This is a genomic window from Micromonospora sp. NPDC007230, from assembly GCF_042869115.1.
GTDB lineage: Bacteria > Actinomycetota > Actinomycetes > Mycobacteriales > Micromonosporaceae > Micromonospora.
Genome location: NZ_JBIAFE010000043.1, coordinates 1 through 40699, shown reverse-complemented (window position 1 = coordinate 40699; position 40699 = coordinate 1). Strand labels below are relative to the sequence as shown.

Annotated in this window: 35 protein-coding genes and 3 pseudogenes; 17 read left to right on the top strand and 21 right to left on the bottom strand. The window is 71.5% G+C overall.

What is annotated here, in order from left to right; translation table 11 throughout:
• A pseudogene (locus ACFYML_RS34810) lies at nt 1-243 on the top strand (sulfotransferase domain-containing protein); the annotation flags it as partial.
• Between the two features lie 32 nt (nt 244-275).
• On the opposite strand, the gene ACFYML_RS34805 reads toward ACFYML_RS34810, so the two are convergent.
• A complete protein-coding gene (locus ACFYML_RS34805; RefSeq protein ID WP_387424686.1) occupies nt 276-1217 on the bottom strand; it encodes a LysR family transcriptional regulator in 942 nt (313 codons plus the stop codon).
• A 72-nt stretch (nt 1218-1289) separates the two neighbouring features.
• On the opposite strand from ACFYML_RS34805, the gene ACFYML_RS34800 reads away from it, so the two are divergent.
• Nucleotides 1290-1679 carry a RidA family protein gene (locus ACFYML_RS34800; protein WP_387424685.1) on the top strand — a complete coding sequence of 130 codons (390 nt, stop codon included), beginning with the start codon at nt 1290-1292 and terminating at the stop codon, nt 1677-1679.
• 286 nt (nt 1680-1965) lie between these two features.
• On the top strand, nt 1966-3060 hold the full coding sequence (locus ACFYML_RS34795) for a mandelate racemase/muconate lactonizing enzyme family protein (RefSeq protein ID WP_387424684.1): 1095 nt from the start codon (nt 1966-1968) through the stop codon (nt 3058-3060).
• A gap of 21 nt (nt 3061-3081) precedes the next feature.
• Here the strand turns inward: ACFYML_RS34795 and ACFYML_RS34790 are convergent.
• The 4 genes and pseudogenes from ACFYML_RS34790 to ACFYML_RS34775 all read right to left on the bottom strand — a co-directional run.
• Nucleotides 3082-3332: pseudogene (locus ACFYML_RS34790) on the bottom strand (LysR substrate-binding domain-containing protein); the annotation flags it as partial.
• Nucleotides 3333-4157: 825 nt separating this feature from the next.
• Complete coding sequence (locus ACFYML_RS34785) at nt 4158-4907, bottom strand: SDR family oxidoreductase (RefSeq protein WP_387424683.1); 750 nt, start codon at nt 4905-4907, stop codon at nt 4158-4160.
• Between the two features lie 14 nt (nt 4908-4921).
• A complete protein-coding gene (locus ACFYML_RS34780) occupies nt 4922-5524 on the bottom strand; it encodes an NADPH-dependent FMN reductase (RefSeq protein WP_387424682.1) in 603 nt (200 codons plus the stop codon).
• Nucleotides 5517-7031, bottom strand: coding sequence for a DHA2 family efflux MFS transporter permease subunit (locus ACFYML_RS34775; RefSeq protein WP_387424681.1), 1515 nt, complete (start codon nt 7029-7031; stop codon nt 5517-5519). The genes ACFYML_RS34780 and ACFYML_RS34775 overlap by 8 nt, the downstream gene beginning before the upstream one ends.
• Before the next feature lie 80 nt (nt 7032-7111).
• Between ACFYML_RS34775 and ACFYML_RS34770 the strand changes: the two genes are divergently transcribed.
• Nucleotides 7112-7858, top strand: a complete 747-nt coding sequence (locus tag ACFYML_RS34770) for a TetR/AcrR family transcriptional regulator (RefSeq protein ID WP_387424680.1) — start codon at nt 7112-7114, stop codon at nt 7856-7858.
• A gap of 256 nt (nt 7859-8114) precedes the next feature.
• Here ACFYML_RS34770 and ACFYML_RS34765 read toward each other — a convergent pair whose 3' ends face one another.
• The 5 genes from ACFYML_RS34765 to ACFYML_RS34745 all read right to left on the bottom strand — a co-directional run bounded on the left by ACFYML_RS34765 (nt 8115) and on the right by ACFYML_RS34745 (nt 13510).
• Nucleotides 8115-8492, bottom strand: a complete 378-nt coding sequence (locus ACFYML_RS34765) for a hypothetical protein (RefSeq protein WP_387424679.1) — start codon at nt 8490-8492, stop codon at nt 8115-8117.
• Between the two features lie 434 nt (nt 8493-8926).
• Nucleotides 8927-9580 (bottom strand): winged helix-turn-helix domain-containing protein, encoded by a 654-nt coding sequence (locus ACFYML_RS34760; RefSeq protein WP_387424678.1) that lies wholly within the window; start codon nt 9578-9580, stop codon nt 8927-8929.
• Between the two features lie 59 nt (nt 9581-9639).
• Complete coding sequence (locus ACFYML_RS34755; RefSeq protein WP_387424677.1) at nt 9640-10281, bottom strand: LuxR C-terminal-related transcriptional regulator; 642 nt, start codon at nt 10279-10281, stop codon at nt 9640-9642.
• A gap of 92 nt (nt 10282-10373) precedes the next feature.
• A complete protein-coding gene (locus ACFYML_RS34750; RefSeq protein ID WP_387424676.1) occupies nt 10374-11774 on the bottom strand; it encodes a type VII secretion protein EccE in 1401 nt (466 codons plus the stop codon).
• Complete coding sequence (locus ACFYML_RS34745; RefSeq protein ID WP_387424675.1) at nt 11771-13510, bottom strand: BTAD domain-containing putative transcriptional regulator; 1740 nt, start codon at nt 13508-13510, stop codon at nt 11771-11773. Before ACFYML_RS34745 ends, ACFYML_RS34750 begins: the two co-directional genes overlap by 4 nt.
• Before the next feature lie 105 nt (nt 13511-13615).
• Between ACFYML_RS34745 and ACFYML_RS34740 the strand changes: the two genes are divergently transcribed.
• The 6 genes from ACFYML_RS34740 to ACFYML_RS34715 all read left to right on the top strand — a co-directional run bounded on the left by ACFYML_RS34740 (nt 13616) and on the right by ACFYML_RS34715 (nt 21971).
• Nucleotides 13616-14290, top strand: coding sequence for a winged helix-turn-helix domain-containing protein (locus ACFYML_RS34740; RefSeq protein WP_387424674.1), 675 nt, complete (start codon nt 13616-13618; stop codon nt 14288-14290).
• On the top strand, nt 14287-15597 hold the full coding sequence (locus tag ACFYML_RS34735) for a sensor histidine kinase (protein ID WP_387424673.1): 1311 nt from the start codon (nt 14287-14289) through the stop codon (nt 15595-15597). Before ACFYML_RS34740 ends, ACFYML_RS34735 begins: the two co-directional genes overlap by 4 nt.
• 168 nt (nt 15598-15765) lie before the next feature.
• On the top strand, nt 15766-17616 hold the full coding sequence (locus tag ACFYML_RS34730; protein ID WP_387424672.1) for a fibronectin type III domain-containing protein: 1851 nt from the start codon (nt 15766-15768) through the stop codon (nt 17614-17616).
• Nucleotides 17613-18569, top strand: a complete 957-nt coding sequence (locus tag ACFYML_RS34725; RefSeq protein ID WP_387424671.1) for an AAA family ATPase — start codon at nt 17613-17615, stop codon at nt 18567-18569. Before ACFYML_RS34730 ends, ACFYML_RS34725 begins: the two co-directional genes overlap by 4 nt.
• 1 nt (nt 18570) lies before the next feature.
• The gene (locus ACFYML_RS34720; RefSeq protein WP_387424670.1) at nt 18571-19713 is read left to right on the top strand and encodes a DUF58 domain-containing protein; all 1143 of its coding nucleotides are present in this window, start codon (nt 18571-18573) and stop codon (nt 19711-19713) included.
• Between the two features lie 104 nt (nt 19714-19817).
• Nucleotides 19818-21971 (top strand): DUF3488 and transglutaminase-like domain-containing protein, encoded by a 2154-nt coding sequence (locus ACFYML_RS34715; protein ID WP_387424669.1) that lies wholly within the window; start codon nt 19818-19820, stop codon nt 21969-21971.
• A gap of 10 nt (nt 21972-21981) precedes the next feature.
• Here ACFYML_RS34715 and ACFYML_RS34710 read toward each other — a convergent pair whose 3' ends face one another.
• A complete protein-coding gene (locus ACFYML_RS34710; protein ID WP_387424668.1) occupies nt 21982-23448 on the bottom strand; it encodes a serine/threonine protein kinase in 1467 nt (488 codons plus the stop codon).
• 149 nt (nt 23449-23597) lie between these two features.
• On the opposite strand from ACFYML_RS34710, the gene eccD reads away from it, so the two are divergent.
• The 3 genes from eccD to ACFYML_RS34695 all read left to right on the top strand — a co-directional run bounded on the left by eccD (nt 23598) and on the right by ACFYML_RS34695 (nt 26847).
• Nucleotides 23598-24980 carry a type VII secretion integral membrane protein EccD gene (gene eccD, locus ACFYML_RS34705; RefSeq protein ID WP_387424667.1) on the top strand — a complete coding sequence of 461 codons (1383 nt, stop codon included), beginning with the start codon at nt 23598-23600 and terminating at the stop codon, nt 24978-24980.
• A 77-nt stretch (nt 24981-25057) separates the two neighbouring features.
• Nucleotides 25058-26479 (top strand): type VII secretion protein EccB, encoded by a 1422-nt coding sequence (gene eccB, locus ACFYML_RS34700; protein WP_387424666.1) that lies wholly within the window; start codon nt 25058-25060, stop codon nt 26477-26479.
• Nucleotides 26480-26517: 38 nt separating this feature from the next.
• A complete protein-coding gene (locus tag ACFYML_RS34695; protein WP_387424665.1) occupies nt 26518-26847 on the top strand; it encodes a nucleoside triphosphate pyrophosphohydrolase family protein in 330 nt (109 codons plus the stop codon).
• Nucleotides 26848-26866: 19 nt separating this feature from the next.
• Here the strand turns inward: ACFYML_RS34695 and ACFYML_RS34690 are convergent, their stop codons facing one another.
• The 7 genes from ACFYML_RS34690 to eccCa all read right to left on the bottom strand — a co-directional run bounded on the left by ACFYML_RS34690 (nt 26867) and on the right by eccCa (nt 34896).
• A complete protein-coding gene (locus ACFYML_RS34690; RefSeq protein WP_387424664.1) occupies nt 26867-27178 on the bottom strand; it encodes an SAV_915 family protein in 312 nt (103 codons plus the stop codon).
• A 98-nt stretch (nt 27179-27276) separates the two neighbouring features.
• A complete protein-coding gene (locus ACFYML_RS34685) occupies nt 27277-28287 on the bottom strand; it encodes a hypothetical protein (protein WP_387424663.1) in 1011 nt (336 codons plus the stop codon).
• 15 nt (nt 28288-28302) lie between these two features.
• A complete protein-coding gene (locus ACFYML_RS34680; protein WP_387424662.1) occupies nt 28303-28632 on the bottom strand; it encodes a hypothetical protein in 330 nt (109 codons plus the stop codon).
• Nucleotides 28632-29015 carry a YbaB/EbfC family nucleoid-associated protein gene (locus tag ACFYML_RS34675; RefSeq protein ID WP_387424661.1) on the bottom strand — a complete coding sequence of 128 codons (384 nt, stop codon included), beginning with the start codon at nt 29013-29015 and terminating at the stop codon, nt 28632-28634. The genes ACFYML_RS34680 and ACFYML_RS34675 overlap by 1 nt, the downstream gene beginning before the upstream one ends.
• A gap of 40 nt (nt 29016-29055) precedes the next feature.
• A complete protein-coding gene (locus ACFYML_RS34670; protein ID WP_387424660.1) occupies nt 29056-30387 on the bottom strand; it encodes a hypothetical protein in 1332 nt (443 codons plus the stop codon).
• A gap of 14 nt (nt 30388-30401) precedes the next feature.
• Nucleotides 30402-30761 carry a hypothetical protein gene (locus ACFYML_RS34665; protein ID WP_387424659.1) on the bottom strand — a complete coding sequence of 120 codons (360 nt, stop codon included), beginning with the start codon at nt 30759-30761 and terminating at the stop codon, nt 30402-30404.
• Nucleotides 30762-30873: 112 nt separating this feature from the next.
• Nucleotides 30874-34896 (bottom strand): type VII secretion protein EccCa, encoded by a 4023-nt coding sequence (eccCa, locus tag ACFYML_RS34660; RefSeq protein ID WP_387424658.1) that lies wholly within the window; start codon nt 34894-34896, stop codon nt 30874-30876.
• Between the two features lie 427 nt (nt 34897-35323).
• Between eccCa and ACFYML_RS34655 the strand changes: the two genes are divergently transcribed.
• Nucleotides 35324-35662 carry a WXG100 family type VII secretion target gene (locus ACFYML_RS34655; protein WP_387424657.1) on the top strand — a complete coding sequence of 113 codons (339 nt, stop codon included), beginning with the start codon at nt 35324-35326 and terminating at the stop codon, nt 35660-35662.
• Nucleotides 35663-35688: 26 nt separating this feature from the next.
• On the top strand, nt 35689-35985 hold the full coding sequence (locus ACFYML_RS34650; protein WP_387424656.1) for a hypothetical protein: 297 nt from the start codon (nt 35689-35691) through the stop codon (nt 35983-35985).
• Between the two features lie 176 nt (nt 35986-36161).
• On the opposite strand, the gene mycP is transcribed toward ACFYML_RS34650, so the two are convergent.
• Together mycP and ACFYML_RS34640 are read right to left on the bottom strand one after the other, a co-directional pair.
• On the bottom strand, nt 36162-37472 hold the full coding sequence (gene mycP, locus ACFYML_RS34645; RefSeq protein WP_387424655.1) for a type VII secretion-associated serine protease mycosin: 1311 nt from the start codon (nt 37470-37472) through the stop codon (nt 36162-36164).
• Between the two features lie 98 nt (nt 37473-37570).
• Entirely contained in the window at nt 37571-39214 is a 1644-nt protein-coding gene (locus ACFYML_RS34640) for a tol-pal system YbgF family protein (protein ID WP_387424654.1), read from the bottom strand.
• 76 nt (nt 39215-39290) lie between these two features.
• Here ACFYML_RS34640 and ACFYML_RS34635 point away from each other — a divergent pair, with 76 nt between their 5' ends.
• Nucleotides 39291-39995 carry a VOC family protein gene (locus tag ACFYML_RS34635; RefSeq protein WP_387424687.1) on the top strand — a complete coding sequence of 235 codons (705 nt, stop codon included), beginning with the start codon at nt 39291-39293 and terminating at the stop codon, nt 39993-39995.
• 56 nt (nt 39996-40051) lie between these two features.
• Here the strand turns inward: ACFYML_RS34635 and ACFYML_RS34630 are convergent, their stop codons facing one another.
• Nucleotides 40052-40528 carry a tetratricopeptide repeat protein gene (locus ACFYML_RS34630; RefSeq protein ID WP_387424653.1) on the bottom strand — a complete coding sequence of 159 codons (477 nt, stop codon included), beginning with the start codon at nt 40526-40528 and terminating at the stop codon, nt 40052-40054.
• Here ACFYML_RS34630 and ACFYML_RS34625 point away from each other — a divergent pair.
• Nucleotides 40500-40607 (top strand): annotated as a pseudogene (locus ACFYML_RS34625) (IS5/IS1182 family transposase); the annotation flags it as partial. The gene ACFYML_RS34630 and the pseudogene ACFYML_RS34625 sit on opposite strands and share 29 nt — an antisense overlap.
• Nucleotides 40608-40699 lie beyond the last annotated feature (92 nt).

The following is a 40699-nucleotide window of genomic DNA, read 5'->3' as shown; positions in this document are numbered from 1 at the left end:
CGGTGGCCGGATCTGGTGCGGGCGGCGACATTCGACTCGATGCGCGGCCGGGCGGAGGCTCTGACCCCGGTCGCGGCGATGTGGCGCGATCCGAAGCGGTTCTTCAACCAGGGTGTCAGCGGCCAGTGGCGGGACCTGCTCGACGAAGATGACCTGCGACGATACGAGGATCGGGTCGCGAAGCTGGCCGAGCCCGACCTCATCGACTGGTTGCACCGCGGCCCCATCGTCCCCGCCCGCTGACCCTACGCCGCCCTCCTCCTCGCTATCCCGCCTTAGTAGTGCTTTGTTAGGTCGTGGCGGCGTGTCGCGGGTCTGTCCGGCGGATCTTGGCTGACGGTCGCCAGCAGGTGTTTGACCAGGGGGTTTTGATCGTTCTTGAGCCAGGCGACGGCGACTCGCGTGCGGGCGGTGCTGGGCTCGATCCTGCGGAAGGCGACGCCTTTGAGGCGGATGCGTCGGATACTCGCCGGGGCCAGCGAGACGCCCAAACCGGTTTCCACGAGCGCGCACACGGTCTGCCACTCCACCGCGTGCTGGACTATCTGCGGTGTGAAGCCTGCTGCGGTGCACAGGCCGGTGATCTGGTCGTGCAGCTGTGGGCCGGCCGCACGGGGCAGCAGCACGAAGGGCGAGTCCGCCAACTGTGCAAGCTGCACGGTCCGTTGGGCGGCCAGCGGGTGGGTGGCCGGCAGCACGGCCACGAAGGGCTCTCTGAGTACCGTCCTGAATCCGAGTTCTGCCTCGACGGCGGGGGGTTCGCGCAGCAGGCCGATGTCGATGGTCTTGTCGTGCAGGGCGGTGATCTGCGGCGCGGTGGTCATTTCACGGATGTCCAGGTGCACGCCGGGGAACCGCTGCCCGAAGGTGCGCAGCAGGCCCGGCAGGACGGTCAGGGCGAGGGAGGCGGCAAAACCGATCCGTAGGCGGCCGGCTTGGCCGCTGCCAACGGCCCGGGCTGCGGCCAAGCCGTCCGCAAGGTCGGTGAGCGCCCGCCGCGCGGCGGGCAGCAGTTCGCGGCCGGCCGGGGTGAGCGTGACGCGTCCTAGTTCGCGGCTGAACAGCGCGTGGCCAACCTTGTCTTCCAGGCGGCGGATCTGCTGGCTGAGCGGCGGCTGGGCGATGCCCAGGTGGGCGGCCGCGTGGCCGAAGTGGAGTTTCTCGGCGAGCACGACGAACGCGTGCAGCTGTGGGAGGGGAAGTTCGGGGCGCGCCATACGCCTAGAGATATCACGTCATGCCCGAGGCTGTATTGGACGTATCCGCGCTGGTCACTTAGCGTTCGGCACATGTCAGAGCGACGTGCGATCCTCAGCGGCTCGACCTTCGAGGAGCAGATCGGCTATGCCCGTGCCGTAGTGGACGGCGAGTGGGTGCATGTGTCCGGGACGACCGGGTTTGACTACACCACCATGACGATTTCCGACGACGTGGTGGAGCAGGCCGAGCAGTGCCTACGCAACATCGAGGCCGCGCTCGCCGAGGCGGAGTGCACCTTCGCCGATGTGGTGCGGGTGCGCTACCTGCTGCCCGACCGCGAAGACTTCGAGCCCTGCTGGCCGGTCCTGCGCCGCTACTTCGGCGACGTCCGGCCAGCCGCCACAATGCTCATGTGCGGTCTCGCCGATCCCCGGATGAAGATCGAGATAGAGGTGTACGCGCGGCGGGCCACCGCATAGCAACCCGATCTGCTCGCCAGGCGGTACCACAAACGCGCCTACGTCTACCGCGGCGCCGTCACCGTTGCCGCGATCCGTTTATGGCTCCGACCTTGATCCGCGAGACGGAACCTAGCGTGCCGCAGGCATTCCGTACCTTCGATGTCGTTGTGGCGCACGCTGTGATCTTCCGCTGGGCACGCTCGAAGAACCGTTACGCGCGATGCGTATCACTTTCGTCCGATTTTCCATTTGCTCGCCGCCGGTTCCGGTCGAGGCCCGGCGGGCCGTCACGAGGGGAATACCCGTGAAAATCCGTGAGATCCGCACACACCGTCTCGTGGCTCCGCTCCACACGCCGTTCGTGACCGCGCTCGCTCGGCTGACGACCGTGTCCACCGTTGTGGTGGAGATTCTTGACGATGACGGTCGGTCAGGCTTCGGTGAGGCCCCGGAGGTGTGGACGGTGACCGGGTCCTCGCTGGCCAGTGCCGAGGCGTGCGTGGCCCAGATTTTCCGGCCGCTGCTGGTCGGGCGAGCGGCCGAGGATCTGATCGGGAACTGCCGATCGGTCTCCGCAGCGGTGGTCGGCAACGAGTCAGCGAAGGCCGCGGTCGACGTCGCATTGCACGACCTGGCGGCCCGCCGGCTTGGGGTGCCGCTGACCCACCTGCTCGGTGGTGCCCGACTTACCGTGCCGACCGACGTGACGGTCTCCGCCGGTGACGCCGACGGTCTGGCTGATGCCGCCGTGCAACGGGTCGGGGAGGGCTACCGGGTGCTGAAGGTGAAGGTGGGGACCGACGCCTACGGTGACGTGGCCCGGGTCGCAGCGGTCCGGGCGGCGGCCGGCCCCGATGTCGAGATCCGACTCGATGCCAACCAAGGGTGGACCCCCCGTGAGGCGGTACGGGTCATCCGCGCGCTGGAGGAGTCGGGTGCCGGCGTGGCGTTCGTCGAACAGCCCGTGCACCACCGGGACCTCGAGGGCTTGGCGTGGGTCAGCGACCGGGTCGAAACCCCGATCATGGCCGACGAGGCGGTCTTCGGCGTCGCCGATCTGGTCGAGGTGATCCGCCGCCGGGCGGCCGACATGGTGAACGTCAAATTGGCCAAATCCGGTGGACTCCGGCCGGCCCGCACCCTGCTGGAACTCGCCGAAGCCCAGCAGATGGGCACCATGGTCGGCTCCATGCTGGAGACCGAGATCGGCGTCGGGGCGGCCGCCAGCCTCGTTGCGGCGTACGGCACCAGCGTGGTCAGCGACCTGGACGCGGTCTGGTGGCTTGAGCGTGGCGCCGTGACCGGGGGCATGCGCTACGAAGGCGCAACGGTCGTGCTGCCCGAGACTGCGGGCCTGGGGGTGACCAGCGTCGCGCCCGTGGGCGAGCCGGTCACGTGACGGGTCACCGGGCCGCTGCGGTCAGCTCCCTGAGGAGTGACGGGCCAGCTCGTCAGGCGTGTTCGAGGCGGCGGTTCGGAGTGCCGCGACGCTTGCGGCCACCGCCGGGTGGTCGCCCGCGCCCTCCTGGGCGGTTGCCCGACGGCGAGTTGAGGCACCAACCCGACTCCCCGGCCGGAGGCGACCAGGGCAAGCATGGCGGCGAAGTCGTCCGCGTGGTGACGCACGGTCGGACGGAAGCCGGCCAACTCGCCGGCATGTAGGGCGGCATTGCGCACCTTCTGATATCCGACTCTCCCAATGAACCCCGGGGAAGTGCGCCTAATGCGAGACATCTCGGGTAGTCGTTGCCCTGCCATGTTCTGGGCGCCTCCCGTCTCATGCAACGGCTGCTATCACTCAGGGGGTACCGGCACGGATCGGGCACGAGGAAGGTCGGCGCGCGGACATGATGCGCCGGCCTCCTACGCCTGCACTACCAGCCCGCTGTCCCACCACACGCCGCGTGACCTACGCCCGCCCAACCGGGGCGGGCGCAGCCGCTGTGCGACCGCCAGCCCGAGCTCGGCGGGCAGGGGACCTGTCCGCGTTGAGGTGAGCAGCGCGGAGCGGACGTGCCGGGCGGCAAGTCCAGGGTGACTGTGACACCCCCGTGGGCATCCTGGATCAGGCTGGTGCTGTCCGAGAGGCGGCACCGTCAAGATGTAGGTGATGCTGGGGATCGGACCCGACATCTCGATCACCAATTTCACAGCTTCCTCCCGGAACTGTGGGGAGAGTCCACTCCATGACTTTGATCTCGTTGTTGAGCTGCGCTTCTGCGGTTCGGGTGACCGGTGGGTGCGCCCCGTAGGTGGCAGTGCGCGAACCGCAAGCCCGGCTGTGTGCTGTGACGGGGCCGCTGCTCACGTGGATGACAGAACCATGCAGCGGGTCCCCGCGTTGTTCGCGGGGGCGTGAGCGGACGCCAGAATCAAGGTGGCCTGTTCGCTTCGTCAGTTCGGCCGTGGCAGGGTCTCAGCGTCGCCAAGGCCCTGCCACTTGCGGTCGGAAATGCAGGGTGATGATCCCGGTCAGTGCGCGTGTGTCCGGCGCTGCTACAGCAGCGTGCCGCCGGAGGTGTCGATCCATTGGCCGGTCACCCACCGGCTGTCGTCTGAAGCGAGGAAGGCCACGGTGTCGGCGATGTCCTCGGGCGTGCCGATCCGGCCCATCGGCGACAGGGACGACAGCCAGGCCCGGGCGTCGCCGACGAGCCGTCCCTCGTGCATGTCGGTGTCGACGATGCCGGGCGCCACGGTGTTGACGGTGATGCCGCGTGGCCCGAGCTGTTTGGCGAGCGTCGCGGTGAGCACGTCGAGGGCTCCCTTGGACATGGCGTAGGTGATCGACCGGGGCATGGCGGAGCCGCGGGTCAGCATCGTGGAGATGTTGATGATCCGGCCGCCGTCCCGTAGTCGTCGCAGGCCATGTTGGGTGATGAAGAATGGGGCCCTGGTGTTGACCGCGAACACCCGGTCGTAGTCGCTTTCGCTGGCATCCTGGAGCTCAGCTTGCTCGCTCAGGATTCCCGCGTTGTTAACCAGGATGTCCAGGCCGTCCGCCTGCGCGTCGAACGCGGCCCACAGCGCCTCGGCGTCGCCGGCTACGCCGAGGCGGGTGTGGACGGTGAAGGCCTGCCCACCGGCGGCTTCGATTACGGAGACGGCTTCCTTCGCCGCGGCTTCGTTGTTGCCGTAGTGCACGGCGACGCGGGCGCCGTCACGTCCGAGGCGTTCGGCGATGGCCCGGCCGATTCCTCGGCTGCCGCCGGTGACCAGCGCCGTCTTTCCGGCCAGTGTCGTCATGTCTGGTGCGCCTCTCATCGGGTTGTGCTTAGGGGTTGGTAGGGGGAGGTGTTCCTGGCGTCCTTGAGGGCTCGTGCCCACCAGGTCACCTGGTCGAGGAGGATGTTGGCCGCGGCGGCCGGCCGGTGTGCGTCCTTGGGGTTGCCGTCGCCGTCGAACTGTTCCCACACGTTGTGGAAGCTGACCGTGTCTCGGGTGGTGACGGCGTGCAGTTCGGTGAAGACGGCGCGCAGGTGCTCCACCGCGCGTAGGCCGCCGGAGATCCCGCCGTAGGAGACAAACGCCACGGGTTTGGCATGGAACTGGGTGTTGTGCCAGTCGATGACGTTCTTCAACCCGGCCGGGTAGCTGTGGTTGTACTCCGGGGTTACCACGACGAAGGCGTCGGCGGCGTCCAGACGTGGGGTCAGTTCGTGCAGTGCCGCCAGCACCTGCGGCGGTGGCGTCATCGTCGGCGCGGCCGAGCCGATCGGCACGTCGGCCAGGTCGACGAGGTCAACGAGGATGTCGTCGCGGTGCCCGGCCTCGCCGACGAACCAGTTGGCCACGGTAGGGCCGGTCCGGCCGTCTCGGATGCTGCCGAGGATGACGGCAAGCCGTAGTCGGTGGTCAGACATGAGTCTCCTCCAGAACGGGTGCAGGGGTGGAACGTTCTTCCCGTAGCGGTGTCTCGCGGACGAGCCAGGCGAACGCGAACGCGACGGTGCCGAGGGCCGCGCCGGCGAGGGCGATGGCGTGTACGCCGCTGGTGACGGCAGCGTGTACGGCATCCTGGGCGGCGGCTGGGAGTTGGTGGACGGCGCTGGCGGTCAGCTCGCCGCCGGAGAGGATCCGGCCGGCCTCGGCGACACCGAGGCGGTCACGGAGCGTGTTCTGCAGCTGGTTGGTGTAGAGGGCGCCGAGCGAGGCGGCGCCGAGCGAGGCGCCCATGGTGTGCCAGAGCGTGACGGAGCCGCTGGCCGCGCCCATGTCACGCGGCGGCGCGCTGTTGATAGTGACGATCGTGGTGCTCTGCATCAGCAGGCCCACACCCGCGCCGCCGAGCAGCGTGAGCACTGATGTGAGCGCCACCCCGGTGCCCGGCCCGAGTGCGAGCAGGACGAGCATCCCGCCAGCCAGCAGCGCGCCGCCGAGGATCGGGTAGGCGCGGTAGCGGCCGGTGCGGCTGATGAGCTGGCCGCTGCCGATCAGCACTACGACCATGCCGAGCATCGCCGGCAGGATCAACATGCCGCTCGCGGTCGCGGAGGCCCCCTTGACCAGCTGCATGTACTGGGGCAGGAACGTGGCAAAGACCATCATCCCGGCGCCGGCCAGCAGGCGCAGGATCTGGGCGAGGGTGAAGTCACGGTTGCCGTACAGCCGCAGCGGGACGACCGGCTCGGCGGCGCGCCGCTCGACAGCGACGAACGCCGCTAGGGCGGCAAGGCTCACGACGGCGAGCGCGGCGACCGGCGCCGACATCCAGGCGTACCGGCTGCCGGCCCAGCTCGCCAGCAGGCTCAGCGCGACCAGGGCGGCGGTGAGCAGCAGCACGCCGGGGACGTCGATGCGGGCCTTGATCCGTCGGGGCGCGCCTGGAACCGCGGCGGCGATGAGCAGCACGGCGGCGACGCCGACCGGGATATTGACGTAGAAGGCCCACCGCCAGGTCAGGTGGTCGACGAAGAAGCCGCCGAGCAGCGGGCCGGCGATGAAGGCGACCGGCATCATCGTGCCGAACAGGCCCATGAGCCGGCCACTCTGGCGGGGCGGCACCAGCTCGCCGATGAGCGCGAGGGCGCCGACCATGAGGCCGCCGCCGCCGAGGCCCTGCACCGCCCGGAAGCCGATGAGCTGGGTCATGTCCTGGGCTGCCCCGGACAGCCCGGAGCCGAGCAGGAACAGCAGAATCGCCGACAGGTACGCCCGCTTGCGTCCGTACAGATCGCCGAGCTTGCCCCAGATCGGCGTTGCGGTAGCCATGGCGACGAGGTAGGCCGTCACGACCCAGGAGAAGTGCTCCAGGCCGCCGAGATCACCCACGATCACCGGCAGCGCGGGCCCCAGCATCATCCCGTCGAGCGGGGCCGTGATCATGCCGAGGACCACCCCGACCAGGCCCACATGAAGAGATCGACTCATGATCCACCCCAATCGCGTACGTTGTACTCGAAATGCAAGCTAGCGTTTCGAGTACGATGTACGCAAGAAAGGAAGGTGTGATGTCCGCCGCCGAGCAGCAGGTCAGCATCTGGATGCGCCCGGAGAAGGTTGAGCGATCCGGTCCGGGCCGTCGACCCGGGTACAGCCGGGCCCAGATCACCCAGGTCGCCGTCGAGATCGCCGACCGCGAAGGGCTGGACGCCGCCACCATGCGCCGCATCGCCCAAGAACTGGGCACCGGCGCCATGTCGCTGTATCGGTACGTGCCCAAGCGGGACGACCTGATCGACCTCATGCTCGACGCAGTGGTCGGTGAGATCGAGTTGCCCGAGCGGGCCAGCGGTGACTGGCGGGCGGACCTCTCGCTGGTGGCCCAACAGACCCGCGCGGTCGGTCTGCGCCACCCCTGGCAGGCCACGCTAACCCGGCGCCCCACCCTTGGTCCCAACTCGCTGCGGGTCTACGACTTCTCGCTCAGCGCCCTCGACGGGTTCGGCCTACACATCGACGAGATGACCAGCCTCTGCGGCATGGTCGGCGACTACGTCGCCAGCGCCGTGCGCGACGAGATCGGCTGGCTCGAACATGCCCGGCACACCGGCATGGACCGCAAACATTGGATGGCCGAGTACGTCGGGCCGTACGTCAAGCAGGTGGTCGAGTCCGGGAAGTACCCGATGTTCAACCGCACCATTCGCGAGGGACGGCTCTCCCACATGTCGCCTGACACGCGCTTCCAGTACGGACTGGACCACATTCTCAACGGCATTGCCGCCGCCCTAGGGACTGTAAAACGAACGGTGTAACTCCTGATCAAGGAGCAGCACCTGATGACGGATGCCGTGATCATCGAGGTCGATACTGACCAACCGGACCGCGGCAGGGCTGCGGGGGACGGCGCTGGTCGTCGGCGTGGCTGCCGAGGGACTGCCAAGCGGGCTCATGGTCGTATTTGCATGTGACCGGGACTGCTCGGCGGGGCTTTCCTGCGTACCGCAGGCGGCCAAGATGCTCACCACCAGCAGGGCACGACTTGCTGCCAGGTAACGCTGGGGCATTGCGTCACACCTCTTCGAATTGGTCACCGGATTTACCACGCTGAAGACTGAACCATTGCTTGCTGCTCGCAGAGTACTGAAGCACGATCGCTGGCACGGCAACGACCGCGGGACAGAGAAAGAGACAGCAGATCACTCCCAGTACGGTCAATATGGTGCGGCTATCCCTGCCGTGCCGGAGCGCCTTGCTGAGGTTCCAAAAGCCAACCCCCATTCCCGTGACGACGACCATGAAGATCAACGAGCCCACCGTTGTCGGAAGGTAGCCGTATTCCAGCGCATTAAGCACGATCCACAGCCCGTATGGGATCAGCATCGCTCCGACGATGATCCACAGGATGGATGCCGCGGTCACGGTGTCTGGCCGCGCCGGCACGGTCATTCCTCGTCCTCCCGGCGTCATCGCCCAGCCGTCCCGTCTAGGTTGCTACCGCGCTGTGGTCCCAGACGACGAGCGCGTCGCGCCAACCCGAGCGGGCGGTGCCCGCGTACCGGACGTCCGCGACGGAGAGCCGTCGCACAATGTGAGGCAGAGCAGTGCGATAAGGCGCATCCGCGCGGCGCACAGAATTCCATCATCGTCATTCCTTTCGGCCCGTGTTACCAGGCTATGAGTTCCCCGCACGACCACTCCCCGGGGTGTCCGGTTTCGGCCAACCCGTACGGCAGCCGAACGGAACATCGCGGTCGCGATCAAACTCGTCAGCGCACGGCGAGGTGCTGGACAGATGGGTTGGCTCCGGTGTCGCCGTCCTCGAAGGCTGGCCACTCGATCGCGGCCGATCGGAAGCCCACACCAGTCGGCATGGCAGTCGTTCAGCGGAGCAGGTAACCGACGCCGCGTACCGTGTGTAGCACGGGTGGCGGGCCGAGCTTGCGACGCAGCTGTGCGACCAGTACGTCCAGCACGTTCGAGGCGGGTGGGACCAGTTCGTCCCAGGCGACGGCGATCAGTTCGGCGCGGCGTACCGGCTCGCCGTCGGCGGCCAGCAACCGGCCGAGTACGACGAACTCCTTCGCGGTCAGCGCGAGCAGCCGGCCGCCGCGCCGAGCCTCGTGCCGGCCGCTGTCCAGTTCGATGTCGCCGTGCCGCAGCACCGGTGCCGGGTCGGGCCCGCTACGTCGGCACAGGCTGCCTACCCGCGCGACCAGTTCGGCCACCGCGAAGGGCTTGACCAGGTAGTCGTCGCCCCAGGCCAAGCCGTCGATCCGATCACTGACCGCGTCGCGCGCGGTGAGGAACAGCACCGGCACCGACCAACCGGCTCTCCTCTGGTCTGCCACGTAGCGCAGCGAGTCGCCGGCCGGCAGCGTCCGGTCGAAAACGGCGCAGTCGTAATCGTTGACGCTCAACGCCTCGTCGGCCTCGGGCAGGTCGACGACGGTGTCCACGGCGAACCCTGCACCCCGTAGTGCGGCGTCGACGGCGACCCGAAGTGCCTCGTCGTCCTCGGTGACCAGTACCCGCACGATTGAACACAGTATCCGGAAATGCGCGACCGGCGGGTCCGCGGGCGGCGCGTCGCGGGTCAGCGTGCGTTGGCGCTTGCCAGCCAGCCACCCTCGGCGGCCTTGATGCCGGCCTGGAACCGGCTGCGCGCACCGAGCCGGTTCATGATGGCGGACATCGTCCGACGCACGGTCCGCACCGAGATGCCGAGCCGGGCCGCAGCCGATTCGTCGGTGTAGCCCCCGGAGAGCAGCGCGAGAAGTTCCCGCTCCCGCGCGGTCAGCTCATCCCCTTGCGGTACGTCGGCTGTGGTGAGCGCGACGGCCGCCGGCCACAGCCGCTCGAACAACCCGACGATGGTGTTCACCACGCTCGGCAACCGGAACATCGCGACGCCGCCCTGTCCGCCGTCGGGTCGGTCGCTGGCGAGCATGGCCAGCGCCCCGTCCAGCACCACGGCGTCGGTGGGCACATCCGGCACCGTACGCACCTCGGCCCCCGTCATCGCGAGGCTGCCCAGCCGCATGGCCAGCATCGGCATCGTCCGGACCCGGTCCGGAAACAGGATCCGGTAGCGCACGCCGCGCCGCAGGTTCTCGTGGTCGACCCGGCGCAGCATCCCGATGGGCCCTTCCGTGCCCCCGGACAGGGTGCAGGTGATCAGCACCTCGCGGGAGGCCGCCGCCAGCGTGGCATCGATTCCGGCATGGGTCGAAAGCATCATCGGCTGGATGGCCCGCGGCGTCGATCCCGACGGTCGTCCGAGGTCGCTCCATCCGTCCCGATGGGGTGGGCTGGATATTGTCTGGACTGTCATTCGAGGTTCCCTCCGATCGGCAACGAGGCGGCCACGGCCGGCCCGTGTCGGCCGTCCATCCGCTCCAGACGTATTCCGAGCCGCGGCGCGAGTCCCGCGAGCAGTCCCGCCGCAGCATCCGCCGCTGCTGGCGAGCTGGCGGCGACCCGTAGCATCCCGGTCAGCTCGACGGGGTCCGCGGTGACCGCGACGGTGATGGCGACCTCCGGAACCGCGGCGAGCAGTCGGTCCAGCACGTCGATCCGGGCGATCGAGGCGGGGTCGGCGCTGGACAGCCGCAGCACGATCTGGGTGACCGGCCCGGCCCGCCAGTACCGCCATTCCTCGCGGAGGACGCTCCTGTCCGGCGCGGCGTGGGTCAATGCGGTCAGGGTGGCGAGCACCTCACGATCCGGCAGGACGGCCAGGTCGAGGCCGCCGCGACGGAGCCGACGGATCACCCGGCGTATGGCGTTGCCGAGCACGACGTGCAGCGTCTCGTCCTCGGCGGCGTCCACCGTCCGGGGCACCCGTACGGCCAGCCAGGCGCGCGGCTGCGCCTGCCGGGGACCCCGATGCAGCACGAGCCGCAGCTCGGGGCCGGGGGCCGCCTCGTCCCACCCCGGCGTCGCCTCGACCCCGGCGGGCCGTCCCGACGGCGGCTCGGCCCCGCCGGTTTCCAGCGTGCCCGACAGCGTGGCCCGCAACAGCTCGGCCACGTCGGTGTCCTCGGGGCGCAGGATCGCGACCACGCCGTGGGGCCCGCTGACCACGCCCGCCGGCGCACCGCCAAGCTCCACGACCCCGACCCGCGCCCCCCGGACCAGCAGGGCGAGCAGGGCGGCGGGGCGGTCGGCGGACTCCGGCAGCCGGTACGACCGAGGACGCGCCAGCAGCCGTATCCGCCGGGCGAGCAGGGTGGACAGCCACGTGCCGCGTACCCGGATCCCGGAGACCGCCAGCAGGACGGCGGCCGATCCGCCGAGCGCCGCCGCGACCGGCCAGTCCCGACCGACGGCTACCGCGAACGAGATCAACGCCAACTGCCAGCCGACGACCCGTAGTACCGGGGGCGCGCTGGAAGGCTGGGGCCGACCCGTCCTTCGCGCGCGGGACGATCGGCTCGCCCCCGGCTGCTCCCCGGCTCCGGTGCCGCCGGTGCCGATTGGGGGTAATCCGACAGTGGCTCGCGCGCCGGCCGCCCGTACCAGGGTGCCGCGCCGGGCCGCGGTGGCGACCGTGCTGGCCTGGGCCGCGGTGGCGACCGCGCCGCGCCGGGCCACGGTGGCGACCGTGCCGCTCCGGGCCGCCGTGACGACCGTGGGGGCCGCCCGCATCGAGGTGGCGATGATCGGCTCTGCCTCGGGTTTCGGGCCGCCGCGCTGGTCTGCCGGTGCGCGACCCCGCGCCGCGCTCACGCGACCCTCCGGCCGACCCCGTGCGGTTCCCGGACCCGGCCGGTACACCTGGCGAGCCGTCGGATCAGCACGTGGCTGCGGTAGCGGTCTGCTGAGACGAACTCCAGCAGTCCCCGGTCGACAAGTACCTCCAGAGCCGAACGGGCCGCATCGACGGTAGCGCCGATGACGCGCGCCGCCGCACCACAGCCGAACTCGTCGGGCAGCTCGGACAACGCGTACCAGGCCGCCAGTTCGTGCCCCGACAGCCCGTCGCGAGCGGTGGTCACGGATCGCCGCATGACATCGGACAGGACCTGGCACGGCTCGTCGTCCAGTTCCTCGACGAGCGTCCGGATAGTCCAGTGTGGTCGCGTGCGCAGCCGCGCCGCGGCGTCCCGTAGCGCGGCCGGGAGGCCGCCACAGCGACGGACGACGGCCGCCACTGCCGTCCGCTGCAGGCCCGTCGCCCGGCCACCGGCCGCCGCCCGGAACAGGGCGGTGGCTTCCTCCTCACCCAGCGGGCGCAGGGTGATCCGCGCCGCATCGTCCGGGTGCCATCCCCGGTTCCTCGTGGTCACCACGGTCAGGCAACCGGCCCCCGAGGGCAGCAGCGGCGCCAGGTGCGCGGCGTCCGGCACATCGTCCAGGACCAGCAGTACGCGCCGCCCGGCCAGCTCCGAGCGCCACAGTGCCGACCGCTCGTCAAGGTCGCCGGGCAGGTCGGTGCCCCGCACCCCGATGCCCCGCAACAACCGGCCGAGCACGTCCACCAGCTTCGCTGAGCCGGACGGCCGGGGGGTGAGCGGGAGCCGGACGAAGAACTGGCCGTCCGGGTAACGCGCCGCGAGTCGGTGGGCGGCGTGCACCGCGAAGGCGGTCTTGCCTACCCCGACCATCCCGTCGACCAGTACGACCGGCGCGCTGCCGCCCGCGGCCCGCCGTACGGCGGCCAACTCGTCCGCCCGGCCGATGAGCGGCACGTCCCGCGGCAACTCCCGGCGCGTCCGGCCGGGTCGCGCCGCGCCGCCCGCCCGCCGGTACGCCTCGGTGAGCGCAGGCCCCGGCTCGACCCCGAGTTCCGTGGCCAGCACCTCCCCGGCCTGCCGATAGGCGGCCAGGGCAGCGGCCCGTGCCCCGGTCACGTGCAGGGCACGGACGAGGTGCGCCCACGCCCCCTCCCGGAGCGGGTCGGTTGTGGTGACCGTCCGCAGCGTTCCGATCGCCGCCTCGGCTCGGCCCAGCGCGAGCTGCAGTTTCGCCTGGCACTCCCGCAGGTCCAGATGCAACTCGTCGAGCCGGTCCACCACGTCAGCCGACGTCGCCGCGTCGAAGCCGGCAAAGGGCCGTCCCCGCCAGAGCCCCAACGCCTGCTCCACCAGGGCGAGCGCCCGGGCGCTGTCGCCGTTCGTCGCCGTGACCCGGGCCTGCGCGGCGAGTTCGGCTGCCTGGTGGGCGTCCAGTTCGCCGGGCCCGACCCGCAACCGGTAGGCGCCGCGCCGGCTGTCGATCCGCGGGCCGCCGTCGTGGTCCGGGAGCAGGCGCCGCAGTCGCCACACGTACGTCTTGAGGTTCGCCTCTGCCGAGCTGGGCGCGGCCTGTTCCTGCCAGGTGCACTCGAGCAGATGGTCGACCGCGACCCAGGCGTTAGGCTGCACCAGCAGCGCCGCCAGCAGCGTCGCGGGCTTGCCCGCGCCGAGCTGCTGTCCCGGTCGACTGTGGACCTCCAGCGGCCCCAGAACATGGAAGAGCGCCATGCCCGAATCACCCCGATCGTGCCGGCGGGAAGCGGTGGTTGTGCCAGCTCTACGATGCGGATGGGTACATGAGGTTCCGATGACACGATGTCCGGGAGGCTCCCCGTGCGCGTGATCGTGGTCGAGGATGACGACGACCTGCGGCTCGCGTTGACCACCGAGTTGGCCGGTGCCGGGCTCCGGGTCGATGAGGCGGCCGACCTCGGCACCGCGCACGCGGCGTTGTCCGTCGGACGTTACGACTGCGCGGTCTTCGATCGGATGCTGCCCGACGGTGACGCGATCACTTATGTGGACCGGCGCCGGCAGCAGGGGTGGGGGGTGCCGGTGCTGTTCCTCACCGCGCGGGACAGTCTCGCCGACCGGGTGGCCGGCTTCGAGCACGGCGGCGATGACTACCTGGTCAAACCGTTCGCCATGGCGGAGTTGACCGCCCGGGTGGTCGCGTTGGGCCGCCGCACCGGCGGCGGCCGGCCGTCGGTGCTGCGGCACGCCGACCTGACGGTGGACTGCGCCCGCCGTGAGGTACGCCGAGCCGGTGTGCTGCTCACCCTCACCGCGAAGGAGTTCGCCGTGCTGGAATACCTGATGACCCGGCCCGACCAGGCGGTGGCGCGCGCCGAGTTGATCGAGCACTGCTGGGACGCCAGCACCGACCCGATGTCGAACGTGGTCGACGTGGTGGTCCGCCGGCTGCGCGGCAAGCTCCGCGAACCGGAGTTGATCCACGCCGTACGCGGACACGGGTACCGGCTCGGCGGTCTGCGGCCGTCGGCATGACCGGGCCCCAGGGCGGCCGGCGTGGCGGCGGCCGGCGTGGGCGGGACCGGGCCGCCCCGAGCGGGTCGGCGGCGGACCGGCTTCGTGGGCTGCGCCGGTGGCTCACCGTGCTGTTCACCGCGATGAACGCCGTCGGGCTGGTGGCGCTTGCCTGGTTGCTGGTCCGGGCCGACGCGCGCGAGGGCGAGCAGCGGCTGGACGGCGACCTCCGCCGGGTGACCACCGCCGTGACGCGGCTGATCCAGTACGACGGCAGCCTCGTCACCGCCTACGTCGTCGAGGACGAACTCAACACCCAGTGTCCACAGTTCGCGATCCTGCCCGGCAACTCCGCGCGGTTCACCCCTCACCTCAGTCAGCGGGCCTGCATACCGCTGGACGTCGGACTGCTCAACCAACTGGCCGCGGAGTCGGTGCGGACCGGCCGGCTGCTGAACGCCTACGTACGGGGCGCCGGGGGCGAACTGGTCCGGGTAGGGGTCGAGCCGTTCCGCAACGACAGCGGGCAGTACATCGGGGCGGTCGTGGCGGCGATGGACGCGAGACCGGAGCAGGAGCGGCACAACCGGATGAGCGTACTCGTGATCGGCGGCTGCCTGCTGTTGGTGGCCGCCGTCGGCGCCGCCGGGCATGTCCTCTCCGGTCGGGCGATCCGGCCCGCGCTGGCGGCCCTCGAGCAGCAGGAGGTGCTGCTCGCGGAGACCGCGCACGACCTGCGCACGCCGGTAGCGGCGCTGCGTGCGCTCGCCGAGACGGCGCTGGACAATCCGACGCGGCGGGCCGACCTGCTGCCCCGGACCGTGACGCTGGCCGCCCGGATGGGCAGCATCATCGACGGCCTGCTGGTGCGGGCCCGCCTGGCCGCCGGCGTCGAACAGCTCGCCATCCAGGCGGTCTGGCTGGATCAGCTCGTCAACACGGTGGTGGAGGAGACGCCGACCGACGGGGCGCGGGTCACCGTGATCGCCGCGCCGACGAAGGTGAACGCGGACCCCGTCCTGCTCCAGCGGGCGATCAGCAACCTGCTGGACAACGCGATGCGCCACGGCCGGCGGCCCGGTGACGAGGCGGTGGTGCACATCACAGTCGCCGGTGGCCGCGTCATGGTCGCCGACCACGGACCGGGCATCGACGCCGCGGTGGCGCAGGAGAACTTCGACCGGTTCACCAGTGGCGGCGGGTCGAGCGGGCTTGGCCTTTCCATCGTGCGCTGGGTGGCGCAGGCGCACGGCGGGATGTTGCGGGTCTACAACGCCGAGGAGGGCGGGGCGATCTTCGAACTCGTGTTGCCGGCCCTCGATTCCTGAATCGCTGTATCGACTATGGACCGTTTGTGTAACCGTTCTTCTATTCTCGGTTACGTGACCTTTCTCCGCCCGCGGCGCTCCGCCACCCGCCTCCGCCGGGATCGTCGTCTCCGCTGGCCCGGCGGCCTGAGTGGGAGCCATCGTCTTCGCTGGCCCAGCGGCCTCAGCTTGAACCGCCGACCGTCACTGCGGGGCCGGCTGCCGCTGGTGCTGTTGATCGGCATCAGCCTCACCGCCGTGACCGCGGCCGTCGCCGGAGCGGCGAGGCCGGGGCCGGGGCTGCGGTTCAGCCAGGCTGGGCACTGGGTAGCGAACCCGGCGTCGAACTCGGTCTACCACGTCAACGGTTCCGCGCGGAGTGTTGACGCCCGGGCGGAGGTGCCCGGCCTCGAACCGGGCAGCCAGGTGGTGCAGGGTGACACCAGCGGCTATGTGGTCGGCCGGAGCAGGATCATCGAGTTCGGTAAGTCGGACCTGTCGGTGGAGCGCACACTGACCCCGCCGACCGGCGAACGTCCGGTCGCTGTGGAGACCGCCGGTGGGCCGTACCTGGTCTATCGGGAGGCCGGCCGCGTGGTTCGGCTCGGTGACCCGCCCGCGACCATTCCGGCCGGCGGAACGCTCGGCGAGCCGGTCGCCACCCGGGACGGCACGCTGTGGCTGCACCGGGTCGACTCCGGGGTGCTGTGCCGGCTGACCCGCGGCACCGACCGGATCTCCTGCCCGGCCGCCGCGCCCGCCGGACACACCGGCGCGCTTACCGTGGTGGACGAGCGCCCGGTCTTCGTCGACACCGAGACCGATACGCTGAGCCCGGTCGCCGACGACGGCCTCGGCCGGCCGACGTCCATCGGGGTGGATCTCCCTCCGACCGCGCGGGTCGCCCCCGCCGACGTCTCCGGCCGCATCGCCATCCTGGACCCCACCTCCCGGCGGATGCACCTGGTGAACGCCACCGGGCTGGGCCGGGACCGGGCCGCCCCTCGGCCGGTCACGGTCGCCCTGCCCGACGGGAACTACTCGGCGCCGACCGTCAGCCGGTCGTCGGTGGTAATGCTCGACCGGCAACGCAACGCGGTGGTCACCTACAACAGCGCCGGCGAGCAGCAACGGGTCATGCCGCTGCCGCCGGAGAGCGGCGAGCCCAGCCTCAGCCGCGGCGAGGACGACCGGGTCTACGTCGACGGCGCCGAGGGGCGACACGTCCTCGTGGTGGACCATGACGGCGGTGCCGGGGTGGTGCCGATCGCCGGCGCCGATCGCCCGGCCGCCGCCGGCTCCCCGCCCTCGCCGGCCGGGCCGAGCCAAACGCCGAACCGGGACGGGCCCAGCCAAAAGCCGAACCGGGAACCGGGTCCGCGGACCGGCGCCCCGCCACCAGGTCGCGACGACGGCCGGGACCAGCCACGCCGACCAGCGCCGGGCCCCGCGCCGCTGCCGGCCAGCCCACCCGGGATGCCGGCCAACCTGAAGGCCTCGGCCCAGGGGGCCAACCTGCGGGTGACCTGGAGCGCCGCCGCTGCCAACGGCGCCTCGGTGAGCGCGTACCGGATCTCCTGGCAGCGCACCTCTGGTGGCGGAGGCGGCTCCGCCACCCGGGCGGGCAGCGCCCGTTCGATCACCCTGAGCGGGCTGACCCGGGGGGTGGCGTACCGGATCACCGTGGTCGCGCAGAACTCGGCCGGGCGGGGCACCCCGGCGGCTGTCCGGGCAACCGTCCCGCTGCCGCCGCCTACGGTCACCGTCTCCCGGGGTAGCGACACCACCTACCAGGACCGCTGTGACGCCCCGGACTGCGCGTTCTTCCGGATCGTGCTGCGGGGATTCGAGCCGAACACCGCCTACCTCATCAAGCCGGATTCCGATCGATGGCCCGACTTCAACCCGGGCGCCACCCGCCGGACCGACGACAACGGAAACCTGACCTTCGAGGATTTCCCGTTCGACTCGGTCGGGGCTCGGGTCTGGGTCACTGTGGACGGCGTACGGTCCAACCGCTTCCTTTGGCCGGCGGGATGAGCGGCGGCACGGCGGCGGAGATCGCCGCGCGGATCACGGACAACGTCCAGCGGGTGATTCTCGGCAAGCCGGAACTGGTCCGGCTGGCCATCGTCGGCCTGCTGGCTGAGGGGCATCTGCTGATCGAGGACGTCCCCGGGCTCGGCAAGACCACCCTGGCCCGGTGCCTGGCCGCCAGCATCGGCGGCAGCTGGAGCCGGATTCAGTTCACCCCGGACCTGCTGCCCGGCGATATCACCGGGGTCAGCGTCTACCACCAGCGAGACGAGCAGTTCACCTTCCACCCGGGCGGGGTGTTCGCGAACATCGTGGTGGCTGACGAGATCAACCGCGGTACGCCGAAGACCCAGTCGGCACTGCTGGAGGTGATGTCCGAGCGCCGGGTCACGGTCGACGCGAAGACCCACGAGGTGCCCAGGCCGTTCCTGGTCATCGCCACCCAGAACCCGATCGAGCTGGAAGGCACCTACCGGCTGCCCGAGGCGCAGCTCGACCGGTTCCTGCTGCGACTGTCGGTCGGCTACCCCGATTTCGACTCGGAGGTGGCGGTGGTGCTCGGCGACCGGGCGGGATCGGCCGTCGAGGAGCTGCCGTCCGTCGTGGAGATCTCCGCGCTACGTGCGGCGATCACGGAGGTACGTACCGCACACGTCGATCCGGTACTGGCCGGGTACGCTGTCCGGCTCGTCGCCGCCACCCGGGACCACTCGGCGGTACGCTTCGGCGCCAGCGTGCGCGGCAGCATCGCGCTGGTACGTGCCGCCCAGGCCCTGGCCGCGACCGAGGGACGGGGCTTCATCACCCCCGACGACATCAAGCAGGTGGCCGGACCGGTGTTGGCACACCGGCTCGTCCTCACCGCCGAAGCGGAACTCAACCGGCGCAGCCCGGACGAGATCGTCGCCGACGTGCTCGCCGCTACTCCCGTACCAGCGGTGAACGTGGGGCGCTGACGTGCGCCTGACCGCACGCGGCCATATCGTGCTCGCGCTCGGGATGCTGTCGCTGGCCTTCGGCCTGTGGGGTGGCTACCCGTTCCTGCGGGCGCTGGGCGGGATCCTGCTCGGTGCCGTAACCGCCGCCGTGCTGCTCACGGCGCCCCGCCGGGCGGTGACGGTACGCCGCTCGGTCTACCCCGACCGGATCGAGCGGGGCCGACCGGCGGTGGCGAGCCTGTGGGTGGCGAATCCGAGCGACCGCCGACGCTTCGGTTTCGTGGCGACCGACTCCGCCGGCGGCGCCACCAGGAGAGTCCAGGTCCGGCCGCTACCACCCGGCGGCGAGGCGGTCTACCACTACGAGCTGCCGACCGACAAACGGGGCCGGCTCACCGTGGGACCGCTGAAACTCCACCGGGCCGACCCCTTCGGGTTGGCCCACTCGGTATCGCCGGTCGGGGATACGGCGACGCTGTGGGTGCACCCCCGACAACTGCCGGCCCGGCCGTTCGCCGGAGGACATCGGCGCCACCACCACGAGGGTGACCGCACCGACGACGCGCTGCGGGGATCGGTGGACCTCAAGGACGTCCGTGAGTACCTCCCCGGCGACGAGGTGCGGCACCTGCACTGGAAGGCGACTGCCCGGACGGGTCGGCTGATGGTGCGGGACCTGGCCGATCCGACCCAGCCCCGGCTCACCCTGCTGCTCGACGATCGTTCCGGCCCGCTGACCGAGGCCGGTTTCGAGGAGGCGGTGGACCTGGCGGCCTCGCTGCTCGGCGCCGCCGCCCGCGCCGGACACCACACTCGACTGGTCACCTCGTCCGGCCTCGACCTGGCCACCCCCAGCGGGGCATCGGGAGTACGCCGCCTGCTGGACGAGCTCTGCGAACTCCAGCAGGACGGAGCCGGCGACTCCGCCCTGTCGCCGGCAACCCTCAGTAGGGGCCGGACGGGCGGTGGCGCCCTGGTGGTGGTCACGGCCGGGGCCGGGCTCGGCTCGCTGGCCCGACTGCGAGACCGGTACCCGCGCATCTTCCTGATCGCGTTGACCGGGCTCGACCAGGCCCCATCGGCACCGGTGCCAGGAGCCCGGGTGCTCGCCGCGGCCGATGCCGCCGAGGCGGTACGCCGATGGAACGAGGTCGTCCGGTGAACACGCGAAGCGAACCTTCGACCCGCCCGGATCGGCAAGCTCGATACCAGCCCGGGGCGCCGGGGCGGATCCCGCCGCTCCGCGTCGTTCCGACCGGGTGCCTGGTGCTCGCGGCGGCCGTCGCCGGCCTGCTCTTCGCACCGGTGTTCGGTGGGGCCGCACTGATGGCGCCGATCGGCGTACCGGCGGCGGCGATACTGCTCACGGCGCTGGCGACCAATCGTTGGCCGGCCCTGCTGCCCTGGTGTCCGTTGCTGCTCCCCGCCGTCGGCCTGCTGGCCGTCGCCGAGACAACGCTCTGGTCGACCACCGCGGCCGGGGTGCCCACCGGACGTACGCTGCGCGCGCTGGCCGCCGGGACCACCGAGTCCTGGCAGCTCGCCCTGCAGTCGACCTGGCCCGCCCGGCCCGATCCGGCCCTGCTGCTCTTCGTCCCGTTGCTGGTGGTACTCGCTGGGACGCTCGGCATCGAACTGCTGCACCGGCTGGGCAGCCCGCTGCTGTCGCTCGCGCCGAGCTTCGCCGTTGCCCTGCTCAGCCAGTGCTACGCCGCGCTACCACCCGGCACCGGTGCCGCGGCGGCGCTCGGTTACGCCACCGTCGCCGGGGCGTTGTTGGCGGCTACCCGCGCACCTGCCGGTGACGTCGGGCCGGCAGGGCGGGAGAGGTTCCGCCCGGCGTCGGCGCTGTCCCGGGTCGCCGTACCGGTGGCTCTGGCCGCCCTGGGTGCGGTCATCGCGGGTGCGTTGCTGCCGGCCGGCGCGCCGCGATACTCGCTGCGGCGCGACCAACCGGCGCCACTGCCGCAGACCCTGGTGGCCAGTCCGCTGGACGAGATCGCCCACCGGCTCAGCCACCCCGGCACCCCCGTGTTCCGCGTCGAGGGCGCGGACGGGCTGACCGGAGCGGACGAGCTGACCGGGGTGGACCGCTGGCCGCTGGTGGTGCTGGACAGCTTCGACGGGGTCAACTGGACTGCTGGCGCCCGGTACCGCCGGATGGGCACCGAACTCCAGCCGGGCCCGGCGGTGACGGTGCCGGTGCGAGCCCGTACCGCCGTGCTCGAGACAGCCGGGCTGGCCGGCGTTGACGCCCCGTGGCTACCGAGCCAGACCTGGCCGGCCCGGGTAGGTGGCGTCGAGCCGCTGGTCGAGGAGCGCCACGGCACGCTGTTGCTGCCGGAATCGGCCGGCCCCGCCCGGTACACGCTGACCTGGTGGCAGCCGCAGGTCGACGCCGCGACGCTCAGCTCGGCCGCGATCGACCCCGCGGCACCCGGCGGGCTCGGCGAGGTCGGTGCGGTCCCGCCCGGGGTGGCCGAACTCGCCGAACAGGCCGTCGGCGGTGGCCGGCCGTCCTTCCAGGCCGCCCTGCTGCTGGAGCGCTACCTCGGGGAGAACTACCGGCTGGCGACCGGGGCGGACCTGCCGACCGGACACGCCTGGCCACAGCTGGCGGACTTCCTGCTGCGCGGCAAGCAGGGCACCAGTGAGCAGTTCGCCGCCGCGTACGTCGCACTGGCTCGGATCCGGGGCATTCCGGCCCGGCTGGCGGTCGGCTTCCGGGCTCCCGCTGCTCGGGATCCGGACGGTGGCTACACGGTCCGCAACGGCGACATTCTGGCCTGGCCGGAGGTGGCGGTGACGGGGATCGGCTGGGTGCCGCTGGATCCGAGCGGAAGCGCCACGGCCGCGCCGGGCGGACCCAGTGCCGGGCTGGCCGGGCTCACGGCGCAGGCCCGGGCCCAGCTCCCCGCGGCGGACGAGCTTCGCGATCCGCCGATCGCACCGCGCCCCGGACCGGTGACCAGCAGCGACGACGCCGGTGCGCTGAGGCCGCTCGGCTGGCTTGGCGCACCCGCGTTGCTGCTGCTGGTGGGATGGCTGTTCGGCGTCCCGGCGGCGCGGGTGTTTCGGACCTGGCGGCGGCGCCGCCCGGGATCGGCGGGGGTGGTGGGCGCCTGGGCGGAAGCCCGGGACCGGCTGCGCGGGCACGGGCTCAGGGTGACGGCCGGGATGACCGTTGGTGAACTCTCCAGCGCGGCGGCCCGGGTGGCCGACGAGGCCACTGTGGCGGAACTGCGTCGGCTGGGCGCGATCGTGGACCGGGCACTCTGGTCCGGGGTGGTGCCCGGACCAGCGGAAGCCCACCAGGCCTGGGCCGCGGTGCGGTCGGTACGGCGCGGCCTGGCGCGCCGGGGCAGGTGGGCACGCGTGCGGGCCATGCTCGACCCGCGCACGCTGCTGCCGCCACGTTGACGCCCCCGGCTCACTGCACGCAGCGGGCCCCACGAATCGGCTTGGGCTGGCTCTCGTACACCTGTAGGCCGTCGCTGCCCTGGATCAGGAAGCAGTACTTGCGGACCGGGTCAACCGGGACCCGGTAGGTGGTAGCTCGCTTCGCGAGCAGCACCTTGGCCCGCTCTCCCTCCTCCGCCACGACCACGGCGAAGTCCAGCGGCTCCGTGCTGCGCCAGGAGAGCTCGACCACGTTGCCGCGATCGACCGGGTCGGTCAACTCCAGTTGCACGACCCGGGCCGGGGTGGGCGAGGCGCTGGTCGCCATGACCGGCGGCGGTGCCGGAGGCACGGCGAGTTCGCCAGGCCGGTTCAGCATGAGCAGCACGGCCGCGACGGCGACCAGCGACAGGCCGCCCGCGGCGACCATCAGCGATGGCTTCCGACCGGTCCAGCCACGGGGTTCCGGCGAGCCGAAGACCAGGATCGGTTCGCCGGCCGGGCGCGGTGGCGGCAGATCGCCGGGAGACGTGGGCGCAGTGTCGACCCCGTCGGGCGGCGCGAAGTCGTCGAACAGCGGCCCGCCCGGCGGTCCCGGCACCGCGTTCGGCCGCCCCGTCTCTGCCGTCACGGTGGCCTCGGCCGCCGGGGATGCTGCTGACGCGGTCTGCGGGGTGGATGGTTGGTCGCCGGCCGACGCGGTCGCCCGGTGCAGTTCGGCCAACCGCTCGGCCACCGCCAGGGCGTCGCCGGGGCGACCGTCCGGGTCCTTGACGAGCAGTTCGGACACCAACTCCGCCAATCGGGGTGGCAGATCGGCGCGACCGAGCGGTGGGACCGGTGTGCCAAGCACCCGCAACAGCCGTTCGCCCTGCTGCTCACCGGGCGGTCCATGGTACGGCGACCGGCCGGACAGGGCGAGGTGGAGAATCGCGCCGAGGCCGTAGAGATCGGATCGCTCGTCGACGGAGCCGTCCCGTACGGTCTCCGGGGGCAGGAAGTCCAGGCCAGGCCCCGGGTCCCGAGGAAACGCCCGGCGCAACGTGAGGCCGAAGTCGGACAGCAGCGGTTCGCCGGAAGGCCGGAACAGTACGTTCCCCGGCGAGACCCCACCGTGTACGAGGCCGACCCGGTGACCGACCGCCAGTGCTGCCGCGAGCGCGCTGCCCAACGCCAGAGCGTCCGCCACGGAGAGCGGGCCGAACGAGCCGACCAGCTCCGGCAGCGACTGGCTGCACAGCTCCATCCGCAGGGCTGACCGCCCGTCGTCGAGGTCCTGAACCCGCTCGGCGACCAGGATCGGGGCCGCTGCCCGGAGCGCCGCCAACCGGCCCAGCTCGTCCCGCAGCTTCGCCCGGGTGCGCCGGTCGAATCGGCCGGGAAAGACCTTCAGCGCGTACGCCCCGCCCGTCTCGGAGATGCCCGCGAGCACGGTGGCCACCGGCCCGTGGGCCAGCGGGACCAGCTCGTGATCTTCCGGCTCCGCGCGGCCCGCCATGGGGACTCCCTTCGCCGACGTGTCCGCTACCTGCCGCGCCCGTTCCATCCGCCCGGCCGGATGCCCATCGTAAGAACCGGAACGGTTCGGCGGGACCCGGCGGCAGCTTGCTGCCGCGGTGCCGGCGAGGAGGAGACGGGACTGGCCGGATGACGACCACTGGTCTGATACGGGTGACAATCGCGGCGCCACGACGACGGATCGACCTGGCGCTGCCCGAGCGCTCGCCGGTCGCCGAGATCCTGCCCGCGCTGCTCCGGCACGCCGGGGAGGACCTTGCCGACGACGGGGTGCCGGACGGCGGCTGGGTGCTGCGCCGCCCGGACGGCGCACCCGTCGACGAGGGCCGGACGCTCGCCGCGAACCGGGTACGGGACGGCGAGGTGCTGCACCTGGTCGCGCGCCGCGAGCCATGGCCGGAGTTGGAGTACGACGACGTGGTCGACGCGATCGCCCGGGGCGCGGGCCGGTCGGGCCGGCTCTGGGGTCCCCGGCACACCCGGCTGGCCGGGCTGGTCGGTGCGACGGTGGCGATGCTGATCGCGCTGCTCGCGGTGCTCCGGGCCGGGCCACCGTGGCCCGGCCCGGCTGCGGCGGGGCTCACCGTCTCGGCGGTGCTGCTGGTCACCGGCGCGGCGCTGGCCCGCGCGTTCGGCGACGCCCGGGCCGGGGCGGTGCTCGCCGGGCTGGCCATGCCGCACGCGTTCGTCGGCGGTGCGCTGCTGCTCGGCGGTCGGCTCCCGCTGTCCGCGTTTGGCGCCCCGCAACTGCTCAGCGGCTGTGCGCTGCTGCTCCTTGTCGCCGTGGTCGGCCATCTCGGGGTGGTGGACCGGGCGGCCCTGTTCGTCGGCGCCGCCACCGCAGCGCTGCTGGTCGGTACGGCGGCCTGGGCGGTGAGCACCGCCGTGGTGGACACCACCGGCGCGGCGGCCGTGCTGGCGAGCCTGATGCTGCTCTTCTCACCGCTGTTCGGGCCGCTGGCGACCCGGCTCGGTCGGGTGCCGATGCCGGTGCTGCCGCGCACCGCCGCCGATCTGGTCCGCGACGATCCCCAGCCGCCCCGACACGCCGTGTACGCGGCCGTCTTGCGCGCCGACGGCTTGCTCACCGGCCTGCTGGGCGGTGCCGGCATGGCGGCCGGGCTCGCCCAGGCGCTGCTGGCGACCCGGGCCGGCACCGCGGTGACGATTCTTCTGGTGGTGCTCACCCTCGGGTTCGGCGTACGAGCCCGGCTGTATCCGGCGCTCCGGCACCGGCTGCCGCTCCTTCTCGCCGGCCTGTCCGGGGCCACCGCACTGGCGGCCGGTCCGCTGATGTCGGACCCGACCCGGCTGGCCTGGATCGTGCTGCCGGCACTGGGTGTCGCCGGAGCGCTCGCCCTGGTCACCGGTCTGGTCTTCAGCCGACGGGCACCGAACGCCTTCCTCGGCCGGTACGCGGAACTGGCCGAGTTGCTGCTGGTGCTGGCCTGTGTGCCCGTACTCTGCGCGGTGCTGCGGCTGTACGGCCTGGTCCGCGGCCTCGGCGGGTGAAATGACGACTGCGATCTGGACGGCTGGACCGACGACCACGGGCAGGGCCGCCGAGGCGACCGGACGGGACATGTGAGATGGCGACGAAGCGCGATCAGTTGCAGGCACATCAATTCCTGGGCCAGCGGGTGCTGTCCGCGCTGGTGACCCGGGAGACGGATCCCGAGCAGCCGCCCTTTCGCCGGCCGATCGGCGCGGCCTTCGGCAGCGTCGCCCTCGCCGTGCTCGTGCTCGCCGCGGTCGGCATCTACGGCGTCATCGTGCCCGGCGGCAACCGGGCCTGGCAGGGCGGCGACGCCGTCATCGTGGTGCGGGAGACCGGCACCCGCTACGTCTACCTGAACGGCAAGCTGCACCCGGTACTCAACTACGCCTCGGCGCTGCTGGCGCTAGGGCGGAACGCGCCGACCAAGGTGGTCTCCCGGGAGTCGCTGGTCGGTGTGCCGCGCGGGCCCCGGATCGGCATTCCGGACGCGCCCGACGCGCTGCCCAGGCCGGACGGCGTCCTGGTCGGCGGCTGGACCCTGTGCTCACGCCCCGCCACGAACTCAACCGGGGCCACGGTCGACGCCTCGGCGTTGCTGGTGGGGACAGAGCCGACCGGCGGGCGCCCGCTCGGCGACGCCGCCCTGCTGGTCGAGGTGCCGGAGACCGGTGACCAGTACCTGATCTGGCGCGGATACCGGCACCGGATTCGGCAGCCGGACATCGTGACCGTCGGCTTGGCACTGCGCGTCGAGCCGCGTGCCCGGGTCGGGCTTGCGGTGGTGGACATCCTTCCCGCCGGCGAGGCCATCGCGCCGATTCCGGTGCCGAACGCCGGCAAACCCTCGACTGCGGTCCCAGGCCGCAAGGAGCTGCGAATCGGGCAACTTCTGGTGACGCGGACCTCCGGCGGCGGGGTGCAGCACTATCTCGTCGAGTCCGACCGGCTACGGATGATCTCGGAACTCCAGTACGACATTCAGTTGGCGTATCGGGAAACGGTGCAGGCGTACGGCGGCGCCGAGCCGGTGGGCGTACCGCTCGGGCTGGCCGCCGCGACGGCGGCCCGTCAGGAACCGTTGCCGACGCCCGGGCCGGGCAGGGCGCCGGCCCGGCGGCCGGACTTCGCCGGTGCCGGCCGCGGCCCGGTGGCGGTCTGTGCGACGTACGACGGAAGTGCCGGCGTCCCCCGGCTGCGGATCGACGCGGCGCTGCCCGCCGACGACGCGATGATCGCGACCGGGGGGCGGACCGCCGAGGGGCTGCCGCTGGCCGACCGGGTGTACGTGCCGCCGGGGCGAGCGGCCCTGGTGGAGGTGCTGCCGAGCGCCCAGGCGCCTGCCGGCACCCTGATGCTCGTCACCGATCAGGGCTGGGTGCACCCGCTCGGCGGTCGGGAGGTGCTGGGGATCCTCGGCTACGACCAGGTCACTCCGGTGCGGCTTCCCGCCGGGCTGGTCGCCCGGCTGCCGAAGGGGAGCGGCCTGAACCCGACGGCGGCCCGGGCGGTGTGAGTTGGGTCGGGTGGGAGCGTTCGCCATACTGGTCCGCCATGGACCTGGACGAGTATCAGCGCGGCGCCCTCCGTACTGCCGCTCCAAGTGACAAGAGGAACGAGCTGCTCCATCTGGTGCTCGGGCTGGTCGGTGAGTCGGGGGAGATCGCCGAGAAGTTCAAGAAGTGGGTCCGAGACCTCGACAGCGACGAGTCGCGGATCGACCGGGCCGACATCGCCAAGGAACTCGGTGACGTGCTCTGGTACGTGGCGGTGCTCGCCGACTACCTCGATCTGTCGTTGGACGACGTCGCGGCGGCCAACCTGGCCAAGCTGCCCAGCCGTCAGGGCCGTGGCGTGCTGGGTGGCAGCGGCGACAACCGCTGAGCCCGGTTTCCTACGTGGTTCACAAGCCGCGTGGGTGCCGGTACTCCTCGGGGATCACCACGTCGAGCATGAGCAGCTGGAACGGCTGGGCGCGTTGCAACTCGTCGAGTGCCGTGGTCGGCATGAGGATCCACGGCTGTTCCCGTCCGCAGCAGTGGTGCAGCCGGTCCAGCGCCGAGTACGCGAGCAGCGCCACCCGGCCGTCCCTCGTCTCCCGCATGGCGATCTGCGCCGCTGCCGGATCCGTCACGTGCTCGGCACAGGGCAGGTAGAGCGCGGGTGGAAAGTCAGCGGGGATCGGCGTACCGGTCGATATGCCTGCTGAAGTCATCATGTCCCTCCATCGGATCACCTGGTCGGGTTGGGCGGCCGGCACCAGGGGAACCGGCTGGGCGGCCGACACCAGGGAAGACGGCCGCCGGGGCTCCGTCAGAAGGCGGTATCCCAGGCCTCGCCGACCGCCCCGCCGAACTCGACGACGGCGTCCGCGCCGTCGGAGATGGTTTTGCCAAGGTCGCCGCCGTTGGCGTACAGCGAGTCGATCGTGCCGGAGGTGAGGAGGCCGACGACGAGGCCGCCCGCCGCGCCCAGCGCCGTACCCAGCACCGGCACCGGGATCATCGAGCCGATCAGCGCGCCGGTCGCGGTAGAAGCCAGGAAACTCGCCCCGTTTGAGACAAAGGCCTGCTCCCACGACTTGCCGCCCACGGTAGCGTCGTAGATGACTCCCAAGCCGGCGACGCCGCCACCGACTCGCATGGCCAGCCGTCCCGCGGCGAGCCGCTCCGCGATTTCGTCGGGCAGGTGCGCTGGATTTTGGCTGAAGCGGTGTGCGGCGACGGTGCTGGCGGCGCTGTTCACGGCATCGCCGGCGGTCATGAACCACTTGTCCCGCAGGTCATTTTTGATGTTGTCGGCCGTGTCATTAACGATCTTGTTGAGCTGTTCGATGGCGGCGGCGGTTGCGCTGCCAAGCTTCCCGGTGGCCTCGACGCCGGCATCAATCACCTGTTGCACGGCGGTCGCGAGCTGCCGGACGAACTCTTCCTGGGCCGCCTCCCGGACACCGTCCAGCAGCTGCCACGTCCGGCCGAACGCCTCAAGGTTTTCCTCGACGAGCCGCCGGATGTCCTCCTTGACCGTCCGCACGATGGTCCCGAACTGCTCCGCTTTCGTGGAGAGCTGGTGCATGAGTTCGGCGGTCTGCTCCGTGATCCGGCGAAGCTCGTCCGTCCGGAGACGGAAGTCCGTGCCAGCGGTGTCCGGCCAGGCCGACTGCAGACCACTGATGCTGGTGCCGGCGGCGGCGCGGAACGCACCGCCCGATTGCTGCCAGGCGGTGGCCAGGTCGCCCAGCTGGACCTCGTTCGTGTCCGGCCACCCTGAAAGGGCCCGGACCCGGGGCCACAGGCCATACGCCTCCGAGGGCTGTGCGATCACTGTGCCAGCTCCTGTTCACCGTGGCGGGGGGAAGGCGGCGGCCGACCGCTGGTCGGCCGCCTGGTAGTCCTGCAGGCAGCGCATTCCGACATCGGTGAGCGCCTGGAAGAGCGGGGGAATGGCCGAGGCGTTCTGCCGTACGGCCTGGCTGTCCGGCAGGTAGACGGCCCGAAACGCCTGGCCCAGCACGTCGGCGCCGATCCCGCCTTCCGCGGCGGTAGCGGCTCCTTCGGCACCGCGCCAGTCGCCTGCCAGCGTGGTTCCGGTCTCCGCCAGCACCCGCAGCTGCGGTCCGACCATGGCGGTCTGCATTTCCAGGAAGCCACCCGGGCCGGCTGGGGACATCACCAGCCTCCTCTCCGAGTTTCGCGGTCAAGGTGCTGCAGGAGAGGGTCGAAGCCCAGGTCGGTCTCGGCGCGGTCCGCCCCGGGCGCGAGCACCCGCCGGGTGAGGGCAAAGGCCTGGTCCGCGGCCAGTTTCCGCGCCCGATGGATCGTGTCGGTGATTTCCCGGGCCAGTGCCCGCGAGTCCGGGTCCCGGTAGATGCGTGGATCCAGCGCGAGTTCGAGCAGCTCCCCGCGGCCGCCGACCGTCGCGCTGATCAGCCCGTCGTGGGACTCGGCGGTCGCCCGAACCTCGGCGAGCCGTTGCTGGACGGTGAGCAGGTCCTGATGCAGTCGCCGCCGGTCGATTCCGGTGGCGTCAGCTATGCCGGTGGTCGAGCCCACGAATTCCTCCCTACGAGACAGGTGGCCGATTGCGGACGGATCAGTGCGGCTGTCGCCGGTCGACGATCGGAGCCGGCGGGGTTTCCACCTGCCACAGCTCCTCGTCGAGCGGTTGCTCCGGGGTGTTCTCCGGTTCGCCGCCGCGCCGGGTAGCCGACCTGCCGGCGAGGAACGCCGGGGTGCCGGCGAGTTGTCCGGCTCGGCCGCGCAGCCGGGGCGGCACCCCCGGCACCGCACGCAGCGGTCGGGTGCGGTGGCGACCGTCCCGGTTGTCCGGCGTACCGGGTTTGGGGGCAGTGCCGGCCGCCCCGCCGCCCGTCGGCGGCATCATCATCGGTGGCACCAGCCGACCCGCCCCCGTGCCGGGTTTGCCGTTGGTGCCGGTCGCCGGCGGGGCGGGTGGGGGCGACGCCGGTGCGGCGGCGAGTGGCGAAACGCCGCTGACCGGCCGACCTGCCCGAGGAATGGCGGCGCCGGGGCCTCCGGCGATGGCCGGAATCCCGCCGCCGAGCCGCCCGGACCTGTAGCCGCGGACACCGATCGGCGGAACAATCGGCGGCAGAGCTGACGTCGTCGGTGTCGCCACCGGTGGGATCGTCGGGACGGTGGGCATGGTGCCCGGCGCCAGGCCGGCCGGGGCTGGTGCGGCGACGCCGGCCAGACCCGGGTTGCCATCCGTGCCGGCCGCGCCAGCACCCGCACCAGGGCCGCCGCTCGCACCGGCGCCACCACCCGCGCCAGCGGCGGCACCCGCACCCCCGGGCGCGCCGGTCGCTTGGGCGCCGGCGGCGCCCGTGGCTTCGGCCGCTGCGGCGGCCGTGGTGCCGCCCGCCTGCGGGCCGTCCCACGGTGTACCGTTCAACGCCCTGGTGACCTGCTGCGCGGTGTCCGCGAACGCCTGGTCGAGCACCTGCAGCCTCTGTCTGGCCTGCTCCACCTTTATGCGCAGCTGCGCCAGGATTCGGTTCACCTCCGCCACGGCCTCCGGGCCGTTAGCGATGTTGGCGAGTTGGCCGACCAGCTCGTCGAACTCCTGCTTGAGCTTGCTGACCTCGTCGGCGGTGGTGGTGACCGCCTCGGCCAGGTCCGTCAGTGCCTGGCCGAGGTTCGCCGAGGCCAGCGTCTGCTGCCAGGCCTGCACCACCGCCGCGCTGCGGTGCAGCCGCTGCGCGTACTGGTCGCCGGCCTCGTCCTGCCACTCGGGCCCGATCTCGCTGGCGCTGCGCCGCAGGAGTTCGCCGGCGGCCACCAGGCCGGCCTGGATCGCCGCCCAGCCGCGTGGACTCTGCGACAGGTGGTCGGAATGCTGGCGCTGCGCCTCGGCTTGGCCGTGGAGCCTGTTCATTTCAAAGATCAACTGACCGATGTCCATCCGGTCACCTCCTATCACTGTCCTGGTTGGGGCGTCTCGGGGAATGCTGGCTGCGCGGCCAGCGCACCCTGGATCGCATTGCGCCCCGCTTCGTCGCCGCCCACGTAGTCGGCGGCGCTACCGCGGGCGACCGCCGCGTACGCCGCTATTCCCTGCTCGACCTCGGTGCAGAACGCGATGATCTGGTTGGTCGCGTCGCGTACCGCTGCGTTGTAGCGCTGGCAGCCCGGCAGCGGATCGCCGCAGTCCTGGGCGCTGCTCGCCACCTCGGCAGCCGCGGTCCGGACCGCGACGACCGGGGTCGGATCGAGTCGGCCGGCAAACTGCTGGAGAAAACTGGTGTTGCCGTGGATGAGCTCCGAAACGGCCGCCATGTCTCCCCTCCCATCAGCGAGGTCGTCTGTCTACCGAGCCAACCACGGCGGGAACGGGTGCGGCTGCCGCGCGACAGCAACCGGCCATGATGACCGACCCGGTCGGGCGGGGCTATTCGGCTGGTGGCAGCCAGGCCAGTTGGAGCAACCGGGGCGGCTGACCCCGGTGGATCAGCCGGCCACGCCCGGCCGGCAGCGGCTCCGGTTTGAGCCCGCCGAGCAGCGGGCCCTCGCCCGGATCTCCGGACAGCAGCAACCCGGGCGACCCGAGGTCCCGCAGCCGAGCGAGGAACGGCTCGAACAGGCCCCGCCCGGCACCACCGGTACGTCGAGTGAGCACGACGTGCAGCCCAAGGTCCCGACCCTGCGGCAGATAGTCGAGCAGCGGTTGGAGCGGGTTGTCCATCGGGCTCGTCACCAGGTCGTAGTCGTCGACCAGCACGAACAACTCGGGACCGCGCCACCAGCTGCGGCTGCGGAGCTGCTCGGGGGTGACGACGGGACCGGGCACCCGTTCCGCCATTCCCCGGGCCGCCTCGGCGATCAGTCGGCGCGTGCTGATCGGATCGGTGCCGTGCCCGAGCAGGTGTTCGGTGGTGATGTCGCCGACCATGCTGCGCCGGTGGTCGACCAGTATGATCCGCGCCTGGCTCGGCGAACAGTTGTCCACGATCCGCCGGGCCAGCAGGCGCAGGAAGGCGGTCTTGCCGGACTGTGCGTCGCCGAGGAGCAGGACGTGTGGATCGGCGTCGAAATCCAACCGCACCGGGGCCAGATCCTGCTCGGCGATGCCGATGCTGAGTCGTGGCCCGCCGTTGCCCGATCCGCCACCGCGAGCAGCGGTCTCGTCGCCGGGCGGAAGATCCGCGTAGGCGACGGTCGCCGGCAGCAGCCGTACCCGGGGGGCCGGCTCGCCCGGCCACGCCGCCGCGACGGCCTGCACCAGGGCAGCGGTCGCGTCCGGAAGCCCGTCGCCCACGGACCCACCGTCGATCCGCGGCAACGCCAGCAGCATCTGGTGCTTCGAGGTGGTGATGCCACGTCCTGGCGTGCCCTCGGGGACGGCGAGTGCGGCCATCCGGTCCACCGTGGTGTCGATCGGGTCACCGAGGCGCAGCTCCGCCCGGCTGCCGAAGAGGTCCCGGACGGCGGGCCGCAGGTCGAACCACCGGGCGCAGGCGGCCAGCACGTGCACGCCGTGCGCGAGTCCGCGTACGGCCAGGTCGGAGAGCTGTTCCTCGACGTCGGCGAAATCCTTGCGCAGCGTCTGCCAGCCGTCCACCACCAGGAACACGTCACCGTACAGGTCATCGGCGAACTCGCCCCGGGCCCGGGCCGCTCGGTAGGCCGCGATCCCGTCGATCTCGTGCTCGGCGAACCGCCGCTCCCGCTCGGTCAACACGCCGAGCACCTGGGCGACCGTACGCCGAACCGCCCCGGCGTTCTGCCGCCCGGCCACCCCGCCGACATGCGGTAGGCCACGCAGCGCCCCGAGCGACCCGGCGCCGAAGTCCAGGCAGTAGAACTGCACCTCGCGCGGAGTGTGGGTCAGGGCGAGGCTGGCGATCACGGTTCGCAGCGCCGTGCTCTTGCCGCTGCGTGGCCCGCCGATCACCACCATGTGCCCGGCGGCGGCGGACAGGTCAAACGTCAGCGGATCGCGGCGCTGCTCGAACGGCCGGTCCACGATCCCGGCGACCGCGCGGAGCCGTCCGGCGAGCTCGTCACGGGTGCTGGACAGCCCGCGTACCGGGTCCGTGCCGAGCGGGCCGAGCAGACCGTCCAGGGTGGGTGGCTCCGCCAGCGGCGGCAACCAGACCTGGTGGGCCGGCGTGCCCCGCCCGGCCAGGCGGTCCACCAGGATGTCCAGCAGACTCTCGGTGTTGCCGTCGTCGGCCTCGTCGTCGTCGCCTGCCTCGCCGGCGCCGCCCCCGGCCACAGCGCCCGGACCGGTGGGTGGCGACCCGGTTGGACCGACCGACCCTGACCCGCCGGGGTCGGCCTGGGCCGGCGGGAGATAGCCGGTGGTGTACTCCAGCAGCTCCACCGCGTCCTGGCCCACCGGCTCCGCCACGGTGCCCGGCCGGCGATGCGCCCCGGAGACGTACGCGGCGCGGAACCGGATCAGCGGCTCGGTACCGAATTTGAGGAAACCGTGCCCGGGGGCACGCGGCAGCTCAAAGGCGTCGCTCACCCCGAGTACGATGCGGCTCTCCACCGCCGAGAAGGTACGCAGGCCAATCCGGTACGACAGGTGTCCGTCCAGGCCGCGTAACCGTCCCTCCTCCAGCCGCTGGCTCGCCAGCAACAGGTGTACGCCCAATGCCCGGCCGACGCGTCCGATCTGGACGAAGGTTTCGATGAAGTCCGGCTTGGCGGAGAGCAGTTCGCTGAACTCGTCACAGATGACCAGCAGGGTCGGCACCTCGGGCAGCGGCGCGCCGGCCGCTCTGGCCCGCTCATAGTCCCGCATCGAGGAGAAGTTGCCGGCCGCCCGCAGGAGTTCCTGACGGCGGATCAGCTCGCCGTTGAGCGCGTCGGTCATCCGTTCCACCAGCGGCAACTCGTCGGCGAGGTTGGTGATGACTGCGCTGGTGTGCGGCAGCGCGTCCAGCCGGGCGAAGGTCGCGCCCCCTTTGAAGTCGATCAGCGCGAAGTTCAGCGAGTTCGGCGGATGGGTGACCGCGAGCGCCAGCACCAGGGTGCGCAGCAACTCACTCTTGCCGGACCCGGTCGCCCCGATGATCAAGCCGTGCGGCCCCATCCCGTCCTGCGCCGACTCCTTCAAGTCGATCTCGACCGGCGTTCCGTCCGGCTGGAGACCGAACATCACCCGCAAACGGTCGCGGTTCGGCCGGCGCTGCCAGGTCCGGGCCGGGCCGAAGGAGTAGGGGTCGCCGAGTTCCAAGAGGTCAGCCAGGCCGAGGTCGTGGCTGAGTGCCGGCTCGCCGCGAGCGCCGCCGGTCAGCCGTAGCGGGGCGAGCTGCCGGGCCAGCGCCTCGGCCCGCACGGCGTCGAGGGCATCGGCCCGGCCGAGTTCGGTCCGGCCATCCAAGGTGCTGGCCAGGAGTGCGCCGTCGCCGGCGACCTCGAAGACCAGGGTGGCCCGGTCGAGTATCCGCGGTTGCCGGACGTCGGCCCTGGAGCCGGCGGCGACCGGAGCCGCCGAGGCACCCGGACCCGGCCAGCCCACCGACGCACCCGCACCGACGATCGAACCCGGCACCACCGGCGGCACGCCGATATCGATGATGACCACGCCCTCGACGCCACCCCCGGTCATCAGGTGATCCGACCCGGTCGGGTCTCCGCCGTCCAGCACGACCACCAACTGCGAACCACTCGTACGCCGGCTGTCCGGGTCAAACCGGGGGCGGGCCGCAAGCAGGTCCTCCAGCATGGCCTCCACCCCGACCAGGGTCGGGGCGACCAACCGCACCGGGCCGACCGCGTCGGTCTGCTCCGGGTGCAGGGCGTGCGGCAGCCACTTGACCCAGTCCCAGTCCGTCAGCTCGGCGGGACCGGCGCAGACCGCGATGCGTACGTCGTCCGGGGCGTGCAGGGTGACCAACTGAGCGATCATCGCCCGGACCAGCCCAACGGCGGTGGCACGCTCCCCGCGTACGTGTAGCCGACTGAATCCGGTCAGCGCCACCGCCAGCGGCAGGTCGGGAACTTCGCTGTACGTTTTCAGGAATCGGCGCAGCGCGAGCGCGGAGAGCGGTTCGAGTTGCTCCAGCGGCTTGGTGTCCGGGGCGACCAGGGTGGTCGCCAGGCCCTGCGGTCCGACACCGATCCGGGTCACCGCGAAGTCGGCGTCGTCGATCCGCCGTTCCCACAGCCGGTAACTACCGGCCAGGGACCACAGCTGCTCCGGGGCGGGGTGCAGGTACCGCAGCGCCTCTCGCTGCCGATCGACGGTACGAAGCAGCCGGAGCCGGTGCTGCGCCAGCCGGCGCAGGTAGAGCCGGCGGGCGTACCCCATCTCCTGCCGGCTCGGCCCGCTGCCGCGAACGACAGCGACCAGCACCATGGCCACCATCGCCACTCCGAACAGGCCGAACACCACCATCCGCATTGTCCCGGTGGTGCTGCCCGAGAACATCAGCAGCATCGCCGCCATGATCACGAACATGGGCAGCATGCTGAGTGCCTGCGTCCACTGCCGACCGGTCGGCGCGGGTATCTCCGGAGGCGCCTCCAGAAGCAGCTCCCCGGACGGCATCTCCGGGGCGGGCCGGCGTGCGGGCCGCCTTACCACCACTGTCGCCACCATTCCTCCTCGCTTGCCGTCGGGATGGTCGGACGTGGCCACCGGACCGGCTGTCAGGAGGGACCCTTCCGATACCGAAAGCGACGAGAAGGGGCCCTTCCGTGCGGTTTCCTCGACGGCCGATCCTCACCCATGTCGGCCGCCGCCTCGGGGCTGCTGGCAGGAAGGTGACGAGCGGTGCCGACCGTGGCCGGCCCGGAACTACCGTCTGAATCGTCCCCAGCAGCCGTGGGGACGACCGGACAACGACCGCGGTGTGCACGCGCGGACGATGGGAAGGAGCGAGCCCATGGCGGCGGGAGACCAACTACACGGAGTAACCGAGACCCTCGAGCGGGCAGCCGCGATGGCCGGCACCGTGTCGGGCAGCATCGAGGGGCACCGGGCCACGCTACGACCGACGGTGGAGGCCCTCCGGGGCCAGTGGGAGGGCACTGCCCGCCCCGCCTTCGATGCCGCACATGAGCAGTGGGAACAGGGCATCACCCGGCTGGTGGCGGCGCTGAACAGTCTCGGCGAGAACACCCGGTTCTCCTCCAACACCTACCTGGTCGCCGACGAGGCCGGCGCCGCCAGCCTGAACTCGGCGGCGGGGCACAGCCCGTTCGGCGGGGCCCTGCGGGCCTGACGAGCGACAACGGAAGGATCGACAGCATGCTGATCAGAGGGAACTTCAGTCAGCTCGACGGCCTGGCCGACCAGATCGTCGCCACGGTCGCCCGGGTGCAGCAGGAAATGGACACCTGGCAGAGCACCTCCGGCGCCACATCCGCGGATTGGCTGGACCGCGCGGGTGGCGAGTTCGAGGAGATCAGCCGAGCCTGGCAGCAGGTGTCCGCCGCGCAGCAGGCCATGCTCGATGCGCTGCGTGGCGGCGTACAGACCGCCAACAGCGAGTTGCAGCAGGCACTTGCCTCGGCGGTCGCTCGGGTGGGCAGCACCTCGATCTGACCCCAGGTCTGATCGGGGCACCAGCAGCAGCCGAAGCGGCACAAGCGGGAGCGGCGGACCGGCCGCTCCCGCTTCCTTGGGTTTCGGCGCCGCCGCACCGCCCCGCACGGCACGCCGGCACTGGACACACGTAGGGCGCTGTGGCGTGGGCGCCGCCGCTCCGGTCAGCGTTCGGCTCAGGGCGGCGGCAGCAGGAACAACTGCTCCGGTGGCTCGACCGGGGCCGGCCCGGTCGGCGTGGGCGCGGCCCGCCGAGCCTGCCAGCGGGCCCGCCGTCCCCGACCGGCCACCAGCGCCGCGACCATAGCCAGTCCGGTCGCTCCGCAAGCCAGGAGCATCGCCAGTCGGGCGTGCTGGCCGGTGTCGTCCCACCAGGCGGCGGCGCGGACCCGGGCCGGATCGACCGGCGGCAGGGTCACCGAAGGGGAGGGGTCGGGCGGCGCACTCACCAACCCGTCCGTGACCGCGCGGTATGGGTTCACCAGACCGGCGCCGTATCCGGGACCGCCGGGCGCCGGCGTGGCGGTGGCCACGATCCGTTCGGCCACCTGGTCGGCGGTGAGCTTCGGCCACGCCGACCGGACCAGAGCGGCGGTCGCCGAGACGAACGGCGCCGCGAAGCTGGTGCCCTGCCAGTACTGGTGGCCGCCGGCCCGGGTTGCCGCCAGCACACCACCGCCCGGGGCGACCAGGTCGACGTGCGACCCGACCTGCGAACTCGGCAATCTGATCCCGAACTGGTCGACGGCACCGACCCCGAGCACCCCCTCGTAGGCGGCGGGGAAGGACTTTCGCCCCGCCGTGCCCTGCTGCTGATTGCCGGCGGCGGCGACCAGCAGCGCGTCCCGGGACCGGGCGTAGGCGACCGCGTCGCGGACCTGCCGGTTGTCGCTGACGCCGGCCAACGACAGGTTGATGACCTTGGCGCCCTGGCCGGCCGCGTACCGGATGGCGTTGGCGAGCAGAGCGGGATCGATGGTCTCGACACGTCCGGTGTCGGTGAGGTCCCGCTCGCTCACCCGTACTGGCAGGATGCGGGCGTCCGGGGCGAGCCCGGCGAAGCCGATCCCGGCCACCGGGTCAGCCGTGACAATGCTGGCCACCGCCGTGCCATGGGACACACAGTCGAAGTTGCCGGGCAGGTCGCCGACGAGGTGGAAGTCCGCCCCCCGGAGCACCGCGCCCCGGGCCCGCAGCTGCGGGTGGTCCGAGTCCACTCCCGAATCGACCACAGCGACGAGCACCCCCGCGCCGGTGCTGTGCGGCCAGACGGAGGCCGGATCGAGCACCCGCTGGGCCCACGGCAGCTCCGCCACCGGCGGCTGGGCCGGGTCAGCGTGGCCGCAGGCGCCGGGGGGCGGTGCGGCCCAGGCGGACGGAGCGAGTCCGAGTACGCCGGCCAGGACGGCGGCCGCCAGAGTGGCTGCCGCCGAAGAACGCCAACCGCCCGCAGGTCTGCCGCCGGCCGTCGAACTCGTACCGACCATGAGCTCTCCACCTCCTCGCTGGCCCGGCGGCACCGGCTCACCAGCTCGATGCACAGGACGGGCAGGTACCGCCCGGGCTGCTTAGTCGTCGCTTGAGGTCACTTGAAAAGCGGCCCGAAGGCGGCGCGTACGTGGGAGGTTGACGGGGTGACGTACACCTCCGACGGTGGGCCGATATTCGTTAGGCCGGAGAGCGTTCGGTATTTCAGGACCCGGGGGCAGCTAGAGCCACGGAGGTGCACCTTGATGCTCTTTACGAGCCGCCCGGTCCGCAATTCATAGACGCGGACGGGAATGATTACCTTCCGGAACGTCACGAAACTGTAGCCCTGGATGAGGAAGTCGTTCTCGTACGGGCAGGTGTTGACCCGGGCGCCGAATTGAGTCTCGCCGGCGCAGATCACCAGGGTGGCCTTGGTGACATCTCCGGTGAGCCAGCTGGCCGGAAGCTTGCCCCGGTAGTTGTAGCTGTTGTGCGCTGAGGCCAGCTCCGGCCCGTACAGGAGCGCTCGATTCACCATGTTGCGGCGATAGGGGGCGGCGCCGCTGTACGGTGCGGGCTTGTCGCAGTAGCTGGGCAGCGAGCTGCCGTACCCGTCGTCAAGAAGGTCACGTACGTTCGCCAGCTCGATCGCCAGGGTGGCCTGCTTGACTTTGTCTCTGGCCTTGGTGGCGAGCTCATGGTCGGGATACTGGTCGAGCAGCTGCTCGTATCGCTCTCGTGCCTGCTGCCAGTCGTTGGGCTGACCTTGCTGATCGGCTACGACCAGCGCCTGCGCCAGGAAAGTGTCGGCACATCCGACGATCGCCGCGGGGGCGACCCGCGGGACGACCTCGACGGCTCCGCTCAACACGCCGTCGCCAACTCGCTGCTGGCCGCCGAGCCAGTCGGTGACCGCTTTGGTCTGGCAGGCGTCCCCGGTGGGCAGCCCGGCGAGGAATCCGTCCAGGACTCTTTCGACGACTCTCTCGTGGCCGGGCAGTTCGGCGAGGATGGTGGAGAGTTTGCTGAAACCGGCGTCCAGGGCCTCGATGTCGCCCGTCAGTCCGTAATGAAGATCCGCAGCGGCTCGCCGCGACAGCGCGCACGCTTGGACGGTGTCGTCGCCACGGTCAGCCAGGTGAGCGGCCACGTGATGGCCACCCGACATTCTCTTCAGCGCGGCGAGTGCCTGGGGGCAGTCCCCGGAGCGGCGGGCTTCGGCCGTGTCGCGCTCGATCCGCCCGGCGTCGAACCGAAGGAGCCCAACGGCGAGCAGCACCGGAACCGTGACGCCGAGGGCGACGAGCCGCTGCTGTCGCACCCGGCTCCGCCGGACAGGCCGCGGGCTGCGGTTCGCCAGATACCAGCCGTGCACGATGACCGCCGCCCACCACAGGAGTGCGGCGACCACGAACCACACCGACGGCGCGGCCGAGGCGAGGATGGTGACGAGCACGACCGTGACGAGTCCGGTGCCGAGGGCGAGACTCCACCGTCGCAGCATCACGTAGCCGGCGCCGAGCAGGGAGGCGTTGGCGAGCCCGACGGCCAGCGGGTCAGGGGACTGAGCTGCGAGGTCGGGCTCCGGCTCAGCCAGCAGCGTCGCCCGGTCCATCATGGTCGCTCCCCTCTCTGGGCTCGCGGATCCAGTTCTATTTCGGAATGCCGATTTCCATTCCTGATTACCGATGCTGGCAATGGTTCCAAATCGGCGTCTCTCCTCCCGTTGGCTGGCCGCAAGAGGACAGCGGATGGGCAACCGTCGTACCGGATGCGATTTCCGCCGGGCTCGAAAACGCCTTGTTGTCTGGCTGGCCCGTGTCTACGGTGAGGCGATGCTCGCGCGACTGCTTGCGGTGACCATCGATGCGCACGACGCGGCTCGCCTGGCGCAGTTCTGGGCTGACGTGCTCGGCCGGGAGGTCGTCGAGGACGCCGGTGGCACGCTCCTGCCCGGCGATGACACCCAGCTCAGCCTCCGGTTCGTGCCCAGCCGTGCGGAGAAGGTGGTGCCGAACCGCATACACCTTCACCTGACCAGCACCAGCCACGCCGATCAGCAGCAAAGGGTGGCGACGGCGCTGGGGCTCGGCGCCGCCCACCTCGACGTCGGGCAGCTCCCCGAGGAGGAGCACATCGTCCTGGCCGACCCCGAGGGCAACGAGTTCTGCGTGATCGAGCCGGGCAACGCCTTCCTCGCCGGGTGCGGCTTGCTCGGGGAGCTCACCTGCGACGGCACCCGGGAGGTCGGCCTCTTCTGGAGCGAGGCGCTGGGCTGGCCGCTGGTGTGGGATCAGGATCAGGAGACTGCGATCCAGTCACCGCACGGCGGCACAAAGATCGCGTGGGGAGGCCCGCCCGTGGCCCCGAAAGAGGTGCGGAACCGGCTGCGCTTTGACCTCGCCCCGGCCGGTGGCGACCAGCAAGCGGAGGTCGACCGACTGATCTCCCTCGGGGCCACTCGGCTCGAGGTCGGCGAGGACGGCAGCGTCGTGCTGGCCGACCCCGACGGCAACGAATTCTGCGTGCGAGGAAACTGACCGCAGCGCGTTGCCCGACATCCCCACCGCCTGGCTCTGCGGGCCCTTGCGAGCAGTCAGTCGCCGCCTCGCCATTGACGCAAGGTGGTGACGGCCGACACAGCACTCGGATGGTGCGGGCCGAGGAGCTGCTTGGTGTCGTTGGCCGCCCGTTCCAGCAGGGGGATCGCCTCGGTGGTTCGTCCCGCCTCCCAGTAGGACTGGGCGAGGTTGACGCGGCCTCTCATCGTGTCTGGGTGTTCGTCACCGAGGGCGCGCTGTCGATCGGCGAGGACACGCTCGGCTAGGGTGATCGCGTCTGTGGTGCGTCCGGCCTGTCGGTAGGAGGCAGCGAGGTTTCCCCGGATGGTCAGGGTCTCGGGATGGTCAGGGCCGAGGAGGCGTTCGCGTTCGGCCAGGACGTCCTCCTCGATGGCGATCGCTTCCGCGACCCTACCGGCTTCTCGATAGGAAAAGGCGAGGTTGGCGCGCGCATGCAGCGTGTCCGGGTGGTCAGGGCCGAGCGAGACCCTGCCCGCCAGCTCCGAAGCCATGATCCACATTGCCTCGATCGACAACCTCACCAAACGCATAACAGACGAAGCCACACCAACTTGGCGAGGCACCTACTGAGGTGATCTCAGTAGCGCATAAGGGTTGATCGGCGCGACACGGACGAAGGCGGCGATTCGGTCGGCAGTGGAAACAGGCGTGGAGCCATCGAT

What these genes read in the sequence shown, in the direction of transcription:
- ACFYML_RS34805 (WP_387424686.1), bottom strand. Translation starts at nt 1,217, where the DNA reads ATGGCGCGCCCCGAACTTCCCCTCCCACAGCTGCACGCGTTCGTCGTG.
- ACFYML_RS34800 (WP_387424685.1), top strand. Translation starts at nt 1,290, where the DNA reads ATGTCAGAGCGACGTGCGATCCTCAGCGGCTCGACCTTCGAGGAGCAG.
- ACFYML_RS34785 (WP_387424683.1), bottom strand. Translation starts at nt 4,907, where the DNA reads ATGACGACACTGGCCGGAAAGACGGCGCTGGTCACCGGCGGCAGCCGA.
- ACFYML_RS34780 (WP_387424682.1), bottom strand. Translation starts at nt 5,524, where the DNA reads ATGTCTGACCACCGACTACGGCTTGCCGTCATCCTCGGCAGCATCCGA.
- ACFYML_RS34775 (WP_387424681.1), bottom strand. Translation starts at nt 7,031, where the DNA reads ATGAGTCGATCTCTTCATGTGGGCCTGGTCGGGGTGGTCCTCGGCATG.
- ACFYML_RS34770 (WP_387424680.1), top strand. Translation starts at nt 7,112, where the DNA reads ATGTCCGCCGCCGAGCAGCAGGTCAGCATCTGGATGCGCCCGGAGAAG.
- ACFYML_RS34765 (WP_387424679.1), bottom strand. Translation starts at nt 8,492, where the DNA reads ATGACCGTGCCGGCGCGGCCAGACACCGTGACCGCGGCATCCATCCTG.
- ACFYML_RS34755 (WP_387424677.1), bottom strand. Translation starts at nt 10,281, where the DNA reads ATGCTTTCGACCCATGCCGGAATCGATGCCACGCTGGCGGCGGCCTCC.
- ACFYML_RS34745 (WP_387424675.1), bottom strand. Translation starts at nt 13,510, where the DNA reads ATGGCGCTCTTCCATGTTCTGGGGCCGCTGGAGGTCCACAGTCGACCG.
- ACFYML_RS34735 (WP_387424673.1), top strand. Translation starts at nt 14,287, where the DNA reads ATGACCGGGCCCCAGGGCGGCCGGCGTGGCGGCGGCCGGCGTGGGCGG.
- ACFYML_RS34725 (WP_387424671.1), top strand. Translation starts at nt 17,613, where the DNA reads ATGAGCGGCGGCACGGCGGCGGAGATCGCCGCGCGGATCACGGACAAC.
- ACFYML_RS34710 (WP_387424668.1), bottom strand. Translation starts at nt 23,448, where the DNA reads ATGGCGGGCCGCGCGGAGCCGGAAGATCACGAGCTGGTCCCGCTGGCC.
- eccD (WP_387424667.1), top strand. Translation starts at nt 23,598, where the DNA reads ATGACGACCACTGGTCTGATACGGGTGACAATCGCGGCGCCACGACGA.
- eccB (WP_387424666.1), top strand. Translation starts at nt 25,058, where the DNA reads ATGGCGACGAAGCGCGATCAGTTGCAGGCACATCAATTCCTGGGCCAG.
- ACFYML_RS34695 (WP_387424665.1), top strand. Translation starts at nt 26,518, where the DNA reads ATGGACCTGGACGAGTATCAGCGCGGCGCCCTCCGTACTGCCGCTCCA.
- ACFYML_RS34690 (WP_387424664.1), bottom strand. Translation starts at nt 27,178, where the DNA reads ATGACTTCAGCAGGCATATCGACCGGTACGCCGATCCCCGCTGACTTT.
- ACFYML_RS34680 (WP_387424662.1), bottom strand. Translation starts at nt 28,632, where the DNA reads ATGTCCCCAGCCGGCCCGGGTGGCTTCCTGGAAATGCAGACCGCCATG.
- ACFYML_RS34670 (WP_387424660.1), bottom strand. Translation starts at nt 30,387, where the DNA reads ATGGACATCGGTCAGTTGATCTTTGAAATGAACAGGCTCCACGGCCAA.
- ACFYML_RS34665 (WP_387424659.1), bottom strand. Translation starts at nt 30,761, where the DNA reads ATGGCGGCCGTTTCGGAGCTCATCCACGGCAACACCAGTTTTCTCCAG.
- eccCa (WP_387424658.1), bottom strand. Translation starts at nt 34,896, where the DNA reads ATGTTCGTGATCATGGCGGCGATGCTGCTGATGTTCTCGGGCAGCACC.
- ACFYML_RS34655 (WP_387424657.1), top strand. Translation starts at nt 35,324, where the DNA reads ATGGCGGCGGGAGACCAACTACACGGAGTAACCGAGACCCTCGAGCGG.
- ACFYML_RS34650 (WP_387424656.1), top strand. Translation starts at nt 35,689, where the DNA reads ATGCTGATCAGAGGGAACTTCAGTCAGCTCGACGGCCTGGCCGACCAG.
- mycP (WP_387424655.1), bottom strand. Translation starts at nt 37,472, where the DNA reads ATGGTCGGTACGAGTTCGACGGCCGGCGGCAGACCTGCGGGCGGTTGG.
- ACFYML_RS34635 (WP_387424687.1), top strand. Translation starts at nt 39,291, where the DNA reads ATGCTCGCGCGACTGCTTGCGGTGACCATCGATGCGCACGACGCGGCT.
- ACFYML_RS34630 (WP_387424653.1), bottom strand. Translation starts at nt 40,528, where the DNA reads ATGGCTTCGGAGCTGGCGGGCAGGGTCTCGCTCGGCCCTGACCACCCG.